41 protein-coding genes and 2 pseudogenes (1 of these 43 running past the window's edge) are annotated in these 42,008 nt (G+C 68.8%); 20 read left to right on the top strand and 23 right to left on the bottom strand.

The window, feature by feature from the left end:
- Positions 1 to 226: the beginning of an ROK family protein gene (locus tag ACWESM_RS27480; RefSeq protein WP_364438028.1), read on the bottom strand. It extends 938 nt beyond the left edge of the window; 226 of the gene's 1,164 nt are visible here — the first part of the coding sequence; its start codon is at positions 224 to 226; the stop codon falls past the left edge of the window.
- An 81-nt stretch (positions 227 to 307) separates the two neighbouring features.
- Here ACWESM_RS27480 and ACWESM_RS27485 point away from each other — a divergent pair, with 81 nt between their 5' ends.
- From ACWESM_RS27485 to ACWESM_RS27500, 4 genes are read left to right on the top strand one after another with little or no spacing between them, the layout of a single operon-like run.
- On the top strand, positions 308 to 1,618 hold the full coding sequence (locus ACWESM_RS27485) for an extracellular solute-binding protein (RefSeq protein ID WP_364438031.1): 1,311 nt from the start codon (positions 308 to 310) through the stop codon (positions 1,616 to 1,618).
- Positions 1,619 to 1,621: 3 nt separating this feature from the next.
- Positions 1,622 to 2,467, top strand: a complete 846-nt coding sequence (locus tag ACWESM_RS27490) for a carbohydrate ABC transporter permease (protein WP_355078385.1) — start codon at positions 1,622 to 1,624, stop codon at positions 2,465 to 2,467.
- 43 nt (positions 2,468 to 2,510) lie between these two features.
- Positions 2,511 to 3,380 (top strand): carbohydrate ABC transporter permease, encoded by an 870-nt coding sequence (locus ACWESM_RS27495; protein WP_364438037.1) that lies wholly within the window; start codon positions 2,511 to 2,513, stop codon positions 3,378 to 3,380.
- A 13-nt stretch (positions 3,381 to 3,393) separates the two neighbouring features.
- Positions 3,394 to 4,482, top strand: a complete 1,089-nt coding sequence (locus tag ACWESM_RS27500) for an ABC transporter ATP-binding protein (RefSeq protein WP_355078383.1) — start codon at positions 3,394 to 3,396, stop codon at positions 4,480 to 4,482.
- A gap of 85 nt (positions 4,483 to 4,567) precedes the next feature.
- Here the strand turns inward: ACWESM_RS27500 and ACWESM_RS27505 are convergent, their stop codons facing one another.
- Positions 4,568 to 5,383, bottom strand: a complete 816-nt coding sequence (locus ACWESM_RS27505) for an NAD(P)H-binding protein (RefSeq protein ID WP_452494175.1) — start codon at positions 5,381 to 5,383, stop codon at positions 4,568 to 4,570.
- A 95-nt stretch (positions 5,384 to 5,478) separates the two neighbouring features.
- Complete coding sequence (locus ACWESM_RS27510; RefSeq protein ID WP_356968177.1) at positions 5,479 to 6,204, bottom strand: TetR/AcrR family transcriptional regulator; 726 nt, start codon at positions 6,202 to 6,204, stop codon at positions 5,479 to 5,481.
- 157 nt (positions 6,205 to 6,361) lie between these two features.
- On the opposite strand from ACWESM_RS27510, the gene ACWESM_RS27515 reads away from it, so the two are divergent.
- Positions 6,362 to 7,294: a hypothetical protein gene (locus ACWESM_RS27515; protein WP_452494177.1), complete on the top strand. Its 933-nt coding sequence runs from the start codon at positions 6,362 to 6,364 to the stop codon at positions 7,292 to 7,294.
- A 32-nt stretch (positions 7,295 to 7,326) separates the two neighbouring features.
- Here the strand turns inward: ACWESM_RS27515 and ACWESM_RS27520 are convergent, their stop codons facing one another.
- Entirely contained in the window at positions 7,327 to 7,971 is a 645-nt protein-coding gene (locus ACWESM_RS27520; RefSeq protein WP_364438048.1) for a GNAT family N-acetyltransferase, read from the bottom strand.
- Between the two features lie 29 nt (positions 7,972 to 8,000).
- The gene (locus ACWESM_RS27525) at positions 8,001 to 8,303 is read right to left on the bottom strand and encodes a nuclear transport factor 2 family protein (protein ID WP_452494179.1); all 303 of its coding nucleotides are present in this window, start codon (positions 8,301 to 8,303) and stop codon (positions 8,001 to 8,003) included.
- Between the two features lie 250 nt (positions 8,304 to 8,553).
- On the opposite strand from ACWESM_RS27525, the gene ACWESM_RS27530 reads away from it, so the two are divergent.
- The 4 genes and pseudogenes from ACWESM_RS27530 to ACWESM_RS27545 all read left to right on the top strand — a co-directional run bounded on the left by ACWESM_RS27530 (position 8,554) and on the right by ACWESM_RS27545 (position 12,279).
- Positions 8,554 to 9,762 (top strand): hypothetical protein, encoded by a 1,209-nt coding sequence (locus ACWESM_RS27530; protein ID WP_452494181.1) that lies wholly within the window; start codon positions 8,554 to 8,556, stop codon positions 9,760 to 9,762.
- Between the two features lie 100 nt (positions 9,763 to 9,862).
- Positions 9,863 to 10,063: pseudogene (locus ACWESM_RS27535) on the top strand (response regulator transcription factor); the annotation flags it as partial.
- 378 nt (positions 10,064 to 10,441) lie between these two features.
- Positions 10,442 to 11,413: an alpha/beta hydrolase gene (locus ACWESM_RS27540; protein WP_355078378.1), complete on the top strand. Its 972-nt coding sequence runs from the start codon at positions 10,442 to 10,444 to the stop codon at positions 11,411 to 11,413.
- Between the two features lie 65 nt (positions 11,414 to 11,478).
- Entirely contained in the window at positions 11,479 to 12,279 is an 801-nt protein-coding gene (locus tag ACWESM_RS27545) for an aminoglycoside adenylyltransferase domain-containing protein (protein WP_452494183.1), read from the top strand.
- 70 nt (positions 12,280 to 12,349) lie between these two features.
- On the opposite strand, the gene ACWESM_RS27550 is transcribed toward ACWESM_RS27545, so the two are convergent.
- Positions 12,350 to 14,086: a DUF3556 domain-containing protein gene (locus ACWESM_RS27550; protein ID WP_397280004.1), complete on the bottom strand. Its 1,737-nt coding sequence runs from the start codon at positions 14,084 to 14,086 to the stop codon at positions 12,350 to 12,352.
- A 134-nt stretch (positions 14,087 to 14,220) separates the two neighbouring features.
- On the opposite strand from ACWESM_RS27550, the gene ACWESM_RS27555 reads away from it, so the two are divergent.
- The gene (locus tag ACWESM_RS27555; protein ID WP_355078375.1) at positions 14,221 to 14,919 is read left to right on the top strand and encodes an NUDIX hydrolase; all 699 of its coding nucleotides are present in this window, start codon (positions 14,221 to 14,223) and stop codon (positions 14,917 to 14,919) included.
- On the opposite strand, the gene ACWESM_RS27560 is transcribed toward ACWESM_RS27555, so the two are convergent.
- From ACWESM_RS27560 to ACWESM_RS27585, 6 genes are all read right to left on the bottom strand, one after another.
- Positions 14,891 to 15,574 (bottom strand): class I SAM-dependent methyltransferase, encoded by a 684-nt coding sequence (locus tag ACWESM_RS27560; protein ID WP_355078374.1) that lies wholly within the window; start codon positions 15,572 to 15,574, stop codon positions 14,891 to 14,893. The genes ACWESM_RS27555 and ACWESM_RS27560 overlap by 29 nt on opposite strands.
- On the bottom strand, positions 15,571 to 16,953 hold the full coding sequence (locus tag ACWESM_RS27565) for a B12-binding domain-containing radical SAM protein (RefSeq protein ID WP_364438068.1): 1,383 nt from the start codon (positions 16,951 to 16,953) through the stop codon (positions 15,571 to 15,573). Before ACWESM_RS27565 ends, ACWESM_RS27560 begins: the two co-directional genes overlap by 4 nt.
- A complete protein-coding gene (locus ACWESM_RS27570) occupies positions 16,943 to 18,280 on the bottom strand; it encodes a radical SAM protein (RefSeq protein ID WP_452494187.1) in 1,338 nt (445 codons plus the stop codon). Before ACWESM_RS27570 ends, ACWESM_RS27565 begins: the two co-directional genes overlap by 11 nt.
- Positions 18,280 to 18,525, bottom strand: a complete 246-nt coding sequence (locus tag ACWESM_RS27575; RefSeq protein WP_355078371.1) for a hypothetical protein — start codon at positions 18,523 to 18,525, stop codon at positions 18,280 to 18,282. Before ACWESM_RS27575 ends, ACWESM_RS27570 begins: the two co-directional genes overlap by 1 nt.
- Before the next feature lie 120 nt (positions 18,526 to 18,645).
- The gene (locus ACWESM_RS27580) at positions 18,646 to 19,428 is read right to left on the bottom strand and encodes a TrmO family methyltransferase domain-containing protein (protein ID WP_452494189.1); all 783 of its coding nucleotides are present in this window, start codon (positions 19,426 to 19,428) and stop codon (positions 18,646 to 18,648) included.
- Between the two features lie 15 nt (positions 19,429 to 19,443).
- Positions 19,444 to 20,364: a tetratricopeptide repeat protein gene (locus tag ACWESM_RS27585; RefSeq protein ID WP_364438078.1), complete on the bottom strand. Its 921-nt coding sequence runs from the start codon at positions 20,362 to 20,364 to the stop codon at positions 19,444 to 19,446.
- 108 nt (positions 20,365 to 20,472) lie between these two features.
- Here ACWESM_RS27585 and ACWESM_RS27590 point away from each other — a divergent pair, with 108 nt between their 5' ends.
- Genes ACWESM_RS27590 through ACWESM_RS27615 form a run of 6 tightly spaced genes read left to right on the top strand, consistent with a single transcriptional unit; the run spans position 20,473 to position 25,970 of the window.
- Positions 20,473 to 21,057, top strand: coding sequence for a biotin transporter BioY (locus tag ACWESM_RS27590; RefSeq protein ID WP_364438081.1), 585 nt, complete (start codon positions 20,473 to 20,475; stop codon positions 21,055 to 21,057).
- A complete protein-coding gene (locus ACWESM_RS27595; protein WP_452494192.1) occupies positions 21,050 to 22,171 on the top strand; it encodes a class I adenylate-forming enzyme family protein in 1,122 nt (373 codons plus the stop codon). The genes ACWESM_RS27590 and ACWESM_RS27595 overlap by 8 nt, the downstream gene beginning before the upstream one ends.
- Entirely contained in the window at positions 22,168 to 23,295 is a 1,128-nt protein-coding gene (locus ACWESM_RS27600; RefSeq protein WP_452494194.1) for a thiolase family protein, read from the top strand. The genes ACWESM_RS27595 and ACWESM_RS27600 overlap by 4 nt, the downstream gene beginning before the upstream one ends.
- Positions 23,292 to 23,972, top strand: coding sequence for an energy-coupling factor ABC transporter ATP-binding protein (locus tag ACWESM_RS27605; protein WP_355078365.1), 681 nt, complete (start codon positions 23,292 to 23,294; stop codon positions 23,970 to 23,972). The genes ACWESM_RS27600 and ACWESM_RS27605 overlap by 4 nt, the downstream gene beginning before the upstream one ends.
- Positions 23,969 to 24,571, top strand: coding sequence for an energy-coupling factor transporter transmembrane component T family protein (locus ACWESM_RS27610; RefSeq protein ID WP_452494197.1), 603 nt, complete (start codon positions 23,969 to 23,971; stop codon positions 24,569 to 24,571). Before ACWESM_RS27605 ends, ACWESM_RS27610 begins: the two co-directional genes overlap by 4 nt.
- Positions 24,564 to 25,970: an AMP-binding protein gene (locus ACWESM_RS27615; RefSeq protein ID WP_355078363.1), complete on the top strand. Its 1,407-nt coding sequence runs from the start codon at positions 24,564 to 24,566 to the stop codon at positions 25,968 to 25,970. Before ACWESM_RS27610 ends, ACWESM_RS27615 begins: the two co-directional genes overlap by 8 nt.
- A gap of 182 nt (positions 25,971 to 26,152) precedes the next feature.
- On the opposite strand, the gene ACWESM_RS27620 is transcribed toward ACWESM_RS27615, so the two are convergent.
- The 3 genes from ACWESM_RS27620 to ACWESM_RS27630 form a co-directional block, all read right to left on the bottom strand.
- Positions 26,153 to 27,532 carry a DUF5933 domain-containing protein gene (locus ACWESM_RS27620; protein WP_452494199.1) on the bottom strand — a complete coding sequence of 460 codons (1,380 nt, stop codon included), beginning with the start codon at positions 27,530 to 27,532 and terminating at the stop codon, positions 26,153 to 26,155.
- Between the two features lie 153 nt (positions 27,533 to 27,685).
- Positions 27,686 to 29,056 carry an amidase gene (locus ACWESM_RS27625; protein WP_364438098.1) on the bottom strand — a complete coding sequence of 457 codons (1,371 nt, stop codon included), beginning with the start codon at positions 29,054 to 29,056 and terminating at the stop codon, positions 27,686 to 27,688.
- 220 nt (positions 29,057 to 29,276) lie between these two features.
- Positions 29,277 to 30,497 carry a PucR family transcriptional regulator gene (locus tag ACWESM_RS27630; protein ID WP_356968133.1) on the bottom strand — a complete coding sequence of 407 codons (1,221 nt, stop codon included), beginning with the start codon at positions 30,495 to 30,497 and terminating at the stop codon, positions 29,277 to 29,279.
- Between the two features lie 396 nt (positions 30,498 to 30,893).
- Here ACWESM_RS27630 and ACWESM_RS27635 point away from each other — a divergent pair, with 396 nt between their 5' ends.
- Positions 30,894 to 31,370, top strand: a complete 477-nt coding sequence (locus ACWESM_RS27635) for an HAD-IIIC family phosphatase (RefSeq protein WP_355078359.1) — start codon at positions 30,894 to 30,896, stop codon at positions 31,368 to 31,370.
- Positions 31,371 to 31,520: 150 nt separating this feature from the next.
- Complete coding sequence (locus tag ACWESM_RS27640) at positions 31,521 to 32,522, top strand: helix-turn-helix transcriptional regulator (RefSeq protein ID WP_364438103.1); 1,002 nt, start codon at positions 31,521 to 31,523, stop codon at positions 32,520 to 32,522.
- On the opposite strand, the gene ACWESM_RS27645 is transcribed toward ACWESM_RS27640, so the two are convergent.
- Positions 32,487 to 33,365: a sigma-70 family RNA polymerase sigma factor gene (locus ACWESM_RS27645; protein ID WP_452494203.1), complete on the bottom strand. Its 879-nt coding sequence runs from the start codon at positions 33,363 to 33,365 to the stop codon at positions 32,487 to 32,489. The two genes, ACWESM_RS27640 and ACWESM_RS27645, sit on opposite strands and share 36 nt — an antisense overlap.
- Positions 33,366 to 33,470: 105 nt before the next feature.
- Between ACWESM_RS27645 and ACWESM_RS27650 the strand changes: the two genes are divergently transcribed.
- The gene (locus ACWESM_RS27650) at positions 33,471 to 33,818 is read left to right on the top strand and encodes a DoxX family protein (RefSeq protein WP_379255535.1); all 348 of its coding nucleotides are present in this window, start codon (positions 33,471 to 33,473) and stop codon (positions 33,816 to 33,818) included.
- Between the two features lie 13 nt (positions 33,819 to 33,831).
- Here the strand turns inward: ACWESM_RS27650 and ACWESM_RS27655 are convergent, their stop codons facing one another.
- The 7 genes from ACWESM_RS27655 to ACWESM_RS27685 all read right to left on the bottom strand — a co-directional run bounded on the left by ACWESM_RS27655 (position 33,832) and on the right by ACWESM_RS27685 (position 41,149).
- On the bottom strand, positions 33,832 to 35,418 hold the full coding sequence (locus ACWESM_RS27655) for a GMC family oxidoreductase (RefSeq protein WP_364438111.1): 1,587 nt from the start codon (positions 35,416 to 35,418) through the stop codon (positions 33,832 to 33,834).
- A gap of 105 nt (positions 35,419 to 35,523) precedes the next feature.
- Entirely contained in the window at positions 35,524 to 36,102 is a 579-nt protein-coding gene (locus ACWESM_RS27660) for a TetR/AcrR family transcriptional regulator (RefSeq protein WP_039797950.1), read from the bottom strand.
- A 33-nt stretch (positions 36,103 to 36,135) separates the two neighbouring features.
- Complete coding sequence (locus ACWESM_RS27665) at positions 36,136 to 37,605, bottom strand: FAD-dependent oxidoreductase (RefSeq protein WP_356968123.1); 1,470 nt, start codon at positions 37,603 to 37,605, stop codon at positions 36,136 to 36,138.
- Between the two features lie 14 nt (positions 37,606 to 37,619).
- Positions 37,620 to 38,024, bottom strand: a complete 405-nt coding sequence (locus ACWESM_RS27670; RefSeq protein ID WP_355078353.1) for a carboxymuconolactone decarboxylase family protein — start codon at positions 38,022 to 38,024, stop codon at positions 37,620 to 37,622.
- Positions 38,021 to 38,899 carry an NAD(P)-dependent oxidoreductase gene (locus ACWESM_RS27675; protein WP_364438116.1) on the bottom strand — a complete coding sequence of 293 codons (879 nt, stop codon included), beginning with the start codon at positions 38,897 to 38,899 and terminating at the stop codon, positions 38,021 to 38,023. Before ACWESM_RS27675 ends, ACWESM_RS27670 begins: the two co-directional genes overlap by 4 nt.
- Entirely contained in the window at positions 38,896 to 39,648 is a 753-nt protein-coding gene (locus ACWESM_RS27680) for an SDR family oxidoreductase (protein ID WP_356968119.1), read from the bottom strand. Before ACWESM_RS27680 ends, ACWESM_RS27675 begins: the two co-directional genes overlap by 4 nt.
- Before the next feature lie 34 nt (positions 39,649 to 39,682).
- On the bottom strand, positions 39,683 to 41,149 hold the full coding sequence (locus ACWESM_RS27685) for an aldehyde dehydrogenase (RefSeq protein ID WP_452494208.1): 1,467 nt from the start codon (positions 41,147 to 41,149) through the stop codon (positions 39,683 to 39,685).
- 297 nt (positions 41,150 to 41,446) lie between these two features.
- Here ACWESM_RS27685 and ACWESM_RS27690 point away from each other — a divergent pair.
- Positions 41,447 to 42,008 (top strand): annotated as a pseudogene (locus ACWESM_RS27690) (cytochrome P450); the annotation flags it as partial.

Consider the following 42,008-nt stretch of genomic DNA (forward strand, 5'->3'; position numbering starts at 1 on the left):
CGGTGTCGTCGACCTCGAGCATTTCGGCGCGTCGTCCTCCGCTCGATTCCTTGTGCCCCGCGTGGCGGACGAGCCCGAGACCACGCAGCGCCTCCAGCCGCTCGGTCAGCGTCACCCGCGACAACCCCGCGAGTTCCTGCAGCTCGAGCCGGGTCAGCGGCCCCGTGGCGCGCAGCAGGGCGAGCACATGTCCTGGCGAAGTGGGGCTGGAGGGTGTCGCGGGCATATTGACAATATCTCTCAGCGCACTTATGTTAACCAACCTGACAAAAGTCTGAAACCCGTTGTGCCCTAACAGGAGCCATGCATGCTGGTATCCGGTTCGACGCGCAGATCCTTCCTGCGCGCGGTGGGCTCCGGCGCGGCGGCCCTGTCCGCCGCGGCCTGTACCGGATTCGCGACCAGCGGCAACGGCGGCATGATCTTCCTGTCCACCCAGTTCCGTCCCGCCGACGAGGCCGAGCGTTTCCGTACCCTGCTGGCCGCCGCCGCGCCCGGCGTCGGCTATGTGACCATCGAGGAGAGCCCGTTCGCGAGCCAGGTGCGCAGCCAGGTCGACGCCGGCGCGACCAAGATCGGTCTGCTCGGCGGTCTGCACGGCGACCTCGCCCCGCTCGCCGACGGCTACCTGGAAGACCTCACCGGTTTGCTCGCCGACTTCGGCGCCCGCGGCTGGTCGGCGGAATACCTGAAACTCGCGAAGGTCGGCACCGACCGTACGTGGTACATCCCATGGGCCACGGCGAGTTACGTCCTCGCCGCGCACGCGGACGCGCTCGAACACCTGCCGCCCGGAGTCGATGCCGCGTCGCTGACCTACGACCAGTTCCTCGACTGGGCCGTCGCCGCGCGCCGCGCCAATGGCAATCGCCCCGTGCTCGGCCTGCCCGCGGGCCCCAAGGGCCTGCTGCACCGGTTCGTCCAGGGCTTCCTGCTGCCCTCGTTCACCGGCGGCCAGATCACCACGTTCCGCTCGAACGAGGCCGTGACGGCCTGGCAGTACCTGCGTGAGCTGTGGGCCAACTGCGTCCAGTCGAGCACGAATTTCGACTTCATGCAGGAGCCGCTCGACAGCGGCGAGGCGCGGATGGCGTGGGACCACGTCGTGCGCTTGGTCCACGCGCCCGAGCGCGACCCGCGCGACTGGCGGATGCTTCCGGCGCCGCGGGGCGCACACGGCCTCGGCTATATGGCCGTGATCGCCGGGCTCGCGATCCCCAAGGGCAGTACGGACCCCGAATTCGCGCAGCGGACGATCAGCACGCTCACCCGCCCGGAAACCCAACTGCGGCTGCTTCGTTCCAACGGCTTCTTCCCGGCGGTCGACACGGCGATCCCCGCCGATCTGCCACCGGCTGTCCAGCTCGAGGCCGACGCGGTGCGCAAGCAGCAGGAGGCGCCCGGCGCCATTCTCTCGTTGCCGCCGGTGGGTCTGGGCCAGCGTGAAGGAGAGGTGAGCAAGGTCTTCAAAGACAGCTTCCGTTCGATCGTGCTCGACGGGGCGGATATCCGCTCCACGCTGGATCAGCAGGCCCGGGTGCTGCAAGGCATCCTCGACGAGCTGAAAGTGCCGTGCTGGGCGCCCGACCCGGCCGCACAGCTCTGCCGGGTGGGATGAGCCATGATGTCGCGTCTACGTTCCCCGTGGATCCTGCTGCTGCCGTCGATCGTCCTGATGTCGGCCCTGTTCGGCTGGCCGCTCGTGCAGGCCGTGCTCGAGGCGTTCCGTGGCGGCGACGGATTCACCCTCGCCAACTGGGACCGGCTGTTCGACGATCCCTACGTCCTCCCCGCGCTGCGCAACACCCTCCTGCTGATCGCGATCGTCGTGCCGGTCCAACTGGTGCTCGCCGTCGCCATGGCGCTGCTCATGCAGGCCCGGCCGCGGTTCGCCGGCGGCCACTTCTACCTGTGGTGCCTGCCGCTGGCGATCTCCGAACTGGCCGCGGGCCTGGTATGGCTGTCCATCTTCGACAACCGCGGCTACCTGAACTCGCTGCTGGTCGGCATCGGGCTCTCCGACGACGGCGTGCAGTGGCTCGGCTACCGGAACGCGGGCACCATGCTGCTCGCCGTGGTGGTCGCCGAGATCTGGCGCGCGACGTCACTGGTGTTCGTCATCGTGGTGGCGGGCGTGCAGATGATCCCGCGCGACTACGACGAGGCCGCGCAGGTGTTCGGAGCGAACCTGTGGCAGCGGCTGCGGCATGTGACGCTGCCGCTGCTGGGTCCGAGCTTGCAAGTGGCGCTGATCTTGCGGACCATCCTCGCGCTGCAGGCTTTCGCCGTGGCGCAGGCATTGACCGGCCGGGACTTTCCGCTGCTGGTCGGCGAGACCTACGAGTGGTACGCGAATCTGCAGAATCCCGCGGTCGCCAGCGCTGTCTCGCTGATCGTGCTGGCGATCTCGCTCGCTACCGCGGTGTTCTACCTGCGTGCGGTCCGGCAGCCGGAGCAGGCCCGATGAGTCGTGATCATGCGGCAGAGGGCCGAAGGAGGCGAGGAGCGCGATGAACTCGGCCGAGGCGCCGTCGCGGCGCGTGCTGCCACCGATCGACCGCGCACCCCTGCGCAGGCGCCGCCTGCGCGCGGTGGGGGTGCAGGCGGCCTGCACTGCTGTAAGCCTGTTCATGGCGCTGCCGATCGTGCTCATCGGACTCGCCGCGTTGTCCTCCCGCGAGGCGCTCAACGAGTTCCCGAAGTCGCTCGTCCCGAAGGAGTTCTCCACCGAGACCCTGGTCTCGTTCTTCCGCGCGACCGGGACCCTTGCCGCACTGGGCAACTCGGTGCTGGTCGGCCTCTACACGGTGTTCTGGTCGCTGGTGATCGGGGCGCCCGCGGGATACGCGCTGGCCCGTCATGCTTTTCGCGGCAAAGACACCTACCAGGTCTTCATTCTCTTCGTGCGCGCGCTGCCGATCGTGGTGCTCTCGGTGCCGCTGGCCACGGTGTTCCTGCGGATCGATGTGTACGACACGGTGTTCGCCGTGACATTGGTGCACACCACGCTCGCATTGCCGACCACCGTGCTCATCACGGCGAGCATCTTCGTCGCGGTGCCGCCGGATCTGGAGGAGGCGGCCCGGGTCTTCGGGTGCAGTCGATGGCAGGCCGCGCGCCGGGTCGTGGTGCCGCTCGCGCTGCCGGGTCTGGCGGCGTCATCGATCTTCACATTCGTCCTGTCGTGGAACGAGATCCTCGGCGCGACGATCGTGACGCTCGGGCACCGCACGCTGCCCGCGCAGGTGCTCACGGCGCTGGGTGAGGCGTCGACCGCGTACCGCTTCGCCGGTGGCTTCGCGCTGATCATCCCGGCGCTGGTGTTCATCTTCGTGATGCGGCGCTACCTGGTGAACATGTGGGGGACGACGCTCAGATGACAGGGGTTCGCTGATGGCCGAGGTGATTGTCCGGGATCTGGTGAAGACCTATCCCGGCGGCACGGCGCGTGCTACCGACGAGGTCTCGCTGGAGATCGCCGACGGCGAGTTCATGGTGCTGTTGGGGCCTTCCGGCTGCGGCAAGACGACCTTGCTGCGCATGATCGCCGGGTTGGAGCTGCCGGACTCGGGGCAGATCGTGATCGGCGGCAAGGACGTCACCTACCTCGAACCGCGGCGGCGCAACCTGTCGATGGTCTTCCAGTCCTACGCGGTCTTCCCCAACAAGAAGGTCGCCGACAATATCGGCTTCGGCCTGCGCGTGCACGGTGTGCCCGCCGAGGAGATCCGGCGCAAAGTCGCCTGGGCCGCCGAACTGCTGCAACTCACCCCGTACCTGGACCGCTACCCGGCGCGGCTGTCCGGCGGGCAGCGCCAGCGTGTCGCGGTGGCGCGGGCCATCGTGATGGACGCCGACGTGCTGCTCATGGACGAGCCGCTGTCCAACCTGGACGCGCTGCTGCGGCTGTCGTTCCGAGCCGAGCTGAAACGACTCGTCGCGGAACTCGGCACCACGACCGTCTACGTCACCCATGACCAGGTCGAGGCGCTGTCGCTGGGCAACCGTGTCGCCGTGATGCGAGACGGATCGATCGTCCAGTGCGGCCCACCGACCGAGGTCTACGACGACCCGGCGACGGAATTCGTCGGCGGTTTCCTCGGCAGCCCGCCGATGAACTTCCTCACCGGCGTGGTCTCCGCGGCGGAGGACGGGCCGCGGATCGACCTGGGCGGGCAATCGCTCGCCGTGCCCGCGGCGCTGTCGTCGTTCGAGGGCGGCGCCCTCCGGCTCGGTATCCGCCCCGAGGCCATCGTGGTGCGCGAAGGCCCCGCGGACGCGACGGTGCGTGGTGAACTCGAAGTGCTGGAGCCACTGGGCTCCTCGACCCTGCTCACCACCCGCGTCGGCGGTCAGACCGTGAAAGTCCAAGCGCCGCCGAGCTTCCGTGCGGCCGAGGGCGACCCCTCCGATCTCTACCTGCCACCCGAAGCGTGCCGTTGGTACGACCCGGAAACCGGAATGCTGCTGAACCTCGACTGATCCGCCACGGGGCGACTGCGGCACGGAGCCGCCGCGCCCGGTCGCGGCTGGTACCTTCGATCGGCGGTAATCCCGCGCGGATGAATCACCGGAAGGCGTCCGCGTGGGCCGTGGCCCACTGACCGAACGTCCGTGGCGCGCGGCCGACGACCTCTTCTACCGTCGGTCGGACAATGGATTCGTCGATGGCTCCGTTCACGTAGAAGTCGAAGAAGGCGTCCACGTACTCGACGGGGGTGGTGCGGAGCATGTCGGCGCGGGCCTCCTCGTCGCCGAGGCCCTGACAGATGAGATCGCGGCCGATGGCCTCGGCCAGGATCGCGACCTGCTCGGCGGGCGTGAGCGGCTCCGGCCCCGTAGGCCAGAGGATTTCGCCGTGATGACTGTTGCCCCGCAGGACGGTGGCGGCTACCGCGCCGATGTCCTGCGGATCCAGAGCGGCCGTGCGCACGTCGGGGAACGGAGCGCGAATCACGTCTCCTTCGCGAAGCTGGGGGAGCCAGCGCAGGGCGTTGGAGGCGAAGGCGCAGGGGCGCAGAATGGTCCATGCCGCAGCGTATTCGGTGACTTCCCGCTCGGAGGCCAGCATATAGCGGGTGATGGCATTGGAGGTGTCGCCGGTGCCCGCGGAAACACCCGACAGTTGCACGATGTGTTCGACGCCGGCCTTCGCGGCCGCCTGCGCGACCGCTGGATAACCGGGCAGCAGGAACAACGCACGTACCCCGTCGAAACTCAGGGTCTCCGGAGACGTGAGGTCGCCCGCCACGGCTTCCGCTTCCGGGGGTACGACTGCACGCTGCGGATCGCGCACCAGCGCGCGCACCGGCTCGCCCGCCGCGGCCAGGGCTTGCACAACTTCAGCGCCGACATTGCCGGTCGCTCCTGTCACGAGAATCATTGCGCTGATCCTTCCAGTTCCCAACGTTTTTCGCGGGACCGTTGCAGGTACCTGCAACGCACTGCGCAACCTTTGCCCTCCATCCGGCGGGAGGATCACGCTGTGAGATGTACGCCTATGCCGTCGAGGAGTCTGCCGAGCCCGAATTCGAACAAGCCCTCGGCGACGGCATCGATGTCGTGGTTCTCCGGAGGACCGGCACTGAACATGGCCAGCGTGGCCGGATAGCGCTCGGGCTGCCCGTACCGCTGGATCATCGCCGGATCGAGGGTCGGACCGACGTGCCCGGCCGAGTCGCGCCCCTGGGCCGGATCGATCGCCAGCCGGGCGGCGCCGCCGACGAAAGCGGTGACGCACAAAACGATTTCGGCGACGCCGCGGGGTGGGAGACCGGCCGCGATGAGCGCACCCATCGCGGCCTCACCCCACGCGGCCTCGTTCGGTCCCATGCAGCGATTGCTCGCGCCCACCGCCAGCACCCACGGGTGACGAAGGTACAGCTCCCGGGTACAGCGCGCCCACAGCTCGAGCGCGGCACGCCAGTCGCCTTGCGGAAGATCGGGCGGTTCCGACATGGTCGCGTCGAACATCAGGGCGACGAGTTCGTCCTTGCCCGGCACATATCGATACAGCGACATGGTCGCCGCGCCCAACTCTTTGGCGACCCGCTGCATGGACAGTGCGCCGATGCCTTCCTCATCCGCGATGGCCACCGCCTCTCCGACGATCCGGTCCAGGCTCAGTGCCGGCCGGGGGCCACGGCCGGACCGCCGGCCGCCGGTCCATAGCAGCTGTGCCACACGCGGCAGTTCATCGGTCATGTTCGCTCCTCGCGATCATACTGCGTATGGCCTACGCGTTGCGTATAGGCTACGCAGTACTTTGTCGTCTCCGATGTCCGGGGTGGTTGACCATGGCAGCACCTGCCAGACATGCGTATCCGCGTGCGGAAATCGTCTCGGCCGGCAGGCGCCGGGCATGAGCCTGGCCGGACTGGGGCTGACCACGGAGCAGGAGCGCGTCTACCGAGAACTGCTGCGCACCCGTCCCGGCATCGCCTCGCATGCGGGCGGCGCGGGCCGGAGCGATGCCGGCGCGGGGAGCGTGCTCACCGAACTGCGCGTCCTCGGTCTGGTGGATGAGAACCTGACCGCGGTGCCGCCGGCGGCCGCGGTGGATCTGCTGGTGCGGCGGCGGATCACCGAGGCGCAGCAGCAGTTCGAAGGCCTTGCTGCCGCCTGGGAGGCGTTGCGGGAATTGACCGAGGAGCAACGCACCGGCCGACCGGCAGGGCTGCTCGAGCAACTGTCGAACGGGCCGGAGACAGCGCGGCGCATCGGCGCATTGCTGACGGATCACCCTGGTGAGTTCGCGGCGTTGCGGACCGATGCGCTGTACGACGAATCCCGGCACCCCCATGTCCGGCACGGGCGCCTGCTGATGGCGGGGCTGCGCAGCCGCACCCTGTTTCCCGTACACACACTGGAGGATCCCCGGCAGGTCGCCCACGCAAGCCGTCTCCATGCGTTCGGCGAGCTGCATCGGGTGACGACCGAAGCGGTCTGGCCGCTGACCCTCGTCAACCGGTCGGTCGCCTTCGTGCCTGCCGATCTGTCCGATCCGGAGGCGGGTGTGCTCCAGATCCGGCGTACCGGGGTGGTCCGGATACTGGCGGAGGTCTTCGACGGCATCTGGAACCGCGCACGCGACCTGGACGAACTTCCGGTCTCACCCGTCGAGCAGCGGGTCTTGCGCGCGCTTACCCGCTACGACACCGACGACTCGGCGGCACGTGCGCTGAATGTCTCGGTGCGCAAGTTCCGCGGTCATGTCGCCGACCTGATGGACCGGCTGGGCGCACGCACCCGATTCCAGGCCGCCCTGCTGGCCAAGGAACGCAACTGGCTCTGACCGGCTGCGAGCTGTCCGGAATTCGCGGGCTCCTAGGTGCGCTCACCCGGGCGGACCATGGTCAACTGATGAACCCGCCTGCTCTCATATCGCATTCCGGGAATCACCGGGGTCGAGCCGATCGGAGTGAACCCCATGCGGGTGAAAAACCTCACCGCTCGGATGTTCTCGACTTGCGTCTGCAGATGGCAGCCGACGCCGTTCTCGTCCAGCCGGGCGAACCACCGGTTCATGAGAGCGGCGGCGGCTCCGGTTCCGCGCGCATCGGCGGCCACGGCGATATGCAGGTGTGCGGGCCAGCGCACGTCCTGGAAGTCACCCGCCGTGGGCCGGCGTCGGATCGCGGCCACGAGGGTGTCGACCATGGCGACGCCGAAGAACCTGGCCGGCGTCGGGCGCAGGAACAATCGGTAGGCGCGGATCGCCCGCTCGATCCGCTCGGACTCACTGGGAAACCTCCAGCTGTCCGCGCAGCCCGTCAGATATCCGACCAGCTTGCCGTTCACGACCGCCACGAACACCGACTCGGGCTCCAGATCCAGATATGGATCGAGGTAGATCGACGCCTCGGATTCCCGATCACCCCACAGCGAGGCGACGGGTGAGCCCGCACTCGCCCGAGCGAACAACTCCCGCAACTCCGGTCGGTCGGCGGTTTCGAATCGGCGAATCTCCACGCCGGTCCGTCTTGTCGATTCCGCGGCGATCACAGGGCCCGGCGGAAGTGAGCGGCGACGGTGTCGACGGCGACGGTGACCTGCGGCTCCTGGTCATAGAAGTCGAACTGGGCGTTGCCGAGCAGATGCTGGGTCGCCGCGAAACCACCGACCGTCTCCTGCCAGGCGGCCACGATCTGTGTCGGAGCGAGCACGACCGGCTCGCCGCCGTCGAGGCTCGTGTAATCCAGCGTCACGTTGTCGGCGAACACGGCCGCGAGGTTGTCCCACTCGCGGAGATCGGCGTACCACGCCATGCGTGTACAGGTGTCGATGACATCAAGACGATCCATGTGGCACAGAATGGCTTTCAGCGCCCTGCTCGCGTAAGAGCAGAAGTTGCACACTGCGCTGCAAGAACCTGCGGATCCATGGGATCCGGCGGCGAAGCCGACTGATGCAGCGGAGCACGAGCAACGCTCGCGTGCGGTAGGTCGCAGTTCGCGGCCGACTACGCTGTGGAACGAACGACAAGGCAAAGCGGCGGAACTGATGGTCTGCTATAGGTTTCGGACGAAGACGAAGGCGCTGTGAGGAGGACCGATGGATGCCGAACGCACCGGCAGCAAGGTCGTTGACCCCGGCCGCTTCGATCCGGACACACCGAAGCGAGGGACCTCCCAGCACCCTGATCGGCGGGTGCCGGCGCGTGTCCACCGCTCCATCTTGCGCGAACGCGTAGTGCCGCTGCTGGCAACAATAGTGGGATTGGCAGCCGTGCTGGCTGTGGCGATAGCAGGTACCGCAGCCCTGCTGATCGGATATGGCTATTTCGAACAAGGACGCGACCAGGCCGAGCGTGACAGCTGGTCACGCAAGATCGAGACTGCCATCCGGGCCCTTCCGGGGGTGACCGACGTGTCACACCGGTTCGAGCACTACAAGGGCAGACACTTCAACGCCGAACTCGACGTGCGGCTCAGGGACGACGCCACACCGGCCGAGGCCGCGTCTGTGGTGAGTGCCATGGGCGCTCAACAGCTTCCGCGGCGTTTCCAAGGCGACCCGACAGAGGTCACCATCGGCCGGATGGCGGACACCTATTCCGCATACTGGCTTTTCGGCCGGGACGTGAGCACTGAAGCGAACGCCGCAGACAGCTGGGCGCGACTATGGGCCGCCGACACCGAAGTGCACTGGTCCTCGCGCGGCGGCGACGCGAGCCGCATAACCAACGCCATCGACGTCCGCGCGGGCTCCGAGAGCGAACCTCACCGCGCCACCGCGGCGATGCGCCGAATCATCCGGGACTTCCCCGAACTGGCATCCAACCAGTGGACCGTATCCACAGTTCATGAGCGGGAGCGCGGGTTCACCAATCACTCGGAACGGCGCCCCGGGTCGTATCCCTGGCCCCATGATCGCCTCACCCCCCACCAAGAGCCCACCCCTCGCTTCCCGTCCGATGGCGAACTCGACCTGTGGCAGTGGTTCCTGACCGATCAACCCATCCCGTTCTTCGTTCGGGTGTCGGTCTACGACCCGCCCTCCGAAGGCCGCGCACTGGGCGTCACCGTAGTCCCCCCGGTGGGTACGGAATTCAGCGCCGCGCAGATCACACAACTCGCCGATCTGCATCTTCCGTACCTGGCAGGCTCCGGCGCGGCGGTCGACTACACGATCTACACACCCAACGGCCCCGTCCACTCCTACGGCCCCTTTTTCGAGGTCGTGGTCGGCGGCTGCCAGACACCCGGGTACAACGTCTTACCGGAGTCGCAGCCCTACGTGCGTCAGTACGAACGCTGCTAGGCGTCGCCGCATGGCGGCGAGGTGAGTTGGATTCCGCCCAATAGCTATTGCGGCAAGCACTGCGCGGGCCGCTGATACCGCGCTCACATCGGTGCAGTCGGCGAAGCTGACCAAACGTGAACGGCAGGTCGCCGGTTTGGTTGCGCAGGGACTCGGCAACAAGCAGATCGCAGCCGAATCGGTGATTTCGCCACGCACCGCGCAAGGACACGTCGAACACGTGTTGACCAAACCGGGGTTCAATTCCCGCGCTCAGATTGCGGTGTGGGTCATAGACGAATCCCGGCAAGAAAAGTCGTGAGCAAGCCTCGGTTTCGTCGCCACTCGATACCGGGGATGTCAGCGGTGCCCGTAGGGCAGAGGAACTCACGAATTCGCGACGAATGTATCGCGTCCCTAAGGAGATCTTGATCTCTTCGTGAGGTGTCCAGACCCATCGGACGGGGGAAGTGCACCGCCTTGTCGAGTTCTAGCGTTGACAAAGTTTCCGCGCCCGTCGAGCAGCTGCGACGGCGCCGGTCGACGAACGCCACGGTCCGGTCTCGGAGAAAGACGAACGATGAAACGAAGTTCCGACGTCGACACCGGTCTCCCGACCACACCTGCCGCCGATTCGGGCAGCGTGCGGGGGAGAATCGAAATAGTCCGGCGCTGTTCGAGGCACGCGCTCATCGTGCTCATGGCGGTGTTCGCCGTGACCGCGGGAGTGGTCGCGGCATCGCCGCCCGCGAGCGCCGATGCCGCGTCGATCACCGGTTCCTGGCCGGAGGACGATCGGACCGTGCAGGTGCGGGTGCATTCCGCGGCGATGGGGCAGGACATCATGGTGAAGGTGCTGCGCCCGGCGGACCGTTCGGTGCCGCGGCCGACGTTGTATCTGTTGAACGGTGGCGGCGGGGGTCAGGACAGCGCGACCTGGCAGAAGAACACCGACGTGCTGCGCTTTCTCGCCGAGAAAGACGTGAACGTCGTCCAGCCGGTGGGCGGGCGTTGGAGCTATTACACCGATTGGCGCGCGCCCGATCCGAAACTCGGTGTGTACAAGTGGAAGACCTTCCTCACCGAAGAGTTGCCACCGCTGATCGATGCCGAATTCGGCACTACCGGGGTGAACGCCGTCGCGGGCTTGTCCACCTCCGGTACCTCTGTGCTCCAGCTGCCGATCGCGAAACCCGGTCTGTATCAGGCGGTTGCGGCTTACAGCGGTTGCGCGCAGATCAGCGACCCGATCGGCCGCGAGTTCGTGAAACTCGCCGTGGAGAGCTGGGGCGGCGGCGACACCGAGAACATGTACGGGCCGCCCGACGACCCGATGTGGGCGGCCAACGACCCGTACCTACACGCCGACCAACTGCGCGGCATACGGCTGTTCCTGTCCACAGGAACCGGAGTGCCTGGCATGTACGACGTCTACAACGGCGCCTACGCTCAGCCCGGACCGCGCGGCTACCTCAACCAACTGGTGCTGGGCGGTGTGATCGAGGCCGCGGTGAACTGGTGCACGCACAACATGCGCGACCGCCTCGACTCCCTCGGCATCCCCGCCACCTACGACTTCCAGCCCACCGGGACCCATTCGTGGGGGTATTGGCAGGAAGCGCTGAAGAATTCGTGGCCCGTGTTGGCCGACGGACTGGGGCTGCCGCGCTGAGCCGAAGGCCGCGTGGGCTCCGGGCGATCCGAGCCCCGAGGCGGCCTTGGCGGATACTGGCCCGCATGACCGACATCCTGGCGGATCCCCACCTCCTCCCGGCTGAGTTGCGGCCTTACCTCGATGCGCTGGTGCGACGAGCCCGCACCGTCTGCGGGCGTCATCTGACGAGTGTTTTCGCCGTGGGATCGGTCGCGCTCGCGGACTATCGGCACGGGCGCAGCGACGTGGACGTGGTCATCGTCGTCGCGCCGTCGCTTCCCGCGCAGGCATTGCGCGAACTGGCCGAATCGCTCGCGCACTCGTCGCTGCCGTGCCCCGCGGCCGGTCTGGAACTCGTGGTCTACAACTCGGATTTCATCGCCGCACCGTCCAGCGCGGCCGGTTATCTCATGGACCTCAACACCGGTCCCCTGTTGCCGAACCGCGTCAGCTTCGATCCGGCGGACTCATCGGCCTTCTGGTACGTCATCGATCGCTCCATCGCCCACGAAACCGGACGCCTCCTGTACGGGACTCCCGTGCGGCAGGTCGTCGCGGCACCGTCACGGCGCGACGTTCATGCCGCGCTGCTGGCTTCGGTACGCGAACACGCTGGGGGAGAGGGTCATCTGGGTGACAACCGAGTGCTGAACGGCTGTCGAGCAGTAGCGTTCTGTCGCACCGGTCGCTGGCTGGCCAAACGCGAAGCGGCACAGATGATCGCGAAGTCCGAAGAACACTTCGCCCCCCTCATCGACACAGCGCTGCGCAGCTTCGAGCACCCCCGCACGGCCGCACTCGCACTGCCCACCACCGACGTGCGAGCCTTTCTGGCGTGGGTGGGGGACCGTGTCGAAGAAGCCGCGACTCGAACGCCATGCTGATACGTAGATATGCGCATCTGAACATTAGATCGCTAAACGCGACTCCGACTCTCGTGGAAAGGCGGACGCGCTAACTCTCTGCGCTCGCGGTGTAGTGCACCCGCACCGGGACGTCGTCGGCCCAGGGCTGGCGGGTCACCATGTCGGCGACGCGCACTTCGCCGCGTTCGAACTCGCCCGTGGCCGCGTCGACGAGGCGGTATCGCTGGGTCTGCCGGTGGATCGGCTGGGCGTCGAGGAGGACGACGCGTACTTCGCCGGGTTCGAAGTGGCAGCGGCGGTGCATCGCGGCGATGAGTTGTTCGTTGTGCATGTGGCCGTCGCCGAAGTTCCAGCCGACGGCGGTGCTGCAGATGCGTTCGCCGTCGGTGATGGTGTACTCGTCTTCGTGGCCGGGTGGCATGGCGCGGTGGACGAGCGTGAACAACGCGCGGCCGTGGGTGTTCATGGCCCGGAAGGCGTACCCGAGGTACATCGGGATCTGCGCGCGATCCTTGCCGTAGAACCGCTCCAGCTGGGCCTGCGGCATGCCGGCTATCGCGACGATGCCGGTGCCGATCTTCGCGGCGGCCGAGGGTTTGACGCACCACATGGTGGTGTCCCAGTTCCCAGCGTAGTAACGCATGCCCGGTAAGAAGGAGATCTTGCGCGGGAACAGATTCCCGGCGATCACGATGCCTGCGATCACGACGAAGAGCATCGCCACGGGCACGGGGTTGCGCACACTGCTCGGACCGAGATCGGCGTGCGCGACGAACAACGTGACGACGCCGAAGATCATGAAGACGTTCCACTCCAGCGGAACGCCCATGGGAATTGCGGTGAGGATCGCCAGGTGGAAACACACCATCGCGATCGCCGCGATCGCCGTCGGCCAACCGCCGTGGGAGAAGAACAGCACCAGCGGAACGCACATCTCGACGACCGTGCCGCCGTGGGCGAAGACGCGGGACAACCGTCCCGGCCGCAGATCGTCGGGGAAGCGTTCGAAGAACGCGCGCTTGAGCGGCTTCGGCCGGAACACCGGACTGTTGGACATCATCGTGGACACCACGAAAGGGAAGTGCTTGTTGAGTTTCGAGGTGGCCGCGCCCATCCAGATCACGACGAAGACCACCTTCGCGGCGACGATCGAATCGGCTCCGGGGAGAAGGAAGACGACTGTGAGGGTGGCGTACACCTCGCCCCGGGCGGCCAGGAAGATCACTTTGTCCCGCAGCCCGAGTACCGCCAGCAGCCCGAGGATCACCGCCACCTGCCAGTGCGGCAGCAAACCGACGGTGGTGTCCAGCTCCGGTATCGGTCCGGTTCCGTCGGACAGCAACGCGACCGCTGTCGTCGCCAGCAGCGCCGCGTACAGCGCGACGTCCACCGGCGTGCGGTTGTCGCCCTTGGTGAGCGGTATCCGCCCCGGCCACGGTGGCAGCCGAATCGTGTTGGGGCGCAACCAATACAGGATCGAGCCGAAGGGCGGGAAGTACCGGTTGTTCAGCGGGCCGAACCCGCACCCGAGGCCGACCACTTCGAACAGCAGCGTGTACAGCACGAATTTTTGGAAGACGATCGGCTCCGACCACCAGGCGCCGACGTCGGTGAACCCGTCGATACCGTTGGTGGTCAGCGCGATCGACCAGCCACCGAGCACGTAGAGGCAGATCTTGCCGACGTAGAACAGGTGCAGCACCGCCGGAGTCCCGAAGCCGACCTCGGCCCAGTGCCGGGCCATGGGACGGATGCGCTCGGCGCGCGTGCCCTTGCTCCATTCCGCCATATCGACCACCGGCAGGTCGGGCTCGAGAAATCCCATCAAGCACGCTCCGATCGCGAACGCCCGGGGCGCGGTCCGGACCCCGAGGTTCCCGATACGGTGACAGGTGAGGCAGTTGCTGTCAACGACTTCCTTTGTCGCGCTCGTCGATGGGGAAGGGCAAGATCGAAGCCATGGAGCCGACCCCGACAGCGCCGCTACCGAGGAGCATCGACGAATTCCGTGTGCTCGCGCATTCCCGCTTGGCCGCATTCCCGCGCATCGAGGTGGCCGACCTGCCCGGTGTGCGCCGCGCGGCGGTGGTGCTGTGCGTGGTCGAGGAGCCCGGCGGGCCGCTGTCGGTGATCGTCATCAAGCGGGCCTATCGTGGCCGCAACGCCGGACAATGGGGCCTGCCCGGCGGCCGGCTGGACGAAGGCGAGACCACCGAACAAGCCGCCTTGCGCGAACTGCGCGAGGAACTCGGCCTGGACGCGCGGCCGGGTGATCTGCTCGGCGCACTCGACGACTTCCCGGCGGCCTCCGGTTTCACGATCACGCCCCTCGTTCTGGCACTGAACGACGCGACCCGGTTACGCCCGAATCCGGATGAGGTCTACTCGGTGCATCTGGTGGATCTGGCCCGGGTGGCCGCCGAGGACACCCCGCGCTGGGTCCGGGCCGAGGACGCGGTACGGCAAGCGGAACTGCGCGACGACACCGCGCCTGCGGGCGAAGCGGGCCTGTTGCAGATGCGGCTCGGCCCGAACATGACCATTCACGCACCCACCGGCGCGCTGCTGTGGCAATTCCGCGAAGTGGTCCTGCTCGGCACGGACCCTGACGCGGCCAGAGTCGCCCACTTCACCCAGCCGGATTGGACCCATCGCTAGTTCTCGACGGCGTGACGGTCCAGCCGCGTCGAGGACTCACCGCCTCCGGGGCGATCTCCTCGACCAGGTCGAGGCCCGCCGTGCCGAGTAACGCGTGCATGTGAGCCTGCGACCACCCGCGGATCCGTAGCGGCGGTTCGTCGCGTTCGGTGAAGATCGCCGTCCCGTCGGCACAGACCTGGGCGGGCAGCCCACGCTGCGCGAGCCGATGCGCGTCCACCCAGGTGAAGACGCAGGTGCCCGAGTCGCCCAGCCGGGTGCGAATGCGGGTCAGCAGGGCCGCGTGGTCGCGTACATAGCCGAGGAGTTCGCCGACCGCGGAGATGAACGGGTAGTCGGCGTCGGCGTCGTCGAGGAACTCCGTCGCGGACTGCCGTCGATAGTCGACCAGAGGGCTGTCGCGGTATCTGGCCTTCGCCAGCGACAGCATGCGCGCGGAGATGTCGACGAGGACCACCTGTCGGCCTGCCCGGACGAACGCCGCGGCCTCACGCCCGGAGCCGGAACCGAGGAAGAGCGCGGGGGCGCCACCACGGCCCGCGAAACGGGACAACGCCGCGAGAACCGCGGCGTCGAACCGCGCGGGCGGCAGATCCCAGCGCGCGTGGTCGTGCGCATCCGCGACGGCGTCGAAGGATTCGGCCCTGCCGGTCATCGGCGCAGCCGTCGGATGTCGTCGAGGATCGCGGCGATCTGGCGCGCTCGGTAGGCGTCGAGGTCGCGAAGTTCGGGGGGTTCCGGACCCAGCCCGAGACGTTCCTCGAAGGCGAAACGGCAGCGCATCAGCCGCTCCAGCGCACCGTCGCTGCACTGCTCGTGATCGGCTTCCCGCGCGACGGCCGCTCGGTAGATCCGATCGACGTCCGGTTCGGTGAACCGGTAACCCAGCGGTGCGAACGACGTCGACGGCTCGGCGATCACCTGGGTGCGAAGTTCCCTGTGGGCGAGGGTGTTGCGGAACGGGATCAGCGTGGTGAGGCTGAAGGACCGGTACAGCCGGTGTTCGTCGAGCCAGCGCAGGCTTTCGTCCAGCTCGTCGAGTGTGCTGCGCGGCTCGAAGACGATCAGCGAAGCGACCAGACCCACGTCCCGTTGCCGCAGGCGGCGCACCATCCTGGACAACTCCTCCGGTGTCGTGCCCTTTCGCAGTCGGCGCAGCACCGAAAAGGAACCGGATTCGACACCGGCGTGCACCTGAATCAGCCCCACCGAATGCAAGGTGTCGAGTACCCGGTCGAGCGTGCGGTCGAGCCGGGCGTAGATGGAGAAGCGGACCTCGATGTTCCGGCTGCGCAGTTCGTCGGCGAACCGCTGTGCCCAGTCGACCGCCGCCGGTGCTCCCAGAAAGTTGTCGTCGACGAACTGTACGCGTCGAATGCCCTGGCCGACAGCGTGTTCCGTGATCTCGCCGACCACGTCGGCGGGTTCGCGCGGCTGCCACCGGCGGACACGGGGCGCATCGGGAACGCCGTCGACGGCGCAGAAACTGCATCCGTGCATACAGCCGCGTGTCGCTTCGATGTCGAGTACCCCGCGAACGCGGGCGAAGCGAGGGAATCGGCGCTGCGGCGTGATCGTCTGCCAGGTATCGGGTGGCGCGGGCGGTGTTCGCCCGCAATGGGCCAGGCAGGTCGCGACGACCCGGCCGACGTCACCGGAATCCGCGACCGCGTCCACCTGCGCGGCCACGCCGGGCTGTACCGACACCGCGGCCGCGGCCCGGCCCACCACCAGCACGCACGCATCGGGGTGGACCGCCCGGGCGGCGCGAATGGCCGCGCCGACCCCGTCCGAGATCCGGTAGAGGGTGTCGAACACGATGACCGGTCGCGGCGCGAGCGAGCGCAGGGCCGCGACCAGCCCCTCCGGATCGGCGGCGGAATCGTAGTAAGCGCAGACGATCCCGGCTCGCTCGAGTGCCGAACCGATCCCGCCGAGCCGGAGGTTCTCGTAGGGCAGGTTGTAGGCGAGCGAGGACCCGTCCTGAATATTGACCAGCAGCGCCCTCGCAGGCGCGGGGTGTTCAGGTGACACTGACGATCGAGAGCAAGCGATCCCGGATGAGCGTTCGATTGATCTCGCAGCGCACGTCCGGTCCGTTCTCCAGCTCGCCGGTCTGCGAGTTGTACCAGCGTGCCTGGCAGTCGCCCGCGCACTGCCACTTCGCGAAGCAATTCCTGCACTTCGGAATCTTGTTGACATCGTGCAAACGCAGCTTCGCTATGCGGTTGCCGTCCACGTCGAACGTCCGCGTTTCTCGGTTGTACCGTCCGTAGTAGGCGTGCGGCGCGCGTTTGTCGTCGTCGTACATTATTTCGTAGCAACTCGAAATATGGCCGTCGGAGGTCAGCGAGAAATTCGGATCGGTGACGCCGCAGAACGTTCTCCGGACATGGGGAAAGGTGGCCAGCGCACCCGACACCACGATCGTCCTGCCGTATTCGTCGGCGATCTCCTGGGCCGCGTAATAGCCGCGTACGAATTCTTGCGCTTCGGGTTCGCCGAAGACCACCGAGCGGCCACGGCCGGTGCCGAGCACCGGCCCCAGATGGAAACGTGGCAGGTCGAATGTCGAACAGAGGTAGCGGGCGATCTCCGGCATTCTGCCGACGGCGGCTCGGCTGATCGTGGACTTGATCATCAGATCCGGAACGCGCCCGGTGAACAGCTCGATGACCTCGCGCACCCGGGAATACGACGTGCCGCCGCGCACGGTCGGACGCTGGAGATCATGGATCGCCGCCGGACCGTCGTGGGACACTTGCACGCTGTCCATGTTGTCGGCGATCCACTGCGCCTTGGTGTCGCTGATCAGCCCGTTCGTGACCATGCTCGCGTTGACGCGCAGATCGCCCGCTTCGTTGCGCGCGTACTCCCGGCCCCAGTCGACCACCGTGCGGATCAGGTCGAAGTCGAGCGTCGGTTCGCCGCCGCCGTGGAAGTTGAGATAGGCGGTGCCCGCGCCGCTCGCCGCCGCGTTGTCGATCACGAATTTCGCGGCGTCCAACGCCATCCGGCGGTTGTACAGGTCGACCGGGTAATCACCGGCGTCGGCGTAGCAATAGGTGCAGCGGAGATTGCAGGCGGCGGTGACCATGTAGACCACCCCGGTCGGCGCGAACGATTCGTCCCAGGTGCCCACGGGGGCGGGGCTCGGCGTGTCGGCGGGCACGATGAGCCCGAGTCCGTGCAGGTACCGCAAGGTCTCGCGGCTCGCGGAGCCCTGCCCAGAGCGGAGTTCGGCGGCCGTCTGCGGTGCCAGGCGGCTGATGACGCCCTCGAACGGCGCGTAGAGCAGGTGGCCGTCGTCGACATCGACGACGAACACCTCCTCGGCGATCTTGAACCGGCCGTCGGACATCAGAACACCTTGCATTCCCCGACGCACTGCGCGCACATGCGATTGTCCTGAACGGTGGGTGCGCCGATCCGCACCGTGTGCGCGGGCTCTTCGCCGGGTGCGCAGCAGAATTCCGCCGAGTCGAACAGGAGATTCAATGTGACGCGGTCGGATTTGATATCACCGAGCAGAGTTTCGGACATGGTCGCGCTCCCGTTCAGATTTCGATTCAGGAAATACCAGAAAAACAGTACCGAGCCGGACACGGTCGCGCCGTCGATCGCCTGGACGGCCTACCGCGGAAATGGCGTGTCGCCCGCGTGTCCGGAGAATTCATTCGGCCGAATGTCGTTCGTTCGCCCGACTGCCGATCGGCGCCGGATATGTTATTGCGGGTACTGGGTGATGGCCCACTCCGAGCCGGTCCTGCGTGCGGAAAGTCTGCGCGTGGGTTCCACGAATTCGACGACCGGTTCGTCGGTGTCCGACAGCGTCACACCCAGCCGGCCGTTGCCGAAGGTCGCGCCGGTGAGACCTTGCACACAGTCCACGAGATGGCCGTCGGCCCGGATATGGACCCGGAGCGCGGGATTTCCCAGCCACAAGTCGTGGTTCTGCACCAAAGTGGCCGCCAGCGCGCCGGTTTGGCCGACGCGGGCGCAGCGCTCGCCGTGGAAATTGTAGGCGGGGCGGGCCAGCACGGCGGCCAGTGTCCGGTGGTCGAGTTGCCGTTCGATGAACCGGCGATCCAGCCGCCGCGTGGACGGCACGCACTCCCAGCGCCAGTTGTACCTCTTGAGGTCGAGCACCGGTGAGTTGTCCACGAAATCCAGCCACTCGAACGCGATTTCGGTACCTCGGATGTCGAGCACCCGGCTCAGGGTCATGCCGAGCAGGTTGGGCCTGCACGATGACCGGATCGAGAAGGCGCCCTGCGCGTGGCGCGTGCCCGGGCTGCCCGTCAGCACCTCGGGATCGGCCAGATGGAACACCGCGATCACGTAAAGGTGATCACCCGGCTCGATTCCGTCCAGCGCCGCCAGATACCGTTCATCCAGCACCACCCGGGACGGAAGCCCTTCGGAGGGAACGTCATCGATCGTCGGCGCGGCGCAGCGCACCACGCCGATCGGAGCGAAAGCGGGCAGGGTCGGGGCAACCGGGATCATGCTGTACTCCTGGGATCAGTGGAATTCGGACGCACCGGCGGGCAGCCGCGCGTATTCGCGGCGGATCAGATCGGCGATCACCGCGTCGGCGCGACCGAGCAGCGGCACGGCGAGCGTGCTGCCATCGGAGAAGGGCCACCGGGCGCGGGTCCCCTTCGCTACCGCTGCCACCCGCTCCAGCAGCGCGGCAGCTCCGTCGAGGTCACCTCGGGCGGTTCTGCACCGCGCGATGTTCACCGCGAAGTGCAGCTGCTTACCGGTGAGATAGCGGTGGCCGTATTCCGAGCCCAGTCTGTGACAGGTGTCCAGCGCGGCGCGTAACCGGCGCTCGGCGGTGTCGTGGTCGCCGTCGTGGAATCGCAGCAGGGCGAGCACGGGCAACGCCTCGGCGCGAACGACGGCGGTCAGTTCTCGATCCGGCCGCGGCAGGTGCGCGCCGATCTCGTCCATCGTGGCCGTGGCCGCCGCGAGCCGGCCGCACTTGGCATCGGCGGCGGCGAGCTGGGAGTGTTCGATCAGTACGCGAGCGGTGACGATAGCGGCGAAGGCGTGCCGTGCCGACAGAACCTCCAGCTGTGCGCGGACCGCGCGGTAGTGGGCGGTGGACGCGGGCGCGGAGATCGTCGGCCCGAACGGAGCGATGCCCTCGAGCCGCAGCATGTGCCGCCGCACGCCGACGTCCAGGATCTCGAGCTGCCTGCGGGTCGGCGTCGGTGCGGACGTGGCGGATTCGTCGGCGCGAAGATAGGCCGCGATGCCGTCGCTGACCGCCGTCGTCGCGTGCGCGCGAAGGTCGTCGGCGCTCGGTACCGCCTCGGGACGCCGCGGTCGCGAATCGGTGTCGATCGATGCCTCCGGAACGAGTTGCTGTCCTCGCCGGGAAGCGGCTGCGGGCCCGGCTTCCCGGTCATCGGATGAGTCTGGCCGCGCGGGCACGAAAAATCTGTCCGACGATCGGAGGACAGATCACACCGAGCTCGGTGCGCGCCGCCGTACTCGGCTTGCTACCTTGAACGTCGTTCAAGTTCTAGGCGGAGGGTTGTCGTGGAGGGTGTCGAGAACTCTCGGGAGCCGAGGGCCGGTGTTTCCGCGCGGGATATGGCGCAGATCGCCGTCTTCGCGGCGCTGATCGCGGCGCTGGGCCTGCCGGGCGCCATCACCGTCGGGTTCAGCGGTGTGCCGATCACGGTGCAGACCCTCGGCGTGATCCTGGCCGGTGCGGTGCTCGGGGCGCGCAAGGGAACGGCGGCGGTTCTGGTTTTCCTGGCGCTCACGATGATCGGCCTGCCGCTGCTGTCCGGCGGCCGTACCGGTCTGACGGCGCTGGCCGGTCCCAGCGCCGGGTACCTGATCGGCTGGATCCCCGCGGCGCTGTTCATCGGGCTCGGCACCGCCCGCATCCTGCCGAAATACCCGGTCGTGCTCGGTCTGCTGATCAACGCCGTCGGCGGTCTGCTGATCATCTATTTGTTCGGCACCGTTGGCCTGCTGCTGCGCACCGATCTCGGCGTGCGGGCCGCCGTCACCACCAACTTCGCGTTCATTCCCGGCGACCTGCTCAAAGTCGTCGTCGCGACCGTGGTGGCCAAGGGAGTGCACCGCGCCTATCCCGGTGTGATCCGTGCCTAGTCCCGAACTCGGCGGCGCGGCCGACGCGCCTGCCGTCGACTTCGGTGGCCGCCGCTTCACCTACCGTGAACTCGACCGTGCGATCGAGCGATGGATCGCCGACAACCCGGACGAGCACGTCTACGACGCCTCGGCCCTGCCGGTTCCGGACGCGCTGATCCGCGTCTGCGCCGCGGCCCGGCGCGGCATCGCGGTCTTCGTCGAGAATCCCGCCGCGCGCCCGCACCGTACCGGCATCCCGGCTGAGGCGTTCCTGCTGGTGGCGACCTCGGGCTCGACCGGCCGTCCCCGCCCGCTGGCGCGCACGGCAGCCTCCTGGTACGACAGCTTCCCCGCGTTCACCGCGATCACCGGTGTTCGGGCGTCCGACCGCGTGCTGATCACCGGTCCGTTGCACGCGACCATGCATCTGTTCGGTGCGTTGCACGCGTTGTGGCGCGGCGCGTGCGTCACCGACGACCGATCGCGCGCCACCGTGGTGCACGCGGTGCCCGCCGTACTGCGTGAGGTGGTGGCCGCCTGCCCGCGCCTGCGCACCGCGATCGTCGCGGGCATCGCGCTCGACGACGGTGCGCTGGCGGCGGCCGGCCGCGTGGATGTCGTCGAGTACTACGGGTCCTCGGAGGTCTCGCTGGTGGCGGCGCGCCGTGTTCCCGAGCCGATGCGGCTGCTCGACGGGGTCGAGGCCGAGGTGCGCGACGGACTGCTCTACGTCCGATCGCCCTACCGCGTGCTCGGCGCGCCCGACTGGTTCGGCGTCGGTGACCTCGCCGAACTGGGCGACGACCGTGAGCTGACCGTGCTGGGCCGGGGCGACTGCGCGATCAACGTCGGCGGCACCGTGGTGGTCGCCGAAGAGGTGGAGCGCGTTCTCGAAGCGCTCGACGGCGTCGCCGCGGTGGCGGTGGTCGGCTCGCCGCACGCGGTGTTCGGGGAAACCGTCACGGCCGCGGTGCAGTTGGACGGACGCGCCGGGCTCGACGAGGTGCGGTCGCGAGCACGCCGCGTGCTGGCGAAGGAGGCGATGCCGCGCCGGTGGGTGCCGCTGCCCGCATTGCCGCGCACCGCCGCAGGGAAGGTGGCCAGGGGCGAACTGAAAGACTTGCTGGCATGAGCCCGGTTCCCGTCCTGGTAGCGCCCCGCCGCACGCCGATCGGCAACGCGGGCCACGGATTGTCCGATCTGACCACCACCGAACTGGCCGCTCCCGTGCTGCGCGAGGTGCTGACATCGCTGCGCGGCGCGGGCATCGACACCGACGTGGACGACGTGGTTCTCGGCAACTGCCTCGGGCCCGGCGGTGATCCCGCCCGGGTCGCCGCCTTGCGCGCTGGGCTGGGCGTGCATGTTCCGGGCGTCACCGTCGATCGGCAGTGCGGTTCGGGCCTCGACGCGGTGATGCAGGCGGCGTTGCGGGTGCGCAGCGGCGCGGACGAACTTCTCCTGGCCGGCGGGGTCGAATCGGCCAGCACCGCCCCGTGGCGCTTCTGGCCGCCCGTGGCGGACGCCGAGCCGGTGCGATACACCCGCGCCCCCTTCGCGCCACCGGGCCTTCCCGATCCGGACATGGGTGCGGCCGCCGACGATCTCGCGCGAGCGCGCGGCATCAGCCGGGAGCGGCAGGACGCCTACGCGGCCCGCTCGCACACGCTCGCCGCGGCCGCCGACTTCACCGCGGAGATCGTGCCGGTCGGAGGCGTGCACCGGGACGAACGCATCCGGGCGGGAATGACCGCGGCCCGGCTCGCACGCCTGCGTCCCGGCTTCGGCGTCGACGGCACCGCCACCGCGGGCAATTCCTGCGGCATCTCCGACGGGGCGGCGGCCATGGCGGTCACCACCGAGGCGATGGCCGCCGGGCTGCCCGCTCTGCGGATCCTCGGCTGCGCGGTCGCCGGATCAGACCCGGCGTACCCGGGCCTCGGTCCGGTACCCGCAATCCGAAAACTGCTGCGTCGGACCGGTTTCGGTGTAGCGGACCTCGGCGTCGTCGAGATCACCGAAGCCTTCGCGTCGGTGGTCCTTGCGGTCGCCGACGAACTGGGCCTGGACGAGTCCACGATCTGCCCGCAGGGCGGCGCCATCGCGATGGGGCACCCGTGGGGAGCGTCCGGGGCCATCCTGCTGGTGCGCCTGGCGAGTCAGATGCTGCGTGCGGACGGCCCGGCGCTCGGTCTCGCGGCTTGCGCCATCGGCGGCGGGCAGGGGATCGCGGTCCTGGTGGAGCGAGTGTCGTGAGCGAGATCGTCTTCGACTCGGTGAGTCACCGCTTCGGCGAGCGAAAGGTGCTGCGCGACATCGACCTGCGGATCACCGAGCGCCGCGTGGGCGTCATCGGGTCCAACGGTTCCGGCAAGTCGACGCTGGCGCGCATGATCAACGGCCTGCTGACGCCGAGTTCCGGCACGGTCACGGTGGACGGTGTCGACGCGGCCCGCAAGGGCGCGCAGGTGCGACGGAAGGTGGGGTTCGTCTTCACCGATCCCGACACTCAGATCGTCATGCCCACGGTCGCCGAGGATCTCGCCTTCTCACTGCGCCGGACCGGGCTGAGCAAGCAGGAGATCGCGGCGCGCGTGCGGGAGATCCTGGAACGATTCGGGCTCGCCGGTCACGCCGAGCACCCCGCCCACTTGTTGTCCGGCGGCCAGAAACAGCTACTCGCCCTCGGCGCGGTCCTGATCCGGCGACCGGAGGTGATCGTCGCCGACGAGCCGACCACTCTGCTGGACCTGCGCAACGCCAGGGTCGTCGCCGACGCGCTGGACGCGGTGGATCAGCAGGTGATCGTCGTGACGCATCAGCTGTCGCTGCTGGAGAGCTTCGAACGCGTCATCGTGATCGACGACGGGGCGGTGGTGTTCGACGGAACGCCCGGCGACGCCCTCGCGGCATACCGGGCGTCGGTCGAATGATCGGCCTGTACCGTCCGGGCGATTCGCCACTGCACCGGATACCCGCCGGGGTGAAGCTGGTGCTGCTGCTGGCGTCGATCGTGGCGACCACGGTACTCGTGCGCACTCCACCGCAGGTGCTGGTCACCGGGGCGGTGGTGGCGGGACTGTTCGCGGTAGCCGGGATTCCGTGGCGGGTCGCTGTGACCCAACTGCGTCCGCTGGTGTGGATGCTGTTGATTATCGGGGTTTTTCAGGTGCTGATCACCTCGCCCGCGCGGGCCGCGGTGGTGTGCGGCTTGCTGGTGGTCTCGGTGGCGCTCGCGGCGCTGTTCACCCTCACCACCCGGGTGAGCGACCTGCTCGACGCCGTGACCCGGTGGCTCGGACCGCTGCGGCGGGTGGGTGTCGATCCCGAGCGGATCGGCCTGCTGCTGGCGCTGGCCATCCGATGTGTCCCGCTGCTGGCGGGGATCGTGCACGACGTCGCCGAGGCCCGGCGCGCTCGCGGCCTGGAATGGTCGATGACGGCGCTGGTCACGCCGGTGCTGGTGCGCGCGCTGCGGACGGCCGACGCGATGGGCGACGCCCTCGCCGCCAGGGGAGTGGACGATGACTGAACTGCTCGCCGCGCGGATCGCTCGGCAGGCCGCGGCGAATCCCGCGGCGACCGCCGTGGTCTCGGGACGCGAGGTGGTCGACTACGAGCGGTTCTGGTCGAAGGTCCTGCGCACCGCCGCCGGGCTCGACGGCATGCGCCGGGTGGCCGTGCTGCCCACGTCCGATGTCGAATCCCTGGTGACGGTGACCGCGGCGATGCACGCCGGGGTGAGCGTCGTCCTGCTGCACCGCCATCTGCTGCCCGATCAGTTCGGCCGTGTCCTCGCGCTGGCCGAGCCGGGAGCCGTCGTCGCGGCGCCGCACCAGCACCGGCGGTTGCGGCGGCTGGGATTCGACGGCGTCGTACGGACCGCCGCCGCGTTGGCATCCGATGCTCCGGCGGCCGGGGCGCGACCGGAGGCCGAACTGTTGGTGGGCATCACCTCCGGCACCACCGGTGAGCCGAAGCTCTTCGTGCGCGATCAGCGGTCGTGGGCCGCCACGCTGGATCGCTCCGATGCCACCTTCGACATCGGCGCCGGAGACCGGGTCTCGGTGCCCGGCGTGCTGGACCACACGCATTTCCTCTACGGCGCGTTGCACGCCTTGACTCGCGGTGCGACGGTGGACCTGCGACCGGTGGTCGACGCACTGAACGACGGTGCGACCCAGCTGTATTCGGTGCCGACGATCGCGTGGGACGTGGTGCGGGCGGGAATCGGCCAGGTCGGCGGCGTCCGGGAGGTGCTGTCCTCGGCGGCCCGGTGGCCGCTGGCGGGACGGCGAGCGTTGCGGGAGGTCCTGCCGAACGCCTCGCTCGTGCACTTCTACGGTGCGTCCGAGCTGAGTTTCGTGTCCTACGACCGTGGGCTCGGCAGTGCCGACGAGAAGTCGGCGGGCGAACTGTTCTCCGGTGTCGAGGCGTGCGTCCGTGACGGCCTGGTGTACGTGCGCAGCGACATGCTGTTCGACGGCTACCTCACCGCGGACGGCGTGGCAGGCGGTCCTGTCGACGGCTGGATGACGGTGGGCGACCGGGGCGAGGTGATCGGCAACCGCCTGCGGCTGTTCGGCCGGGACAGCGAGATGTTGATCCGGGCGGGCCTCAACGTGGAACCCGCCGCCGTCGAAGCGGCGCTCACGGCGATACCGGGTGTCGCCGAGGCCGCCTGCATCGGCGTACCCGACGCGCGCATGGGGGAAGCGCCCGCCGCCGCGATCGTGCTCGGCGCGGGCGCACCGGAAGCCGACGAGATCTGGCGGCGGCTGCGCGCGACCTTGCCGAGTCCGAGTATGCCGGTGCGGATTCTGGTCGTGGACCGGCTGCCGCGTACGCCGCGGGGCAAACTGGATCGGGCGGCGCTGGCCTCGACGCTGGCCGCGCACCGCCGTGTCGGCCGCCCTGAGGTCGATCGCTGATCACCGGAGCGCGAAAGGACGGTGGTACGCGCTCGTCACCGACCGCGCGGCCCCTCAGCTCCGCCGGGATGTGACCCCTTTCGCCGGGCCACCGAAGCGCAATCCTCTGCGCTTCACGTGACCTTCCCTCCGGGACGATGATCGTCGCGGGGGCGTCGACGCGGAAGCCGAGGGCACACAGATCACCGCGACGCGTCTGTCCGACGATCGGCGGGCTGATCCACCGCCGGGGCCGGGCTGCTCGATTCCGCCGACGACGTACCGAACCACGTCAGGTAGAACAGGATCGCCAGCGCGCCGAGCGCGCCGAGGATCACGATGCCGGACGGTAGCGGGTGTGTTGCCATCGGCACGGCGAAGAATCGGATGCACAGCAGCACGCCGGTGCAGACGCCGACACCCATCGCCACGATCCGGACGCGCTGCTGATCCCAGCCCCGATCCGGCTCGCGCAGCACGGATTCCACCGTCAGGCACAACGCCGCGCCCACGACCAGGTCGATGCCGTAGTGCGCGCCCAGGCCGAGCGTCGCGACAAGCGTGCACACCAGCCAGAACGCCCCGCCCCAGCGCAACCACAGCGGGCCGCGCCGGGAGTGGATGAACAGCGACAGCGCCCAGGCGGTGTGCAGCGACGGCATGCAGTTGCGCGGCGTGATGCCGTCGAAGCGCAGCGCGTCGATCGAGGACGGCACGGCCGGAACGACATCCGGCCAGACGTCGGCGATCTCGAAGCCGAGTCCCTGCGGTCCGTAGGCGAGCACCGGCCCCACCACCGGGAAGACGACGTACCAGATCGGCCCGACGAGGCCGAGGGTCAGGAACGTGCGCACCAGGTAGTGCCGTGGCCACGCGCTGGTCGTCACGCCGCGTAACTGCCAGGCCGCGACCAGGACTGCCGCCAGCGGAAGCTCGAAGTACACCCAGCGCACCACACCCGTCGCCAGCGGTCCCGCCACCTCGAGCGCGTGCCCGACCAGCCAGGACGGGCTGCCGAGGGCGCGATCGGCGACTTGTACATACGGATCGAGGACTGTCGGGCAGGCCCACGCGGTGATGTCCAGCCAGATCTCACTGATCTTCGTCGCCGCGATCAGCAGCGCGCCGAAGGCGATGGTGCGCAACGCCGTGCGGCGTCGTTGTCCGTCCCACCGCACGAACGCGAGCACCGCCAGTGCGGTGAGCACGATGGTCGGGCCGTTGCCGACCGTGAACGGACGCCCCTCGGCCGTCCTGATGAGGACGAACGCCAGGTCGACGCCGATCGCCGCGGCGACGGCGCCCAAGCGTGCGCGCGCCGTGATCCCGACCAAGGCCAGCAGGAATCCCGCCCACGGTGTGGTCGCCGACTTCGGCGTTCCGGCGTAATCCCGCAGCAGGCTGGTCAGCGGGCCCAGCGCCCCGATGTGCGCGGCCATGAGTTCGCCGCCGATCAGCGCGACCACGATGGCCGCGATACCGCACCACACGACCATCGGCCGGAACCGACGCTCTCGGAGCTCTTCGATACCCACTCGCTCGCCCGGTGGGGTCAAGCTCCCTCGCACGTCGTTCACAAGCACCGGAACATCGTAAACACGGCATTAACGGCATATGTACGCGGAGATGCTCGCGCGCCGGCGAGAGCGCGCCGTCCGGGTCCGGTCGGTGGAAAACGGCTGGCGTCGATCTTTTTCGGGGACCGTGGTGCTGACGCGAGCGGCGGTGACGGTCCGCTACGGGATCGACGCGTCGGCCAGCGGAGCGTGCCGCTGCCACGGACGGATCTGCTCCAGCTGTGCGGCGACCGCCAGCAATGTGGTTTCGCCGCCGGGCGCCGCGGCGAGCTGCACACCGATGGGCAGTCCGGTGTCGGACTGCCCGGCGGGAACGGAGATCGCCGGGTAACGGACCGTGTTGAACGGCGGCGTGAAGGGAATGAAGCGGGATACGTCGAGCAGGGTGCCCGGAAATCCCTTCCCGGCGAAGGTTCCGACCGGAACCGGCGGGGTCGCCAGGGTGGGTGTGAGCAGAAGATCGTGCTCGGTGAACCACGCGGCGAATCGTTCGGACTGCCGTGCCGGGGGAGCGTCGGGTACACGACGCATCCGGCCGATCACGCGTCCGGCCCGGGCCACCTTGCGGGTCAGCGGTTCCAAAAGGTCCGCGCTCAGGTCGGTGGTGTCCTCGGCGACGCCGGCGAAGTAGCGGGCGAGGAAACCGAGCGCGTCCTGTGGTCGCCACGGCGGAGCCACCTCGGTGACGGTGTGGCCCGCCGCACGCAGCGCTTCGGCCGCCGCCAGCATGGCAGTGCGCACCTGCGGGTCGACGGAGGCTCCGAGAACCGGTGGCCGAGCGGTCATGCCGATTCGCAGGGCCTGCTGGGGTGCGGCCGGTGCCAGGTAGCGGTCGTCGGCCGTGAGCACCGCCAGCAGCAAGGCCGCGTCGGACACCGTGGTGGCCAGCGGTCCGAACGTCGACAGGCCGAGCCAATTGGAGCCGAGTTCGGGAGGCCGCGCGATCACGCCGTCGCCTGGCTTCAGGCCCACGAGCCCGCAACAGGACGAGGGGATGCGGATCGAACCGCCGCCGTCGGAACCGATTGCGAGCGCGGTCATTCCAGCGGCGACCGCCGCGGCGCCGCCGCCGGTGGATCCGCCCGGAGTGTGCGTGAGCAGCCACGGGTTGCGGGTGATGCCGTGCGCGACGCTCTCGGTGACCGGCCACTGACACAGCTCGGGCACATTGGTCTTGCCGATCAGCAGCGCGCCCGCGGCACGCAACCTGCGGACCAGCTCACTGTCGGACTCGGCCGCGGTCTGCCGCGCCGCGCGCGAACCGTGGCCGGTCACGCACCCGGCGAGGTCGAGATTGTCCTTCACCGCCACCGGAACTCCGGCGAGCGGGAGGTCGGCGAGATCGCTACGGGTGGCCAGGGCGCGGGCTTCGCGGCGCACCTGCTCGTGGCGCACGATGCGGAAGGCGTTGATCCGTGTATCCAGTGCCGCGATGCGGGCAAAATGCTCGTCGGCCACCTCCAGCGGGGATACCTCCCGGCTCCGGACTCCCGCCGCGATTTCTCCCGCCGACGCGCCCACCCATGTCATCGCAACCTCCTGGTACCTCTGGTTGCGACGACCCGGGCTGTGCCGCCACCGGCCTTCGTAACTCGTGGCTCACGGTAATCGTCGATCTGTGACACCACAATGACCAGCGCCTTGTCGTTCCCGCGCATGGGAACGGGAGGCGGGGCGAGTGATCCACGCGGGGTCGTCGCGGTCCGCCGCCGGCCGCGGACGGCGACGAACCCGTGAACGCGTCGAGCGGTCAGGTCGTGCGATACGTGCGGGCGACGAGTGCCGAGCGCAAATACCACAGGCCCGACGGCTGCGACGGGTCGAATCCGGTGAGCTGTCCGATCCGTTTGAGCCGGTAGTCGACGGTGTTGGTGTGCACGTGCAGCACGCGAGCCGTGCGCTGCCGGTTGAGGTTGTTGGCGATGTGCCGTTGCAGCGTCTCCAGCAGTTCCGGGTGCGCGTCCAGCGGATCCAGCAGCGAGCCGAGGTACTCGCGGCCGGGCCCAGGTCTGGTCAGCTGATATTCCAGCGCCAGCTCGTCGAAGCGGTACAGCCCGGCCACCGCCTGCAATCGCTGCACCATGTCGAGCAGTTCGTGCGCCTGGTCGGCGGCGGTGGGAATCTTCTCGGGGGTGGCCTCGACCATGGTCGCGGTGACGCCCACCTGCGCGGCGTGCGACAGCTGGGTGACCAGGGCGTCGAGCTGCTCGTTGTTCAAGTGGCCCGACGGGATGAGCACCGTGCCGCCGTCCACGCTCAGCAGCGACAGCGCGGCCTCGCCGCAGCGCGTTGCCAGCTCGGCCTGGACCCGCCGCAGTTTCCTGCGGGCGACGACCTTGCCGTCGACCATCGGATTGCGTTCCTCGCGGTGCGGCGGAATCGCCACGGCCAGAACGGCGTACGAGGAGGCGATGGCGATGCCGCATTCGCGCGCCATGGTGGAGGTGCTGTGCCCGCCGAGCAACGCGGAGGTCAGCGTGTGCACGGCGGTGTGGTGCTCGCTGACCACCGCGCGCAGCTCGCGGACGTAGGCCATGGAGACCGCCGAGTTGATCATGTCGAGCATCTCGACCACCATCTTGGCGCCGTCGACGAGGTCGTCGTAGTCCTTCATCGTCGCGTCGGACACCACCAGCTCCAGGCCCATCTTGAAGCCTTCGTGGATCGAGTGGTGGATGGTGTCGATCGGTACTCCCTCCCGCGCCCATCCCGCGGCGGCGTCGCCGAGCCGCTGGAGTTTCTCCGGGAGGTCTTTACCGTCGAGCATGCTCACCGCCAGCTCCAGGCAGACCCGGGTGATGGTGGTGACGTCGCCTGCGATGGCGTCACCCGGTAGGGTTCCGCACGGGATGACGTTCTCGACGAAGTGGCCGACCATCTGACGCGATAGCCCGCGAACGTCTTTCAGTGGCGACGACATCGGCTTTCCCGACAGGGTCAGGCTCGGCCGGGCCGAACTGTCGACGGACATTGGCGACTCCCTTCCGCCCACGATTGCTGTGCAGCGCATTCACACTAATCTGTTGATCTCTTTCGCGGACCCGATCGACGGGTTCTGTGAGAGCGAGTGAGACCGTCCGGCAGGGAGTTGTGAGCGGTCACAGCAGCTGGACGTGCGACCGATTTCCGGTGACCACCTGCCCATTTCCGGCTCGGCCCACCGGCTCGTCGCCGGGTGCGGAGCGCAGCCGGTTCGGTCGTTGCCGCGAGGCGCGGCCGACATGCCGGTAGGATCACCCGCGCCGGTCATGGCCATGTAACCAGGGTCTTGTCCGGCACGTGTCGTGTCCTGGATGGTGTGCAGTGCCCATCTGTCGCGCACGCCACGGCGGAAAGGCAGTGATGACGCAACGATAGGGGCAGGGCGATGACACCGGCTCTGAGATGTCTTGTCTGGGAAGTGGACAACACCTTGTGGGACGGTGCCGTGTGCGACGCGACCGTCGGCGCGTTGCGGCCCGCCGCGCTGCGCACCCTGCGCGTGCTCAGCGAACGCGGGATCTGGCACGCCGTGGCCAGTCGCGGCGAGCGTGAGTGGACGCTGGACAAGCTGTACCGGCACGGCGTCTACGAGATGTTCTCGGCCGTCGAGATCGGCTGGGGCCCCAAATCTTCGGCGATCGTCCGAATCGCGCGCACGCTCGGCCTCGGACTCGACACCATCGGCTTCATCGACCACGAGCCGGTGGAGCGCGCGGAGGTGGCCCGTGCGCTTCCCGCCGTGCGGTGTTATGCCGCCCGGAATGCCGACGTCCTGCCGGTGCTGCCCGATTTTCGGCCCGTCTTGCGCACCGGGCCCGCGCCCACGCCGCCGCTCGGATTCGCCCGGGTGCCCGTGCGCTGAGTGCGTAACGCACGGCGCGCCGACGGAATCCGGCGGTCGAGCCGTCCGCTGCGGCTCGGACTTCCCAGCGTCGCGAGGTTCGCGCGGCAGCCGTATCGTTCTGGCCGGCACTACGATATGCGGTGGATCCAGCGGCGATAGGTTCTCACCATGAAGTGCTACGGCGTGACCGCCAACGACGCCCAATCGTGGACCGCGATCGCCAACGGTTTCGTTCCGATGGACTACCGGTACGGCGATCCCGAACGGTGGTACTCGGGCATGACGGTGCAGGAATCGGCCGCCTACCGGTTGTTGCGCTGGGAGCAGCGCGGAACGAGTACCTCCTATCGCACCCGGACCAACATCCGCCACGGTCCGTGCGACGACTTCTATTGGGTGGTCATCCCCGAACGGGGCGTGTACTCGGTGCGCTATCGCGGCGAGGAGACGCGGGCGCGGGCGGATCAGGCCGCGGTGACCGCACTCGACGATCTGTGCCAGATCCATATCCCGCTCTTGTCCGCCTTCGCCATCCAGCTGCCCCGGGCCGAACTCGATCATCGCGCGGGACCGCTCGCCGAACGCGGCATGACGATAGACCTGAACTCCGGACTCGGCCGGATCACCCAGGCCATGATCCGCAGCACCCACGCCGAGCAGTCGAACCTCTCCGACCACGAGTTCAACGCGGTGTGTGACCGGATCGCCGAATTGCTGAGCCTGATCTCGCTCGGCGAAACCCATCCGCAGCGCGGTCATCACGCTCAGGTCGTCGCGCAGATCCGGCAGTACGTGCGCGCCAACGTCGGCCGGGACGACGTCCGCCTGCCCGCGGTGGCGCACGCGCTGGGCTGGTCGCCCCGGCAATTGCGCTCGGTGCTGCAGCAGGTCGGCACCACCTATCGCGACGTGCGGCGGGAGGAGGCCCTGCGCGCCGCGCGCGATCTGCTGGACGATCCCACCCGGGAGGATCCCATCCGCGAGTTGGCGATTCGCGCCGGATTCACCCCGGCGTGGTTCTCCGCGGCGTTCAAGGCCCGTTTCGGCGAGACGCCGCGAGAATTCCGGCGGCGCCGTGCGGCGGAGCGCGCCGAGCCGGATGCGGCCGGTGCGCTGAAACGAGTCGGGTCGAAATCAGCAGGGCAACAGGCTGATCGGGAGCCCGCGTAGCCGGGACGGATCGGCGGTCACCCGGTATCCGGTCACCCGGTCGCCGTCCACCGTGACGGTGAGCGCCAGCAGCAGCCTGCCACGCGGGGCTACGACGATACCCGGGTGACCTTCCACCAGCGCGAGCGCCGCAACCTGCGAACGCCTCCGCAGCAGCACGGTTTCCGCGGCGACCGACCCCGCGCCGCGCACGGTCGTGGCCACTCCGGCGGGGAGCGCGGCGGCGTCGGCCGTCCGGACCACGTCGGGCGCCAGGACGGACAACAGCCCGTCGAGATCGCCGCTGCGCGCCGCACGCAGGAACGCCTCGACGACATGCCGCTGCGCGGCGAGCTCCTGGCCCGCCGTGACATCCACGCCCCGCACGCGCTGCCTGGCTCGGCTGGCCAGCTTCTTGGCGGTCGGCGTGGTGCGGCCGACGATCGGCCCGATCTCGTCGAACGGCACCGCGAACAGGTCGTGCAGGACGAACGCGACCCGCTCGTCGGGGCCGAGCCGGTCCAGCACCACCAGCAACGCCCGGCCGACCGACTCGATCAGGACCGCCTCGCGCTCCGGCTCGTTCTCCTCGGCGCCGCTGTCGAGCCGCGGCGGGTGGTCGAGCGGTTCCTCGCGCCGCGCCACCCTGCCACGCAGCATGTCCAGGCAGATCCGGGACACGACGGTGGTGAGCCAGCCCGGGAGGTTGCGCACGTCATCGACGTCGTGGCGGGCCAGCCGCAACCAGGTCTCCTGCACCGCGTCGTCGGCCTCGCTCGGTGAGCCGAGCATGCGGTAGGCGACCGCGTGCAGATGGTCGCGCTGCACCTCGAATTCCCGCGCCAAGCCGTCTTCGGTGGGCATCGGTCACCTTTCCGCTCCGTGGTCCGTCATCGGGATGACGGATTCGACAGCTCAAAGGTGACCGTCGTCCGGACCGGGCGCGGCACCTGAGGAAAGGGTATTGCCATGGACATCGCCTACGTCGTCGCCACGGTGCTCGCGGCCGCGGCCGCCTTGCTCGCGGCCGGCATCGATGTGGTCCGCGCCGAGTGGGTGCGGACGAACATGCGCGCCTACGGAATCCCGGATTCGTGGCTGACGCCCCTGGCCGTGGTCAAGGCGCTCGGCGGGGCCGGACTGCTGGCCGGTCCGGCGTTTCCGCCGATCGGTGCGGCCGCGGCGGCCGGGTTGGTGCTCTACTTCGTGGGCGCGGTGCTGACCGTGGTCCGGGCGCGGCACTACACACACATCGGATACCCGCTGCCGTATCTCCTGCTGGCCGCCGCCTCGCTCGGACTGTTCGTCGCGTCGTAGGCGAGAGGACCCCCTACCCGGCGAGGATGAACGAAGCCGCCTGCTCGCCGATGAACACCGCCGGTGCGTGCGTGTGCCCGCGGATGATGAGCGGCATCACCGAGGCGTCGGCGACCCGAAGCCCTTGTACGCCGCGCACTTCCAGCCGTGGGGTGACGACGCTGGCGGTGTCGGTGCCCATGCGGCAGGTGCCGACCGGGTGGTAGAGCGTGTGCGCGTACGAGTTGAGGGTCAGCTCGAGCACGGCTTCCGGTTCCGCCGGCGCCTGCGGCGGGTAGATCAGCGGGCCGAGGACCGCTTTCATCGACGGCTCCGCGGCGATGGCTGCGCACACACGCAGCCCGGCCATGATGGCGGCGCGATCCGCGCCCGCGGAGTCGGACAGGTAGCGCGGATCGATCAGGGGCTTGGCGGACGGGTCCGCGTCGGACAAGGCGATCCGGCCTCGGCTCTGCGGGCGCAGCAGCACCGTCGCCAGGATCACGCCGTGTTCGGTCGGGTCCTGCAGTCCCTCGTAGTAGAACGGCGCGGGCGCGAAGACCAGTTCCAGATCGGGGAACTCCAGATCCGTCCTACTGCGGATGAACCCGTACGCCTCGCCGACGTTCGAGGTGAGCATGCCGCGATGCCGGATGAAGTAGTCCAGCAGTTGGCGCGGCTTCTCCGCGTCGAACAGCGAATCCCCCGCGACGCCGTAGCCGATGCCCGCGACCAAGTGGTCCTGCAGATTCGCGCCCACCTCCGGCGCGTGGTGACGCACCTCGATGCCGTGGCGGGCCAGTTCGTCGCGGTCGCCGATACCGGAGAGCATCAGCAGTTGCGGGCTGTTGATCGCGCCGCCGCACAGCACGACCTCGCGCCGCGCGGTCACCGTGTGCGTGACACCGCCCTGGCGGTACTCGACGCCGACGGCGCGCGTGCCGTCGAACAGCACTCGGGTGGCGAGCGCTTCGCTGCGGATCGTGAGGTTCGGACGACGCAAGGCGGGCCGCAGATAAGCGTCCGCGGTACTCCACCGACGGCCCCCGCGCTGGGTGACCATGGTCTCGGTGAACCCGTCCGGCTGCGGCCGGTTGGGCGGCTCCACCTGGTAGCCCGCCTCCTGGACCGCGGCCAGGTAGGCGGCGGTGAGGCCGCGCGGGCTGCGCTGGCGGGAGACGTACAGCGGACCTTCGGTGCCCTCGTCGGGATACTGGGCGTTCTCCACGCGTTCGATGCGCCGGAACTGTTCGACGGCCGCCGCGAAGCCCCACTCCGCACCCGCCAGCAGCGCCCACTCGTCGTAGTCGGCGCGGAAGCCGCGCACCCACATCATGGCGTTCATCGACGACGAGCCGCCGAACATCTTGCCGCGCGGCCAGTAGATCTCGCGGTTCTTCAGCTCCGGCTGCGGCTGCGTGAGGTAGTCCCAGTCCACCTCGGAGCGGAACAGTTTCGCGAACCCGGCGGGGATGTGCGCGAATTTGTTCTTGTCCGGCGGGCCAGCCTCGAGCAGCGCCACCGTGGTGCCCGGATCGGCGCTGAGCCGATTGGCCACCACCGCGCCCGCCGATCCCGAACCGACGACGACGTAGTCCGCGGAAAGCTCACCAGATTGCACTTTTCCCACTCCGATCTGCACCGACTACGGCAAAGATACGAGCAAGCACGCGCCGTGCGGCCCGGTTTCGGGTAACCGGCTCGAAGTCGTCCGGCATTGTCCGCGCTACCGCAGGATCAACAGCGCGGAGGCCTCGATCCGGTCGGCGATCTCGGAGTACGACCCGTAGCCCATGCCCGCGCGCACCAGCGCGCCCGCGTAGAGCAATTCCAGCGACTCGACCACGTCCGGGTCCGGGTCCGGACCGAGGGCGCGGATGATGCGCTTGCGGATCTCGGCGCCGATGCGTCCGCGCAGATGCTCGACGTCGGGATCGCGGCCGAGCAGCGCGCTGGTGACCGCGCCGGAGAGCTCCTGCTCGTCGGCCACCAGCATCGCGATGTTCCGCAGTTCGGCGACCACCCGGACGGTCGGGTCCGGGTCCTCGCTGACCGGCGACGGCGAGGCGACCAGCCGCCGCCAGAAGATCTCGGCGACCAGATGCTCCTTCGACGAGAAGTAGGTGTACGCCGTGGCCGTCCCGACCCCGGCGGCCGCGGCGACCATCCGGATGGTCATGCCCGCGAACCCTTCGCGCGCAAGCACTTCCACCGCCGAGCGGGTCAGCTTGTCCACGGTGTCGGCTTGTTTGCCGGAGAGCCTGCGGCGAGTCGCCTCGAGAATGACGGAATCGGGTTCGGACATGTGTCTGGATCCTACTAGGCGGATTGGAACGGTTCAGTTCTTGGCCGCCGCGATACCGGCCCGGCGTCCGTAGAAGCTGCCGTCGCCCAGCGACGCGCCGCTGACGTAACCGCCCGCGCACAGGCCGGAGGTGCACCGGCCCGCCGCGAACAGCCCCTGGATCGGCTCCCCGGAGACGTGCAGCACCCGCGAATCGAGGTCGGTACGCAGTCCGCCGAGGGTGAAACCGGCCGTGAAACCGCGCATGTCGAACGCCGCCACCGATCCGCGCAGCGGGCGCAGCCATTCCGGCTTCTTGCCCAGCAACGGGTCCGCGCCGTTGGCGGCGTGCAGGTTGTAGCACTCCACCGTGGCCTGCAACGCCTGGCCGGGCAGGCCCATCTCGGCTTCCAGCTCGGCGATGGTTTCCGCCACCCAGGTCGGGGGCTGGCGGAAGAACGGCGTCGAGGTCTCGGTGGTCAGCGCCTCCTCGTAGGACGCCTCGTCGATCACCAGGTACGCCTGATTGTCCTGCTGGATCAGCGTCGCCTGGCCGATCCGGCCGGGATAGGTGTCCTCCTGGATGTAGCGCTGGCCGCGCCCGTTGACCAGGATGCCGCGCGCCAGCAACTGCGGGTCACCGAAGAAGGCCACCTCGGTCGCGTCCATGTGCGCCAGCTGCGCGCCGAGCGCCTGCGCCAGCCGGATGCCGATGCCGTCGTGTTCCTCGATCGCCGCGGCGGGCCTGCCGATCAGTCGCGGCGCGTAGCCTTCGATCATCTCCTTGTGATAGGCGAAGCTGCCGGTGGCCAGCACGACGCCGCGTTCGGCACGGATGGCGACCGGCTTGCCGTAGCGGCGGGCGAGCACGCCGACCACGCGATCGTCGTCGTCGACGATCAGCCGCGCGATCCGCATGTCGTACTCCGCGCGCACGCCCAGTGCTTCCGCGGTGTCGGCCAGCGGTTTCATGAGCATCCAGCCGCCGCCCTTCTCCCCGGTGCGCTTGTCGGCCATCTGCGGAACATGGCCGCGCGGAGCGGGTTTCGCGATCGCGTTGAAGGGCGCGGCGTTCTCGCCGCCGGAGTACATCAGCCCCTCGTCGTGCGGCGGCTCCCATCCCGGCTCGCCCCAGAACGCCTCGCGGAACGGCACGCCGCAGGACACCAGCCAGTTGAAGTGCTCGACGCTGCCGCGGGTGTAGTCGGCGATCTTCGCCTTGTCCACGCCGGGCCCCAGCGCCGCGAGCAGGAAGGCCTCCATGTTCTCGGGGGTGTCCTCGAAACCGAGGGCCTGTTGCAGCGGTGTGCCGCCGCCGAGGTAGATGAATCCGCCCGCCAGGGCGGCGGCGCCACCCCAGCCGCCGGTGCGCTCCAGGACCAGCACGTCCGCGCCGGCGCGGGCGGCCTCGATGGCGGCGCAGACGCCCGCGATGCCGTATCCGGCGATGACGACGTCGGCGCGATGGTCCCAGTTCTCGACTCGGCTGGCGCGCAGGGGGCGGATGGTGGTGGCGTCGGACATGGTCAACGAATCCTTCACTGCTCGGCGGGCGCGGACTGCGCGCGGGCGGCCTTCTTCTGCTGCGCCACAATCGTGCCCACCAGGATGTCGAGTTTGGTGCCGTTCGGCCAACCTACGTAGTGACACAGGAACACCGCGATCTCGTGCAGCTGGTCTTCGGTGAGTTCGCCGTTGCGCAGCGCGGCCCCGACCTGGATGCCGGCGGTGTCGATCGCGCCCTGCGCCGCCAGCGCGCCGAGCAGCAGCAGCCTGCGGTCGCGGATGGTGAGCCCGGGCCGCGACCAGATGTCGGCGAAGAGGTGGTCGGCGGTGACGGCGAAGTGGGCGCCGGGGTATTCCTGGAATTCCGTGCCGTAGACCTCGGCCATCTTGGCCAACCCGCGCTGCCGCGCGGAGTCGCCGGAACCGTTGTCGCTCATGAGGATTGCCTTTCCGATACGGAGGTGCCGGTCCCGACGCCGAGGCCGGGGCCGAGCCGGTCGAGTGCGAGTTCGGCCAGCGGCAGCGCGGTGCCGAGCCGTTCGCCCAACTCCAGGGCGAGACCGAGGTCCTTCTCCCCGAGGTCGCGCACGTGCCGCAGGATCGGCAACCAGAAGTCGCCGTCCTGGATCGGGGCGGTGGTGTCGCGCAGCATGATGGCGCCGGGCCCTCCGGTGACCGCGTCGGAGTGCCGTACCACCTTGCCGAGCGCGGTGAGGTCGAGACCGGCCGCCTCGGCCAGCCGTTGCGCCTCGGTGGCCGCGGTGAAGGAGACGAAGTGCAACAGGTTGCGCGCCAACTTCATGCGCGTGCCCGCGCCGACCGGCCCGGCGTGCACGATCAGGTCGGCGAAGCAGCCGAACGGTTCGCGCACCTGCTCGAACGCCGCCGCGCTGCCGCCGACCATGACCGCGAGCGCGCCGCGGGTCGCGCCGGGTGCGCCGCCGCTGATCGGCGCGTCCACCAGTTCGACGCCGCGCTCGCCGCAGACCGCGCCGAGTTCCTCGGCGGTGCGGTCGCTGATCGTGGAGTGCACGGCGACCACGGTGCCAGGTGCGGCGGTCCGCAGCAGGCCCTCGGGTCCGGTGATCACCTCGCGCACCTGGGCGTCGTTCACCACGGTGATCGAGATGACGGTGGCCTGTCGGGCCAGCTCGGCCGCCGAGGCGACGGAGTCCGCTCCGGCCGCGAGAAACGGCTCGACCGCCTCGGGCCGCATATCGCACACCGTCAGCCCGCCCGGCCACTCCAGCAGGCGCTCGGCCATCGGCGCACCCATGTTGCCGAGGCCGAGGAATCCGATGCGGGCGCTCATGATCGCACGATCTGTCCGCCGTCGACGTTGAAAATCTGCCCGGTGACCCAGCTCGCCTCGTCCGACAGCAGGTACAGGCAGGCGCCGACGAGATCCTGCGGAGTGCCCATCCGCTTGAGCGGCAGGCGTTTGACGATGTCGTCGACGATCACGTCCGGGGTGACCGACCTGGTGGCGTCGGTATCGATCGGACCCGGCGCGATGGCGTTGACGCGGATGTTCGACCCGCCCAGCTCGAAGGCCAATTGCTGGGTCAGGCCGTTGACGCCGGTTTTGGCCAGCCCGTAGAAGCTGGAATACAGCCACGCGGCGGTGGAGGACTGGTTGACGATCGATCCGCTGCGGCGTTTGGACATGTGCGGCCAGACGGCGCGGGTCATGACGAGCGCGCCGTCCATGTTCACGCTCATGAACTTCTTGTAGTAGTCCCACGGCACGGTCAGCAGCAGGTTCAGCTTCATCTCGCCGTAGATGGCGGCGTTGTTCACCAGATGGTCGATGGCGCCGAATTCGGCGACGGTGAAATCGGCGAGCGCGGTGGCGGATTCGGGATCGGACACGTCGAGGAGTCCGAACACCGCGGTGCCGCCGTCGGCGACGATCTTCTCGACCACCGCCGCGCCGCCTTCGGCGTTCTTGTCGGCGACGACGACGTTCGCGCCTTCGGCGGCCAGCGCCTGCGCGTAGGCGGCGCCGATGCCCTGCGCGGCGCCGGTGACGATGGCGGATCTTCCCGTGAAACGGGCCATGGACTTCAGCTCCTCTGTAGTTGTCCCGCGACGGTCAGGCCGCGGTGGCGATGACTTTCGTCTCGAGGTACTCCTCGAAACCGGCGATGCCCATCTCGCGGCCGAGGCCGGATTGCTTGTAGCCGCCGAACGGGACGTCGGCGGTGTACCAGATGCCGCCGTTGACGCTCAGCGTCCCGGTCCGCACGCCTTCGGTGACGCGCCGGATGCGTTCGGGGTCGTTGCCCCACACCGAACCGGACAGGCCGTAGGGGGAGTCGTTGGCGATACGGACGGCGTCCTCGTCGCCGTCGTGCGGGATGATCACCAGCACCGGGCCGAAGATCTCCTCGCGGGCGACGGTCGAGCTGTTGGGGACGTCCGCGATCAACGTCGGTTCGACGAAGAAGCCGCGCTCCCGGTCCGGCCGCCCGCCGCCCACCACGATCCGGCCGCCTTCGGCGCGCGCGATGTCGAGGTAGCGTTCCACCCTGGCGCGCTGCCGCTCGGAGATCAGCGGCCCGCAGACCGTGCGCGGGTCGGCGGGATCGCCCGGCTCGATCCCGCCGAGCGTGGCCGCGGCCGCCTGCACCGCTCGGTCGTAGGCGGCGCGTGGCACCAGCAGCCGGGTGGACAGCGCACACCCCTGTCCCGCATGCACGCACACCGAGAACGCCGCCACCGAGCAGGCCGCCGCGATGTCGGCGTCGTCGAGCACGATGAACGCCGACTTGCCGCCCAGTTCGAGGAACGCCTTCTTCAATGTCGTCGCGGCGCCGGTCATCACGGCGCGGCCGGTGGCCGTCGACCCGGTGAAGCTGATCATGTCGACGCGCGGATCCGCGGTGAGCCGGGCGCCGAGCGTGTGGTCCGCGGAGGTCACGATGTTCACCACACCGGCCGGGATGTCGGTCTCCTCGGCGATGATGGCGCCGACCGCCGCCGCGCACCACGGGGTGTCCGGAGCGGGTTTGAGCACGACGGTGTTCCCCGCGGCGAGCGCCGGGCCGAGTTTGGCGAAGTTGATCTGGTGCGGGAAGTTCCAGGGCGTGATCGCCCCGACCACACCGATCGGTTCGCGGCGCAGTACTCGGCGCGTCTTTATGCCCATGGGCGCGGCCACACCCAGATCGGTTTCCCAGGCGTAGGTCTCGGGGAGCCCGGCCGCGTAACCGAGGTCGGCGACCGGGCCTTCCAGTTGCGGGCCGCTCGTGAGCATCCGCGGTGCGCCGACCTCGGCGATCGTGATCTCGCGCAGTTCTTCGACATGGGATTCCAGCGCGGTGCGCAACTGCGCGAGACAGCGCGCCCGGAAGGCGTGATCGCGCGACCAGTCCGTCTCGTCGAACGCGGTGCGCGCGGCGTCGACGGCCGCGTCGAGGTCGGCCGCGTTCGCGTCGGCGGCGAGGCCGAGGACCTCCTCGGTCGCGGGGTTCACCGTCGCGAAGACACCGTCGGCGCCCTCGACCAGCTTGCCGCCGATCAGCAGGCGGGACCCGTCGGCGGGCAGAAGGCTGCTCATGGATTACTCCGATACTGTCTGGACACGTGTACGGAATATAGTCTTGGAACGTGATCGGTGGCAATAACAGGTTCTAACTCTGCCATTCTCCCCGAGATCCGGGTGTCAGGTGATCCGGCCTGTATCGACTCCCGCCGGTGTTTCGCTCCGAAGCGGAGAAATGAGCTCTGATCGGATGATTGTCGAGATCGAGTGCGCGGTGGTAGTGTCCAGACACATGTCCAGCTATCTGTCTTCGCTCGGCCCGGCATGCGGTGCCGCGTTGCGGAACTTGTTATCGAATTCGGAGTGTGGGCGATGACGGCTGTGGTGGGGCCGCTGGTGTTCGACCCGTATGACTACGGGTTTCATGAGGATCCGTATCCGGTGTATCGGCGGCTGCGGGAGGAGGCGCCGCTGTATCACAATCCGGATCTGGGGTTTTGGGCGTTGTCGCGGCATCCGGATGTGGTGGGGGCGTTTCGTGACAGTGTGCGGTTGTCGAGTGCGAACGGGGTGTCGCTGGATCCGGCGGCGTGGGGTCGGCACGCGCATCGGACCATGTCGTTTCTGGCGATGGACGATCCGCGGCATCTGCGGATGCGGCGGTTGGTGTTCAAGGGGTTCACGCCGAAACGTGTCGCGCAGATGGAGGACCGGATCCGGGAGTTGACGCTGTCGTATCTGGAGCCCGCGTTGTCCGGTGCCGTCGGTTTCGACTGGATCGAGGAGGTCGCGGGCAAGTTGCCGATGGATGTGATCTCCGAGCTGATGGGGGTGCCGGTGGTGGATCGGGTGGAGATTCGCCGGTTGGCGGATCTGGTGGTGCACCGTGAGGACGGTGTGCTGGATATCCCGATGGCGGCTGTCGAGGCTTCGA

The organism is Nocardia sp. NPDC003999, from assembly GCF_053604885.1.

What these genes read in the sequence shown, in the direction of transcription:
- ACWESM_RS27650 (WP_379255535.1), top strand. Translation starts at nt 33,471, where the DNA reads ATGGACATCGCCTACGTCGTCGCCACGGTGCTCGCGGCCGCGGCCGCC.
- ACWESM_RS27485 (WP_364438031.1), top strand. Translation starts at nt 308, where the DNA reads ATGCTGGTATCCGGTTCGACGCGCAGATCCTTCCTGCGCGCGGTGGGC.
- ACWESM_RS27675 (WP_364438116.1), bottom strand. Translation starts at nt 38,899, where the DNA reads ATGAGCGCCCGCATCGGATTCCTCGGCCTCGGCAACATGGGTGCGCCG.
- ACWESM_RS27490 (WP_355078385.1), top strand. Translation starts at nt 1,622, where the DNA reads ATGATGTCGCGTCTACGTTCCCCGTGGATCCTGCTGCTGCCGTCGATC.
- ACWESM_RS27685 (WP_452494208.1), bottom strand. Translation starts at nt 41,149, where the DNA reads ATGAGCAGCCTTCTGCCCGCCGACGGGTCCCGCCTGCTGATCGGCGGC.
- ACWESM_RS27645 (WP_452494203.1), bottom strand. Translation starts at nt 33,365, where the DNA reads ATGCCCACCGAAGACGGCTTGGCGCGGGAATTCGAGGTGCAGCGCGAC.
- ACWESM_RS27540 (WP_355078378.1), top strand. Translation starts at nt 10,442, where the DNA reads ATGGCGGTGTTCGCCGTGACCGCGGGAGTGGTCGCGGCATCGCCGCCC.
- ACWESM_RS27545 (WP_452494183.1), top strand. Translation starts at nt 11,479, where the DNA reads ATGACCGACATCCTGGCGGATCCCCACCTCCTCCCGGCTGAGTTGCGG.
- ACWESM_RS27510 (WP_356968177.1), bottom strand. Translation starts at nt 6,204, where the DNA reads ATGACCGATGAACTGCCGCGTGTGGCACAGCTGCTATGGACCGGCGGC.
- ACWESM_RS27640 (WP_364438103.1), top strand. Translation starts at nt 31,521, where the DNA reads ATGAAGTGCTACGGCGTGACCGCCAACGACGCCCAATCGTGGACCGCG.
- ACWESM_RS27615 (WP_355078363.1), top strand. Translation starts at nt 24,564, where the DNA reads ATGACTGAACTGCTCGCCGCGCGGATCGCTCGGCAGGCCGCGGCGAAT.
- ACWESM_RS27660 (WP_039797950.1), bottom strand. Translation starts at nt 36,102, where the DNA reads ATGTCCGAACCCGATTCCGTCATTCTCGAGGCGACTCGCCGCAGGCTC.
- ACWESM_RS27500 (WP_355078383.1), top strand. Translation starts at nt 3,394, where the DNA reads ATGGCCGAGGTGATTGTCCGGGATCTGGTGAAGACCTATCCCGGCGGC.
- ACWESM_RS27600 (WP_452494194.1), top strand. Translation starts at nt 22,168, where the DNA reads ATGAGCCCGGTTCCCGTCCTGGTAGCGCCCCGCCGCACGCCGATCGGC.
- ACWESM_RS27630 (WP_356968133.1), bottom strand. Translation starts at nt 30,497, where the DNA reads ATGTCCGTCGACAGTTCGGCCCGGCCGAGCCTGACCCTGTCGGGAAAG.
- ACWESM_RS27580 (WP_452494189.1), bottom strand. Translation starts at nt 19,428, where the DNA reads ATGATCCCGGTTGCCCCGACCCTGCCCGCTTTCGCTCCGATCGGCGTG.
- ACWESM_RS27665 (WP_356968123.1), bottom strand. Translation starts at nt 37,605, where the DNA reads ATGTCCGACGCCACCACCATCCGCCCCCTGCGCGCCAGCCGAGTCGAG.
- ACWESM_RS27495 (WP_364438037.1), top strand. Translation starts at nt 2,511, where the DNA reads ATGAACTCGGCCGAGGCGCCGTCGCGGCGCGTGCTGCCACCGATCGAC.
- ACWESM_RS27635 (WP_355078359.1), top strand. Translation starts at nt 30,894, where the DNA reads ATGACACCGGCTCTGAGATGTCTTGTCTGGGAAGTGGACAACACCTTG.
- ACWESM_RS27555 (WP_355078375.1), top strand. Translation starts at nt 14,221, where the DNA reads ATGGAGCCGACCCCGACAGCGCCGCTACCGAGGAGCATCGACGAATTC.
- ACWESM_RS27550 (WP_397280004.1), bottom strand. Translation starts at nt 14,086, where the DNA reads ATGGGATTTCTCGAGCCCGACCTGCCGGTGGTCGATATGGCGGAATGG.
- ACWESM_RS27525 (WP_452494179.1), bottom strand. Translation starts at nt 8,303, where the DNA reads ATGGATCGTCTTGATGTCATCGACACCTGTACACGCATGGCGTGGTAC.
- ACWESM_RS27570 (WP_452494187.1), bottom strand. Translation starts at nt 18,280, where the DNA reads ATGTCCGACGGCCGGTTCAAGATCGCCGAGGAGGTGTTCGTCGTCGAT.
- ACWESM_RS27530 (WP_452494181.1), top strand. Translation starts at nt 8,554, where the DNA reads ATGGATGCCGAACGCACCGGCAGCAAGGTCGTTGACCCCGGCCGCTTC.
- ACWESM_RS27625 (WP_364438098.1), bottom strand. Translation starts at nt 29,056, where the DNA reads ATGACATGGGTGGGCGCGTCGGCGGGAGAAATCGCGGCGGGAGTCCGG.
- ACWESM_RS27680 (WP_356968119.1), bottom strand. Translation starts at nt 39,648, where the DNA reads ATGGCCCGTTTCACGGGAAGATCCGCCATCGTCACCGGCGCCGCGCAG.
- ACWESM_RS27560 (WP_355078374.1), bottom strand. Translation starts at nt 15,574, where the DNA reads ATGACCGGCAGGGCCGAATCCTTCGACGCCGTCGCGGATGCGCACGAC.
- ACWESM_RS27515 (WP_452494177.1), top strand. Translation starts at nt 6,362, where the DNA reads ATGAGCCTGGCCGGACTGGGGCTGACCACGGAGCAGGAGCGCGTCTAC.
- ACWESM_RS27505 (WP_452494175.1), bottom strand. Translation starts at nt 5,383, where the DNA reads ATGATTCTCGTGACAGGAGCGACCGGCAATGTCGGCGCTGAAGTTGTG.
- ACWESM_RS27670 (WP_355078353.1), bottom strand. Translation starts at nt 38,024, where the DNA reads ATGAGCGACAACGGTTCCGGCGACTCCGCGCGGCAGCGCGGGTTGGCC.
- ACWESM_RS27610 (WP_452494197.1), top strand. Translation starts at nt 23,969, where the DNA reads ATGATCGGCCTGTACCGTCCGGGCGATTCGCCACTGCACCGGATACCC.